Here is a 55,053-nt window from a genome sequence, read left to right on the forward strand (position 1 = left end):
CCTGACCGATCGCATCCATGACAGCAGACAGCGGCACGCGGGCAGCTGCCAGGCGCGCGGGATCGGGGATCACGCGGATGGCGTCCTGCTGGCCGCCGGTGATGAAGGTAATGCCGACATCATCCACTTTTGCGACTTCGCTGCGCAGCTTGGTCGCCAGTTCGAAAAGCGTGCGGTCATCCCATTGCCCGACCGCGCCCGGTTTGGGGGTCAGCGTCAAGACCACGATCGGCACATCGGATATGCCGCGCGTGGTGATCTGCGGCGGAGCAATCCCGACCGGAATCCTGTCGACGTTGGCCTTGATCTTTTCGTCGATGCGGGTTGCTGCGGCTTCCGGATTGGACCCGACGACAAACCGCGCGGTCACGAGCACGCCATTGTCCTGCGCCTGGGTATAGACATGCTCGACGCCATCGACCGATTTGACGATCGTTTCGAGCGGCTTGGCGGCCAGCTCGATCGCATCGGGCGCCGAAAGGCCGGGGGTGGCCACGCGGATATCGACCATCGGCACGCTGATCTGCGGTTCTTCCTCGCGCGGGATGGTGATCGTGGCGATCAGCCCGACCATGATCGCCGCCAGCAAAAACAGCGGCGTCAGCGGAGAAGCGATGGTGGCGCGCGTGATGCGGCCCGAAATGCCCAGATTCATTGCCCGCCACCTGCAAGGGTATCGCCGACATTCACGCCGGAAAGAATCTCGATATTGCCGCCCTGCGCCGGCGCTGTCTGCACCGGCACGCGCATCGCGGTGCCGTCATGCGCCACCACAGTCACGGTATCGAGCCCAAAGCGTGTGGTCACAAACTGCTTGGGCACCAACATCGCATGGTGCGTCCCTGCGGCCACACGAGCGGACATGCGCCGATCGATCAACCGGGCATCCAGTCCCGGGACAGCCACATCGGCAGAAACCTGCCCAGCCTGCACAGCGGGATAGACGCGGGTCACCGTGCCCTCATTGGCAAGGCCGTCGACCTGTACCTTTGCACCCGGCAGCACTTTGGCAGCCAGGCCTTCAGGCAAATCAAGCCGCAGCAGCACCGGGCCGGAAGTCACCACCGCAATCACCATGCCCGGCGTGACCGGCGCACCGGCGGGCACATCGGCGCGCAGCACGCGACCGTCGGACGGCGCCACCACCGCGCCCTGCCCGGCCATCGCATTGACCGAAGACTGTTGCGCCCGCGCCGCCTGTACTTGCGCCCCGGCCGCATTGGCCGCGGCTTCGACTTGTTCGAGCCGTGCCTTGGCATAGACGCCGTTCTGGTAAAGGAAACGCACACGGTCCAGCTCCGCCTTCGCCTGACTGGCCTGAGCCCCGGCCGCAGCCGCCTGAGCACCGTAAGCGCTCGCCTGAAAGCCCAGTTGCGTGTCGGTGATCCGTCCGATGGCCTGTCCCCGGCGGACGCTATCGCCAGCCCGTACCGACAGGCTGGAAAGTATGCCCGGAATCCGCGCAAGCACCTGGGCCTGATCGCGCGTCGTCACTTGGGCGGAAACGCTTTGCCAATCGGGCGCATCGCTCATTGCCACGGTCATGCGCGGGCCGGAAGGCGCCTTTGCCGGCACCTCCGGTTGCTTGTCGCTGCCGCATCCGGCCAGTGCCACCACCCCGGTCAGCAATGCTGCCAGAACCACGCCCTTGCGCATCACGCCTCTCCTGCCGTCTTGATGTTATGGTTCAGCGCTCGATCGGCAGGCCGGCCGACTTCCATGCGCCGAACCCGCCCGCCAGATGGGTGTCAACAGCGGCCTGCGCCGTGACACATTTGTCGAGCGCCGTAGCGGACCGTTTGCCGCCAAGGCAATTGAGCACCAGGGTCTTGCCCTTGGGATCGGGCAGTTTGCTGGCCTGAAAGGTCGACAACGGCATGTTGATCGCGCCCGGAATATGCCCGGCGGCAAATTCATCCACTTCGCGCACATCGACCACCAGCGCTTGTTGCGCCTTGATCATTGCGTTGAGCGCATCAGCACCAATCTCGCGGTGTTTCACCGATTTTCCAAAACCAAAGACCATCGCTGCAGATCCCTTTCAATGCGGACGGCGCCACCCTCTAAAATCATCACTTGCTTATATGCGGCGTAAGTCATATTAGTCAAGCGCGATTCAGGAACGCTGCGCGAATCTATCGTGACCGTGCCTAATGAAAACCTGAGGGAGAGTAGTCCATGTCATTGCCCCGGATCATTGTCCTTGGCGCCGGCCTTGGCGGAACGATTGCAGCCTATGAACTCCGCGAGGCGACCAAAGGGCGCGCGGATGTCATGGTGGTGTCCGATACCGACGATTACTGGTTTGTCCCGTCGAACCCGTGGGTCGCGGTGCGTTGGCGCGAGCCGGATGCCATTCGTGTTCACTTGCCCCCGGTCATGAAAAAGCGCGGTATCGGCTTTACCAATGTGGGCTGCACCCGCGTTCATCCGACGGAAAATCGCCTCGATCTGGGCGATGGCAGCAGCATGACCTATGATTATCTGGTCATCGCCACCGGGCCCGAACTGGCCTTTGACGAGATCAAGGGCCTGGGCCCCGACGGACACACCGTTTCGGTCTGTCGCACCGATCACGCCAGCCACGCCGCCGATGAATTCGATGCCTTTTGCGCCAATCCGCGCCCGATCGTGGTCGGCGCAGCGCAGGGCGCATCGTGCTTTGGCCCGGCCTACGAATTTGCGCTGATCCTCGACACCGAGCTGCGCCGCCGCAAAATCCGCGACCAGGTGCCGATGACGTTTGTCACCTCGGAACCCTATGTCGGCCACCTGGGGCTCGACGGCGTTGGTGACACCAAGGGTTTGCTCGAAAGCGAAATGCGCAACCGCCACATCAAATGGGTGACCAACGCGCGTATCACCAGCGTCGATGACGGCATGATGCATGTCGAGGAAGTGGCCGAGGATGGCGCGGTAAAAAAGACCCACGACCTGCCGTTCGGCTATTCGATGATCCTGCCGGCGTTCCGCGGAATCAAGGCGGTGTTCGGGGTCGAAGGCCTGACCAACCCGCGCGGGTTCATTCTGGCCGACAAGTACCAGCGCAATCCCAATTTCAAGAACATCTATTCGCTGGGCGTGTGCGTCGCCATTCCGCCGATCGGGCCGACCCCGGTGCCGGTGGGCGTGCCCAAGACCGGGTTCATGATCGAATCCATGGTGACGGCCGTCGCGCACAATCTCGCAGCGGAACTCGATGGCAAGCAACCGACCGACATCCCCAGCTGGAATGCCGTGTGCCTTGCGGATTTCGGCGACGGCGGCGTGGCATTTGTCGCCCAGCCGCAGATCCCGCCGCGCAATGTCAACTGGTCGAGCCACGGCAAATGGGTCCACCTCGCCAAAGTCGGCTTCGAAAAGTACTTCCTGCGCAAAGTCCGGATGGGCACCAGCGAGCCGGCCTATGAAAAGCTCGCGCTGCAAATCTTGGGCATCAGCAAGCTGAAGGCAACCACGAAAGGAGCTTCATGATGACGCTTGATTCCGCCGTTATGCGTTTTGCCGGTGTTGTTGTTCTGGGCAGCGCTCTTGCTGCACATTTCATCAATCCCGCCTGGATCTGGTTGACCCTGTTTGCCGGCGCCAACATGTTTCAGGCGAGCTTTACCCGCTTTTGCCCTGCCGCCATCGTGTTCAAGGCGCTGGGTGTCAGGCCCGGCAACACCTTCAAGTAAGGATACCGTGATGCGCTGCTGGTGCCTTGCCCGACTTCGCCCCCTTGCGCCCTTGCCCTTCCTGCTGCTGGCGCATTCGGCCAGCGCACAGGATCTGACCACCGCCATCAGCGATGCGCTGGGCCACGCGCCTGCGCTGGCCGAGGCGCAATCGGACGAAGCGCTCGCCAGCGCAAAACTCGACGCTGCCCGGGCTGAAGGGCATCCGCTGGTGTCGGTGCAAGGCCAGGTCGGCGCAGGCCGGATCGACAACGGCGGCTTTTTTGGCTTTACCGCGCAAAATGTCACGCCGCTGGCGGTGCAGGCAGGGGCCGAAATGCCGCTCTATGCCGGGGGCCGGGTAGCCGCCGCGATCGATCAGGCGCATGGCGGGGTAGACATGGCCAGACTGGGGCTGGCCGATGCGCGGGCGCGCACTATCGTTTCGGCCGTCGCGGCTTATGCTGAAGTGCTGACCGCGCGCCGGATCGAGGCGCGGTTTCGCCACTTGACGAGCGAACTGACCGAAGTCGAACGTCAGGCCGGCTTACGCTTCAAGACCGGCGAAATCCCGGCCTCAGAGCTTGCCGCCGCCACGGCTCGCCGTGCCGAAGGCGATGCCGGTCTGGCCGGCGCCGAAGGCCGAAGGATCAGCGCCGAAGCGCAGTTTCGCCGCCTGACCGGCCATGATGCCGGGGCGCTTGCTCCCCTGCCCGCCTTGCCGGCAACACCGCCGACACTCGATGAAGCGGTCGATTCTGCGCATCAGGCCAATCCGGCGCTGGCGCAGGCCGAAAAGGGCATCGACATCGCCCGCGCTGGCGTGCGCGCAGCCAAAGCCGAAAGCCTGCCGACGATCGGCGCCTTTGCCGAAGCGACCCGCACCCGCGACCAGTTCTTCCCCGGATACCAGGCCGATGCGTTCGCAGTGGGCATTCGCGGCCACTGGACGCTGTGGGCGGGCGGGCGGACCAATGCCAAAATTCACGAGGCCGATGCCACGCTGGACGGCAGCGAGGCGCGCGCCCGCGATGCCCGCGACAGCGTCGACAGCGCAGTGATCACGGCGTGGACGGGCCTTGCCACGGCCGGGCACATGGTGGCTGCCACCGCTGCACGTTCCGCAGCCGCAGCCGAAGCCTTGCGTTCGACCCAGTTGGAAGCGAAAGTCGGCGCCAAGCCCACGCTGGCGGTGCTCGATGCCGAACGCGAGGCCATGGCCGCCGAAGCTGCCATGATCGAGGCCGAGGGCCAGCGGCTGATCGCCGCCTGGCAGCTCAACGCGCTGACCGGCGCACTGTCGCCATGACCGACCACGCGCTCGCCCGCGCCCAAACCATCATCGGTTCAGGCGGCACCCCGATCGTGCGGAGCTTCTTCGACGAGGCCACGTTCACCGCCACGCATGTCGTGCACGACCCAGTCAGCCGTCAGGCTGCGGTGATCGACCCTGTGCTCGATTTCGACCCGGCCTCGGGCCGCACCGGCACTGTCGCTGCCGAAGCGGTTGCGGCCTATGTCGAGGCGCTCGATCTGACCGTGGCCATGCTGATGGAAACCCATGCCCATGCCGATCATCTGTCGGCGGCGACCTGGTTGCAGGCGAGGCTGGGTGGCCAGGTCGTGATCGGGCGCGATATCGTCACAGTGCAGAAGACCTTCGGCGATCTGTTCAACGAACCCGCCGGCTTTGCGCGCGACGGTTCGCAGTTCGACCTCCTGATCGGCGATGGTGACAGCCTTGCCCTGGGCATGATTGCGGGCGTTGCGCTCCATGTGCCGGGGCATACCCCGGCCTGTATGGCCTATGTCATCGGCGACGCGCTGTTTGTCGGCGATACGTTGTTCATGCCGGACTATGGCACCGCCCGTGCCGATTTTCCCGGCGGAGAAGCGGCGATGCTGTTCCGGTCGATCCGCCGGCTGATGCAGCTTCCCGCTGCAACGCGGGTGTTCCTGTGCCACGATTACGGCGCGCCCGGTCGCGATCACTTCGTCTGGGAAACCACCATCGGCGACGAACGGGCGCACAACATCCATGTTCACGAAGGCATCGGTGAAGTTGATTTTGTCACGATGCGCCAGGCCCGCGACGCGACGCTGTCCATGCCGCGCCTGATGCTGCCTGCGGTACAGGTGAACATGCGCGCAGGGCACCTGCCCGATGCCGAGGCCAACGGCGTCAGTTATCTCAAGCTTCCGGTCAACCTGCTCTGATCATGAACCTGCTGCATGCCGTGCTGTCGCTGCTGAGCGGAGGTCTGGTCGGCTTTACGCTGGGTCTGTTGGGCGGCGGCGGGTCGGTCCTGGCGGTGCCGTTGATGGTTTACGTCGTCGGCGTGCGAAATCCGCATCTGGCCATCGGCACCAGCGCCTTTGCGGTGGCCGTCAACGCCATGGCGGGGCTGGCGGGACATGCGCGCGGGCGTAACGTCAACTGGCCGATCGGCGCAGCGTTTGCCCTGGCCGGTGTGATCGGCGCGCTGGCCGGATCGAGTCTGGGCAAGGCGATCAATGGCCAGCGGCTGCTGTTTCTGTTTGCCCTGCTGATGATCGTGGTCGCAGCGGCAATGTTCCGATCGCGCAGCGCTAGCGGAATTGACGGCGTGACCTGCCATCGCGGCAACCTGCCACGCGTGCTCGGCTTTGGCTTTGCGACGGGATGTCTTTCCGGATTTTTCGGCATCGGCGGGGGATTTCTGATCGTGCCCGCGCTGATCGCGGCGACATCCCTGCCAATCTATCAGGCCATTGGCACATCGCTGGTCGCGGTCAGCGCGTTCGGCCTGACCACGGCTGCGAATTACGCCGCTTCGGGCCTGGTCGACTGGTCTCTGGCCGGCACGTTCATCGCAGGCGGGATGGGCGGCACCGTGCTGGGCACTGCTGCCTCGCGGCGTCTTTCTGCCCGCAAGGGGCAGCTCAACATGCTGTTCGCGGCCGGCATCGTGCTGGTGGCGATCTATATGCTTTACCGCAGTTGGGCGGCGCTGTCCGCTTAGCTTTACCAAAAACGAAACCCCCACAGATCCCAAGCGGACTTGCGGGGGTTTCGCTGTGCACCAAGGCCTTGGGGGCGGCACCTCTGGAAGGTCAGTCCCGCCCCTTGTCAGGCCACTCAAATCGCCGGATCGTCATCGATCGGCGAATTGAACTCGTGCCACAGCCCGTTGATAACGCCGAACGACACGGCCAGGCCCAGCCCCAGAACCCATGAAAAGTACCACATGACTGTTTGTCCTTATCAATAGAAATCGGGGCTGGTGCGGACGTCGGCCAGGGTGATCCTGCCCGCCAGCACTTTCATGACCCACGCTGTGTAGATCAGCACGATCGGCAGAAACACGACCGTCACCAGCAGCATGATGAACAGCGTCAGATGGCTGGAGGATGCATTCCACACAGTCAGGCTCGACCGGGGATCGATCGAACTGGGCAGGATGAAAGGAAACATCGACAAGCCGACCGTGGCGATCGTGCCCACGATTGCCAGTGCAGAGCCGACAAAGTTCACCACGCCCTTGCGTGACAAAATCCCGATCAGCGCCAGCATCGGCCCGATCAGCCCCAACGCCGGGGCGATCAGCATCCAGGGATGGGCGGCATAGTTATCGAGCCACGCGCCCGGCATTGCGACAGAGCCCGACATCAAGGGATTGGATGGCCCTGACGCGTCCACGACGCCGACCAGACGCATGCCCATGCCGCTCTTGGCCACCATCAGGCCGCCCGCAGCAAACAACACGATCGCAGCGATCCCGGCGGCAAAACCGATCCGCCGAGCCCGAACCAGAACCGGTCCGTCCTCGATCTTGAGCGCCAACCAGCCAGCGCCATGCAGCGCCAGCATGGCCACCGACAACACGCCGGTCAGCAGCGTAAAGGGCGTAAACAGGCCCAGCAGCGAACCTTCGTAAGTCATGCGCAAATCGCTGTCGAAGCGGAACGGCGCGCCGACCAGGACATTGCCGACCGCCACGCCGAAGACCAGCGCAGGGACCAGTCCGCTGACAAACAGTGCCCAGTCCCACCGCGCGCGCCACGCCGGATCGGCATGCTTGGAACGGTATTTGAACGCCACCGGCCGCAGGATCAGCGCCGCCAACACCAGGAACATGGCGAGGTAAAAGCCCGAAAAGCTGACCGCATAGACAAACGGCCAGGCGGCAAAGATCGCCCCGCCGCCCAGGATGAACCACACTTGGTGGCCCTCCCAATGCGGCGCGATAGCGTTGATGGTCAGCCGGCGCTCTTCATCATCGTGCGCCACAAACGGCAGCAGCGAGGCAACGCCCAGGTCATAGCCATCGGTCAGCGAAAAGCCGATCAGCAGCACGCCCAACAGCACCCACCAAATCAGGCGCAAGGTTTCATAATCGAGAGGGATATGCATCTGTCTGCTCCCTTATTCGGCGGGGATTGCGGCAAACGCCGACATGGCTGTGGGAGCCGGCTGGTGATGTTCGATCGGTCCCTTCCGGATCGAGGCGATCATCAATCGGACCTCGATCACCGCCAGCGTGCCATAGAGCGCGGTAAAGCCCACGATAGTCGTCCAGATCTGTGCGATCGTCAGCGACGAAACGCCCAGGAACGTCGGCAACACCCCGTCGACCGACCATGGCTGACGCCCGATTTCGGCAAGCACCCAGCCACTCTCGATCGCCAGCCACGGCAGCGGGATCATCAACACCGCCAGCTTGAGGAACCACCGCTTGGAAAAGTGGCAGGCCGACGCACAATAGAAGGCCATGGCGAAGTAGGCGATGAAACCAAAACCGAGTCCGGCCATGCCGCGGAACAGCCAGAACATCACCGGCACATTGGGCACGGTGTCGGATGCCGCCTTCAGGATCTTGGCATCGCTCGCCTGACGCGGATCGGCCACGTAGCGCTTGACCAGCAAGGCAAAGCCGATGTCGCGCTTGTGCGCTTCGAACGCTGCGCGCGCGGTCAGGTCGGTGCTGTTCAGTTTCAGCTTCTGGACAGCGTCATAGCCGATAATGCCGCTATGAATCCGTTGATCGGCCTGCAGCACAAGATCATTGATCCCGGTCACTTCGCCGGTCAGGCTGCGCGTACCGATCAACCCCAGTACGTAGGGCACCTTGATCTCGTAAAGCGTCTGCTTGGTCGCAAGATCGGGCAGGCCGAACAAGGTCAGGCCGGCGGGCGCCGGTTCCGTCTTCCACATCGCCTCGATCGCGGCCATTTTCATCTTCTGGTTGTCGGAAACGGTATAACCGCTCTCGTCACCGAGCACGACCACCGACAGCGAAGAGGCCAGACCGAACGCGGCAGCCACCATCATCGAACGGCGCGCGACATTGGTCCACTTGCCCTGCAGCAGGTAAATGGCCGAAACGCCCATCACGAACGTCGCCGCACAGACATAGCCGGCACTGACGGTATGGACGAATTTGGCCTGCGCCACCGGGTTGAACAGCACGGCTGAAAAGTCGGTCACTTCCATGCGCATCGTCAACGGATTGAAGCTGGCGCCGACCGGGTTTTGCATCCAGCCGTTGGCGATCAGGATCCATAGCGCCGACAGATTGGAACCAAGCGCAACCATGAAGGTGACGAACAGGTGCTGCACCCGGCCAAGCCGATCCCAGCCAAAGAACATCAAACCGACAAACGTGGCTTCGAGGAAAAATGCCATCAACCCTTCGATCGCCAATGGCGCACCAAAGATATCACCGACATAATGAGCGTAATAGGCCCAGTTGGTGCCAAATTCGAATTCCATGGTCAGGCCCGTGGCCACACCGAGGACAAAATTGATACCGAAGAGCTTGCCCCAGAACCTGGTGGTCACGCGCCAGATCGGGCGCTTGGTGATCACATAGATGCTCTCCATGATCACCAGCATGAAGGACAAGCCAAGCGTCAGAGGCACGAAAAGAAAATGGTACATCGCTGTCAGTGCAAACTGCAGCCTTGAAAGTTCGACAATCGCCATATCCATCGGACATGCTCCTATGGGTGCACACGCCAATCGGGCGTAGACCGGTCAATCAGCGGCGAAGCCAAAGGGGACTCACTTGCCAATTGCAGATTCATCAAATATGATATTTTCATAATATGGTCAACCCGACACTCCAGGCATTCGCCCGCATCCGCCCCAACCGTACGACAACGGTGTGGTGGTTGGCGGACAGTCTCGGCGCCCTGCCTGTGGCCGCAGGCATTGCGCTCGCGGTGAATGCACGGATAGGGGCAGGATCACCCCTGCCCGCCCTGGCGGTTCCCGCCTTGCTGCTCATCGCTGGCGGCTGGTTTCGCGGAGCGGCGGTCTGGCGCGCAACCATCACCGGCCATGCTGCCGCGACGATCGTCAAGGCCCGGCTCAGGGCGCTGGTGCATCCGGCCCTGCTGCCCAGCCGGGTGATCCGGAGCAGCCTGATTGGCCAGGACATGCACCTGGCGGTGGATTCGATCATCGCGACCGAAGGCCAAATCGCGCGATTCCTGCCTTTGCGTGCAGCCAGCAGCTTGTCCCCCTTGTTTATTGCCCTGGCCGTCGCACCGGCCAGTTGGGTCTCCAGCCTGATCATGCTTGTGACCCTGATGCCTTTTGTCCTGGCTCTGGTGCTGGCCGGCGGCGCAGCCGCGCGCCGGGCGGAAAGCCAGCATGTCGCGCTTAACCGCCTGACCGGGCTGTTTGTCGACCGCTTGCGCTGTCTGCCGACGATTCTGGGCTTTTCTGCCGAGGACCGCATTGCCCGCCATCTTGGTACGGCGGCCACCGATGTCGCACGGCGCACGATGGATGTGCTGGCAATCGCCTTTGCATCGAGTGCGATTCTGGAATTCTTTGCCGCACTGTCGGTGGCGCTGGTGGCGGTCTATTGCGGCTTTTCCCTGCTGGGCCTGCTCCCGTTTGCCGCGCCCGAGGCGATGACCGGGGTGCGCGCCTTTTACACGCTCGCACTGGCGCCCGAATTCTATCTGGCCATGCGCCGCCTTGCCGCCGCCTATCACGACAAGCAGCAGGGCGAAGCGGCTTTGGCCGCGATCACCACCGAACTGGCGAAAATACCGGCGGCGACCGAGCCGATCGCCACACCGTCAACCATCGCCGGTGATCGCGTCGCGCTTGCCCATCGCGGCGGCGCGACGATCGGCCCGCTCGATTGGCGCTGGTCGAGCCCGGGTCTTCACGTGATCGCTGGCCCGACCGGAGCAGGAAAAAGCACGTTGCTGCTCGCCCTGGTCGGCCAGGTGCCGATCGTGGCGGGCGAAATAACCACCGATGAATCCATATTTGTGCCGGGCGCACTCAATGCGGCGATTGGCTGGTCCGGGCAGCAGGTGGCGCTGCTGCCCGGCAGCTTGCGCGACAATCTGGCGATGGGCCAGGCCGACGACCCGGAGATGGCTGCCTGCCTGCACAGTCTGGGCCTTGGCCCGATGCTGGCGCAGCGCGGCGGGCTGAGCATGATGATCGATCATCGCGGCTCCGGCTTGTCAGGTGGCGAACGGCGGCGGATTGGCCTTGCACGCGCTATCCTGTCGGGCCGACCGATCCTCTTGCTGGACGAGCCGACCGCCGACCTCGATGAAGACACCGCCGCCAAGATCCGCGCTGTCCTGGACAATCTGGCGTCACATCGCATGGTGATCGCGGCCAGCCATGATTCCGAGCTGGTTGCCATGGCCCATACCGTGCTGGAGATCGCGCCTTGATCGGACTGGTGGCAGCCGCGCTCGCCGGACAACGGCGGATCATGTTGGCGGGGATTGCCTGTGCGGTGCTCGCGGCGCTGTCGGCGGTCGGATTGCTGGCCGTCTCGGGCCTGTTTCTGGCAGGAGCGACCATTGCGGGTGCCTCAGGCATCGCGGCAGTGCAGGCGTTCAACTACCTGTTGCCCAGCGCGGCCATCCGCGCCGCAGCGATCATCCGCACCGGGACGCGCTATGGCGAGCGCATGTTTGGCCACCGCGCCGCGTTGTTCGCGCTGGCGCAAGTGCGCACCGGCCTGTTCCGCCGCGTGGCTGCCGGCGCGCTGGCCGGCAACATTCCGGGCCGTCCCGGAGAGCTTGCGACGCGGCTGGGCAAAGATGTCGATGCCTTGGAAGATTCGGTCATCCGTCGCATTTCGCGCCCCGGCGCATGGGCGTCTGGAACCGCCGGACTGGTCGGCGCGCTGGCGATGGGCTGGCGCGCGTCCGCGGTCTATCTGGTCGCGCTGGCTGCCATGCGGGTGACGGCGCGAGGCATGGCCATCCACCGTCTGCCGCCGCTGCAAGCCCGGCTTGCCGCCGCTTACGCTGCCCTTCAGGCCGATTATGCCGACATGGCGGGCCCTTCGGCCGATATTATGGTCTATGGCCTGGCCCCGGCACTGACTCGCGCGCTGGATCGCCCGGCACAGGCCCACGACGAAGCCCGAATGGCGCTGGCCCGGGCAGAAGCGGCAATACAGGCAGTGCAAACGATCGTCGCCACGACAGCGATTGCCGCCATGACGCTGACGGGGCGCGGACCGGCGCCGGCCTTCGCGTTTGGCCTGCTGGCGGCGATGGCCGCGTTCGAAGGCTGGGGTGGATTGGCTGCGTCCGATCTGCGGGCGCAAGAGGTGGAACAAGCCGCCCGGCGCCTCGCCGCGCTCGACGGCGACACCACCCGTGGCAAAGTTCACCCGCTCATGCACGACGCGCCTGTTCTCGGTCTGTGCGGTGTGGAATGCACACCGGGCAGTCGGGTGCTGATTGCCGGCGCTTCGGGTGCGGGCAAGACCCGGCTCGTGGAAACCCTGCTCGGCCTGCGGCATGACGCGCCCCAGGATCTGCGTATCAATGGGCAACCACCCGAGACATGGGGGCTGGTCGGCTTGCGTGGAGCTTTTGCCCTCTGCGCGCAGGATGCCGCCATGATTGCGGGCAGTGTCGCCGACAATCTGGGCCTGGCACGGCCCGGCGTCACGCCTGCAGAAATGTGGGACGCACTGACCGTCGCATGTGCAGCCGACATGGTCCGCGCCCTTCCCGATGGCCTGAACCAGTGGCTCGGCGGCGACGGCGCACGCCTGTCGGGCGGTCAGCGGCGACGCCTTGCCCTCGCCCGCGCGGTGCTGGCCGAACGGCCATGGCTGGTCCTGGATGAACCCAGCGAAGGGTTGGACACAGCGACCGAAAGCGATCTGATCGGCCGCCTTGACGCATGGCTGCGCGAGACGGGAACCGGTTTGCTGCTGATCAGCCATCGTCCGGCAATGGCGATGCTGGCCGATCAGGTCGTGCCGATCTAAACGCGTGGTTCGACCCGGGCGAACATCGCGGCGCTGATCCCGCAGGCTTCCGGCTTCGATTCCGGCACTCGGATTTCCGGTTCCATACCCTCTGCCGGACCGATAATGTCGTGAAGGTTGGCCATCACCCGACCCAACCGATGGCTGGCGAGACTGTAAAAAACCTGCTTGGCCTCACGGCGGGTCAACACCAGACCAGCCTTGCGCAACAACGCCAGTTGTTGACTGACCAGCGCGGGGCCCTGACCGGTATCAGCCACAAGCTCACCGACGCCTCGCTCGCCCCGCGCAAGAATGCCGAGCAGTTCCAGCCGCATGGGATGCCCGATCAGCCGCAATTCCTCGACCAGTCGAGCCGTATCCACGGGAGGTTGGTCACCCGCGCTCATGCCTCACCCGACTTTCGGTAAAACCAACTCGTCGGCCCGCTGGCAGCAAAGACTGCATCAGCCGTAAATTCCGGGGGGGACAGCACTGCATCGCCGGGCTGCCAGCCTTCAGGCGTCATGACTGTACCGTCATGCGTCCGCACCAGTGCGGCCAGTGTCCGCAGCATTTCGTCGACCGAGCGACCAACACCGATGGGATAAAACGTGGTCGCCATCAGCACGCCGTCCGGATTGATGTAATAGACAGCGCGCACGGAAGCAGCATGGCGCACATCGGCGTGCACCATGCCAAACGCGCGCGCGATCTCGAGCGTCGGATCTTCAACGATCGGAAACGGCACGACCACCCCCAGATCATCGCGGATCGCGCGGATCCAGGCCAGATGCGAGAACAGACTATCGACCGAATGTCCGAGCAGGCTGCATCCCAGCGCCTCGAACCGGCCTGCAGCGGCCGCGATGGCCATGAACTCGCTGGTGCAAACCGGAGTGAAATCAGCCGGATGCGAAAAGAATATCAACCAGCGCCCGCGAAAGTCGGACAAGCGCATCATCCCCTGCGTGGTGCGCGCAGCAAAATTGGGCACGGTATCGCCAATGCGCAGCGACATGTCAGGTGCGGTCAAGCTGACGGAAGGCGCGCTGCCGGGTTGCATCAATCAATTGTCCTTTGCGGGCAATGTACCCCATTGCCATATTGACACATAGTGATAATGACAAATTGATAGTGATCAATCCCGATAAGCAGGTGGACACTTGGTCCATGCCCTGAAGCAAAGGCACGCTTGGCGGGTGGGGCACCACGATTGGCGCTCTGTCCCTGCCCGATCAGGTGGCAGGCGATGATCACCCGTGCGTGGAGATGTTGCGCGACCGCACTCAGATCTGCTGATCAATAAGCGCCTGCTGCGCCGATACCCGCGATGACCAATATCCGCTGTTGGCTGAAGGCTACGTCCCGTGACGTCGCGCAAGGGCGATCAGCGCCTCGCATATCGTCGCATCCAGCGAAGCGCGCCAGCAGATGAACGGGGAAAATTCAACGCTGGGAACGCCTTCGACGATGGCCAGCTTGCCCTCGTGCAAATGCCGCGTCGCCATGCGTTCCGGAACAAATCCCGCACCACCGGCGCTTGTCAGCCATTCGAGCGACAGGATGCCAAGTTCAAGCTCGATGCCTGTCGGGGGCAGATCGCCCATTCTTGCGCGAATTTCCGCATTGGCGCTTTCGCCCCAGTCGAAATGCACGAAAATATCGCGCCACTCACGCTCAGGCATGCTCGACACCAGGACCAGACGGTCGGCAACCAACTGCTCGATGCGGATACCATTGCGCAACACAGGGTCATACAGAAAGGCCATGTCCAGTTCGCCATCGGCGAGCGCCCGGTTGATCTGCGCGGGCGCTGCGGCCGAAGCACGAACCGCGATATCGGGCCGGGCATGTGTCAGCTCATTCAGCATGGGGATCAAAAGCGTCGGCCACAGCGCGTGCTGCCCTCCGATGCGCAGGCTGTGATGGTAACGGGCGGGCAGGTTCACGCGGGAATGCCCAATTTCCCAAGCCCGGACCATCGCCTGCGCCGGCTCCATGAACCGGTGCCCCGCCTGGGTCAGGCGGCACCCCCGCTTGTCGCGTTCGAAAAGGCGTGCGCCGAGCAAGAGCTCAAGTTGCTTGATCCGCTCGGTAACCGCCGAAGCGCTGGCATGCACGCGCGTCGATGCGGCGATGAAGCTGCCCGTTTCGGCTGCGGCGATGAAAGTTCGCACGAGATGCACATCCATTTCAATTTCGATATACAAAATTATAACTGCAAACAATCGCGATTTTCAGCGCTCAATCCGGATGGTATCGCCCAAACCCAGTGGCAAACGTCAGCCCTTGGGGGTGGGGGCCGATCGTCACCAGCCGATCTGTTTGGAGATTTATGAGTCCTGGTCGCACGTTGTTCGAAGCCGGGCGCTCCCGGATCGGAGTGTTTCGCACGCGCTTCGCCGCAATTGCAGGAGCGGTTCTGCTCAGCCTCGTGGCGATTGCTTTTGCGCGGTGCGGGGAATGGGCGCAGCAGCAGTTCCTGCGCCTCTATTACGCCTATCACTGGGCTCCTGCGGTCGTCACGCCGTCGATATTTGCCGCGACGGCACTGATCACCCGCCGCTGGTTTCCCGAAGCGCGCGGGTCGGGCATTCCACAAGTGATGGCTGCCGGGCATAATCCGGCGCGCGGCGGAACCGGCCCGCTGGTGTCTCTGCCGACGGCAGCCGCCAAGTTTCTTGGCACGCTTGCGATGTTGCTGGCGGGGGGATCCGCCGGACGCGAAGGGCCGACCGTGCAAATCAGCGCCGCCGTCGTCGCGGCGGTTCACCGTTGGCTGCGCGTCCCGATTACAACAGGAGTGATCATCGCCGGTGGCGCGGCCGGGGTCGCTGCCGCATTCAACACGCCATTGGCCGGGGTTGCCTTTGCCATCGAGGAACTGGCGTCAGCGTTTGAGCAGCGTGTCGCAGCCTATGTCATGGCCGCGGTGATGATTTCAGGCCTCGTCAGTCTGGGGCTCTATGGCGACTATGTCTATTTCGGCGTGGTCACGCAGAGCATGCCCCTGAAATCCATGCTGATGGTTGCACCTGTCGCCGGCGTTCTGGGCGGTATCGCTGGAGGCCTGTTTTCGCGTGCGTTGATCGCGCAGGCCTGGTCGTACTGGCCGGTATTCGGCAAGCTCAGGGCTCATCCCCTGCTGCTGGCGCTCGGTTGTGGCGCCATCGTCGCAGCGACGGGACTGGCAACGGACGGTCTTAGCTGGGGCACCGGCTATGAAACCACGCGCGCCTTGCTATCGGGCCAGACGGCTCCTGCGACTTTTGGCATCGCCAAATTTGTCGCAACGCTGGCAACCGCGATGAGCGGCGCGCCGGGGGGCATCTTTGCGCCGTCGCTTTCGGTTGGCGCGGGCATGGGGCAACTGGTTGCAATGCTCTTTCCGGGCAATGCGCCCGGGGCGATCGTGCTGCTCGGTATGATCGGCTATTTTACCGGCGTGGTTCGCGCACCGCTGACTGCGGTCATCATCATGATGGAAATGACCGACGACCGCATGATGATCCTGCCGCTGTTTGCCACGGCGCTGATCGCCGATTGGGTAAGCGCCCTGATCTGCCGGCACAAACTCTACCACGCCCTTTCGCGACAGTTTCGGCAACCGGGCGTGGTTTGAAGCTAAAGGAGATCGCTTCCTCCCAATGCATCAAATCCCGAGATCACGTCGAAAAGCTCTTCGTCGATGCTGCTCTGGCGCAACTGGTTGAATTCGCCATGAAGCGAATTCAACAGGTCATTGATGTTCTTGTCCGCCCGCTGCATCGCCGCAAGACGGCTTGCATTCTCGCTGGCCAGAGATTCGGCGCAAGCCCGGAACAGCGAGATGAAAAGATATTCCCGGATCAGCGCACGCAGTGTCCTGGTGCGGGGCCCCATGACTTCGGGCAAATTGCCGGATGGCCAGCCGATGTTGGCCAAATTCCGTTGCCATTGCGTATCGAGCGGCAACAGCCGCTGACTGACCGGATCGTAAAGAGCCCCCGCTTTTGGACGATTGTGAAACACCCATAGCGATGTGTTTCCACTGGCGTGCCGTTGCGTTTCGCTCTCGATCTGGAGCTGCGCGACCAGCGGCGCGATTGCCTGAACGGAATTGGGAACCGCAAAAAGTCCGATCGGGGCCACGCCTGCTTCGGCCAGACGCGCATGAACCCGCTCACCGACAGCCCAGACTTGTGCCTTGCCCGGCAGCGCGGCCAGCGCCTGGATGGCATAGTCGGCGATGACGTCGTTGAATTGCCCGACCAATCCCTGGTCTGACCCAAACACGATCGCGCGGATGGCGTGGGTCTTGGCTGATCCCGCGTGTTCGTCTGCGGTTGATACCGGCCTGTGTTCTCGAAAACAGGCGCTAAGCCCCAGCTCAACGGCCCGATAATAGTCGGCCAGCGAACGCACGGATTTTTCGTATTGGCCGATGCTTGAGGCCGCCAGCGCTTTCATCGTGCGGACAACGGACTGGAGGTCGCCCGCACTGGCAATCTTGCGGCGCAGAGTCTCCGACGTGTCGCTCATGGTCTGGCTTCGGGTTCCGGTTTGGCCTGGAAAGAGACGAGCGCCTGGCGGGCGATTTCAAGGATGGCAGCGCGATCCGCATCGCTCAGTTTGTCGGCGCTTTCGAAGCGCGCGCGCACGTCCGCCGGGATCATGGCTGCGGCCGTTTTGACCGCCTGCTCCGCCTCCGCCATGCGTTCCAGCGCCACGGGGGCAAAGAGGTCCGCCGTCAGGGCCAGCAGAACCGCGATTTGCGCCGGAACCGACACCGGTGCGCCTTCCGCCTGTTTGAGACAGGCGCGAATGCGGCGCCCGTGATCGATGATCTTGCGCGTGTCCTCATCCAGCCGGGCACCGAAACGGGCGAACGTTTCCAGTTCCTCAAACTGCGCATAGGCAAGCTTCAGGTCGCCGGCCACGGCGCGATAGGCGGCGCGCTGCGCCTTGCCGCCAACGCGCGAAACCGATTTCCCCACATCGACAGCCGGCAGTACGCCCAGTTCGAACAGCGATGGCGAGAGATAGATTTGCCCATCCGTAATGGAAATCAGGTTGGTGGGAATATAGGCGGACATATTCTGCGCTTCGGTTTCGATGATCGGCAGCGCCGTAAGCGAACCCCCGCCGAGTTCCTCGCGCAAATGCGTCGCCCGTTCGAGCAGGCGCGCATGAATGTAAAAGATGTCACCGGGAAATGCCTCCCGCCCGGGGGGCCGCCGCAACAGCAATGACAATTCGCGGTAGGCGCGGGCATGATGCGTGAGATCGTCATAAACGATCAGCACATCGCGGCCATGTTCCATGAAATATTCTGCGATGCTGGTCGCGGCATAAGGCGCGATGTAAGTAAGGCCCGGCGGGTCGTTGCCCTCGGTCACGACGAGCACGGTGTAATCCATCGCACCCTTTTCCCGCAGCGTTGCCACAGCCTTTGCGACTGCCGACGTGCGCTGACCGATGGCGCAATAGATGCAAACCACATTCTTGTCGCGTTGATTGAGAATGGTATCGATCGCGATCGAAGTCTTGCCGGTCTGCCGGTCGCCGAGAATCAGCTCTCGCTGGCCGCGCCCGACCGGAATGAGCGCATCGATGACTTTGAGCCCGGTCTGGAGCGGGACCGTAACCGGCGCACGATCCATGATAGGCGGTGCCGTGCGCTCGATCGGTCGATGCTCACTGGCAGGCACCGGGCCTTGGCCATCGAGCGGCCGGCCAAGCGGATCGATGACACGTCCGAGCAAAGCGTCACCCACAATGACATCCATGACCCGCCCGGTGCGTGTGACCTGATCGCCGGTTTGCAGATGCCAATAGTCGCCGAGCAGCACGACGCCGATTTCGGCCTCGTCCACATTGAAAGCCACGCCGAGCAAGCCGCCCGGAAATTGCACCAGTTCCTCAAACCCCACGCCGGGCAGGCCCGAAACCTTGGCGATACCGGTGGCAATGCTGGTGATCGTGCCCACCTCGCGCGGCGTCAGTTGCGGCGTAAAGGCCTCGCGCGCCTCGCCCATGCCGGCAAACGTGCGGTCGAAGAGATTTGCCAGGCTTTCGGGTTTGGCGGTCATGAATGTGCCGCTTTGGGCTTGGGCGCTTTCGGGCTGGAGGCGCTTTTGGCCTTCCGCTTCGGCGCGGGTTCGGGTTCCGCCTTTGGCCCGGCTTCAGACTGCCCCTTTGCTTGCACAAGCTCGCCAACGCCCTGTTCCAGTGAGGCGAGGTAGTCCGCGATGCTCCAGCCGATCTTTTGCCCGCTCGCGGTGAGTTCGATCCCGCTGACCAGATCGGGCGAGGTTGCGAACCGCACCGGAATATCGGCTGCAAAGGTCTCTTTGAGCGCTTTCGTGACGACCGAGCGCTGCGCCTCCGGCAGGTCAAAGGCACTGCGCACGACCACCGGCTCCGTGGCGGCCTTGAGCGCTTCGCCGAAGTCGAGTTTGGCTTTGCCGTCCATCAATCGCAGGCGACGGGCGAACAGGTCGACCATGCATTCTTCAAGGCTGGTCGAGGCAAGGTCTGCCAAAGCCTGGCGCGCGATGGCGAACACTTCCTGCTCGGCCCGGCGACGGATGGCCTGGTTCAGGTTGGCGGCATCGCTTTGCAGCGCTTCCCGGCGCTTGGCGGCCAGGGCATCGGCAGCCTTGCGTGCTTCATCGAGAAGTCTCTGCCGCTCGGCGTCTGCCTCCTGCGTCGCTTTGGCCAGAAGAGCGGCGCGCTGCCGGTCGAACTCTGCGTTCTTGTGCTCATAGGCGTCGCGCTCTTTTTGCGCCTCCGCCTTCCTGGAGGCAGCGTCGGCAAGTTCTGCGGCGATCCGCTTTTCGCGCGCATCCACTGCGCCCAGGATCGGTTTGTAAAGAAAGCGCTTCAGCAACCACACCAGGATGATGAAGTTGAGCGCCTGAGCACCGACAGTGAACCAATCGATCAGCATGAATTACTTCCCTGCGGAATGGGCGATGACGTAATTCCAGAACGGATTGGCAAAAATGAGAATCATCGAGACCACGAAGCAATAAATCGCGATGGATTCGATCATCGCCAGGCCCACAAACAGAGTCCGCGTGATCGTCGTGGCCGCATCGGGTTGCTGCGCCAGAGAACTCAAGGCCGTTGCGACTGCGCGGCCCTCGCCAAGCGCAGGCCCGATGCTCCCCAGGGCGATCGTCAGACCAGCGGTGACGATTGAAGCGATGGCAATCAGCGTCATGCTATCCATGGTATCTCCTGTTGTTTCCGTGGCTCATGGCTGGACAGCCGGTATCGGCTTCGCCTTTGGGCCGCGCGTGTTGTGGCCGCGCGTGGCGGCGGCGATATAAACGCCCGCCAGAATGCTGAAGATATAGGCCTGCACCATGCCGGTGAGCAGACCAAGCGCACTCATCGCGATCGGAAAGATGAACGGCGTGATAGTCAGCAGAATGGCGAGAATCATGGTCCCGCTCATCATGTTGCCAAACAGGCGCACCGCCAGCGCCAGCGTGCGCGACAGTTCGCTGATAATGTTGAACGGCAGCATGATGATTGTCGGCTCGGCATAGGACCTGAGATAGCCCCCCAGCCCCTGCGCCTTGATTCCGAAAAACGGCACGACCACAAATACGCACAGCGCAAGCGCCGCAGTGGTCGATAGCGAACCGGTCGGCGGCTCATAGCCGGGAATAATGGTGCAAATGCTGGCCGATGCGACGAACAGGAACAGGGTGCCCAGAAAGCCGAGATAGATTTCCGGGGAACGCAGACCGACATCCTCGATTTGCTGCATGATGCCGGTGACAATGATCTCCAGCAGGTTCTGCCAGCGCGACCGTTGCAGGTCTGTGGAAAGATGGCGGGTGATGCGCTTTGAGCCGACCGCGAGCACGGCCATCAAGCCCCATGTAAAGGCAATCGTCCCGTTGATTTTGATGAACCCATACTGCCACAGGATCATCTGATCGGCACTAAGGCGCATAAGGGGCCTCCATCTCTGGCACACCCGAGGGTGCAAGCGGCGGTCGGGGCGGATTTCGGGTCAGGCGCTTCACCATGGCGCGCGCGAGCACCGTGCCGAGCAGGCACATCGCCCACCGCCGCCAATCATCGCGCCCGACGAAATAGAATCCGGCCAGCAAAATGCTCATCCGCAGCACCATGCTGCCAAGGAACCAAAGCGCCGGCTGCGGCGACGCCAGCCCCTTGATCACGGTCCACCACAGGCCGCCGAAGAAGAATGCCCCCAGCAACAGGCCTGCCGCCAACGGTATGGCAAGGCTCAAGAGTGCATTCATTCGCTGTCCTCCTGTTCCTCGGCGATCGCCTTGTCCTCCTTGGCGACCCAGTGCCAGGCGTTGAAACAACCGATGGCGAGCCCGGCCATCAACAAGGCCAGCGTCCAGGGATGCCTGCCCGGATAATGACTATCCAGCCACATCCCGAGCGTTGCACCGAGCAGCGTCGGCACGACGACCGACCAGCCAATGAGCCCCATCATGCCAAAGCCAAACCAGACGCCGCGCCCGGCATTGGCCCTTGCCCTGATCTTGCGCGCCGCGTTCCGGCCAAGCCTCGCGCTAAACGATGCATTTGATTTATCTAATTTTTCTTTGGATTCATCGGTCATAATGAAGGCCCGCCATCCGCCGAATGAGGTCGGCCTCCATTTTCGCCAGCATCGAACGCATGGTCTGTTCGCGTTCATCCAGGGCAAGGAAATCGCGTTCCACAGCCTCGCGCAACTGGCCCAGATCTGCGCCGCCAAGCGCGCGGCGCACGGATACGAGCACGTCCTGGCCGGCCTTGACGAGCACCCCTTCATCGATCGCCACAAAGACCTCGCCGTCAGATTCCGAACTGTAGGTCAAAATTCCGGGCGACAGGGCCGCCACACAATCAAGCCGGTGCGGCAGGAGCCCGACCGAACCCTGGCGCGTTTCGACGACAATGCGGGACACGCCCGTCTTCTCGGCGAATATCTGGAACGGCAGGAGCACCTTGAGATTCATGCGCCGCCTGCGTCCATGTGCGCCGGACTGCGTTTGTCGGATGCGTCCTTGCCTGCCGCCTGTGCTTCCGGTTTCGACTTTGCCTTCGCTTCGTCAATCGCCCCGATCATGTAGAGCGCGCTTTCGGGATAATCCTTGAATTCGTCGTTCAGAATGCGTTCGCACCCATCCAGAGCATCAGCGAGGCTGACGATTTTTCCCTTGATGCCGGTGAACTGCTCGGTCGTGAAAAACGGCTGTGTCAGAAATCGCTCGAGACGGCGCGCACGTTCGACAACGTCGCGGTCCCCCGGCGAAAGCTGCTCCAGCCCGAGCATCGCGATAATGTCCTTGAGTTCGGCATATTGGGCAAGAGTGCGCCGGATTTCCTGCGCGAGAGCGTAATGCCGTTCGCCGACAATGCCGGGCGTTGCCATCTTCGAGCTGGATTGCAGCGGATCGATGGCCGGAAAAAGCCCTTCGCTCGCGCGTTTGCGCGAAAGTACGATCGATGCCGAAAGATGCGAAAAGGTATGGACCGCCGCCGGATCAGTGAAATCATCCGCCGGGACATAGACAGCCTGGATCGAGGTAATCGCGCCGGTATCGGTGTTGGCGATCCGTTCTTCGAGGCCGGACAGCTCTGTGCCCATGGTCGGTTGATAGCCGAGCCGGGATGGCATCTGTCCCATCAGGCCGGAAACCTCCATGCCCGCCTGGATGAACCGGAATATGTTATCCACCAGCAGCAACACGTCCCGGTGCGCGTCGTCCCGGAAATACTCGGCCATCGTCAGCGCCGCATGCCCGACGCGAAACCGGGCGCCGGGGGGCTCGTTCATCTGTCCAAACAACATCACCATGTTCGGCAGGACGCCGGCTTCGTTCATGGCCTCGTAAAGCTCTTCGCCTTCGCGACAACGCTCGCCGATACCGCAAAAAATGCTGACGCCGTCGTGATGGCCGATCATGTTGTGAATCATTTCGGTCAGCAGCACGGTCTTGCCGACACCCGCTCCGCCGAAAAGCCCCGCCTTGCCGCCGCGCTCCAGCGGCACGAGCACGTCGATAACCTTGATTCCGGTTTCAAAGACTTCCGACTTGGTGGACCGTCGCGCCAGCGACGGCGGGGCCTGATGGACCGAACGCCATTCGACGTCGGACAAAGCTGCCCCGCGATCTATGGTATTGCCAAATACGTCAAACATGCGCGAAAGCACGGCTTTGCCGACCGGCGCTTTCAACGGGCCGCCCGTGTCCTTCACCGGCATGCCACGCGCCAGCCCTTGCGTAGGGGTCAGTGCGATCCCGCGTACATGATACGCATCCCGCTGCGCCAGAACCTCGATAATGATCCGGTCATCCGGGCCTGTGACCAACATCGTATAAACCGGCGGCAGATGCCCGTCGAAGCGAACGTCCACGACACTGCCCCGCACCGAAGCAACGATCCCAAAATTCGCAAGGCCGGTTTTGCTGTCCATATTTTCTCGCGCCGAGGGAACGTCCGTTCGATCATAGGCCCGTCCCTGGAAATTTGTAGACCTGAATGGCCGGGCCGGCGCGATCGATCAAATCAGGATTTTTTTCCGATCAGAACCGTCGCCGGTGACAGGGAGACTGAGTCGGGCACCAGTGGGCCATCGGCTAAACGCCGACCGACGCGCGCGATTGCGGGGCGGCAGAATGGCCATCGCGACTGTCGCCAGCCGCCGTCTCCAGCAGCGACAGAAACGGCTTCACGATGTCGATCGGCATCGGGAACACGACGGTTGAATTCTGCTCGGCACCGATCTCGGTCAGGGTCTGCAGATAGCGCAACTGCATCGCCGCCGGGATGCTGGACAGGATGGTCGCCGCGTCGACGAGCGTCTGGGATGCCTGGAATTCGGCTTGTGCATGGATCACTTTGGCGCGCCGATCGCGCTCGGCCTCTGCCTGTTTGGCGATGGCGCGGACCATGTTGTCGGTCAGTTCGACAGTGCGGATCTCGACATTGGCGACCTTGATGCCCCATGTCTCGGTCTGGGCGTCGAGAATGCTCTGGACATCAGCGCTGAGCTTCTTGCGCTCCGACAGCATTTCGTCGAGGTCATGCTGCCCCAACACCGCACGCAAGGTTGTCTGGGCCAGCATGTTGGTCGCCGGACGATAGGATTCCACCTGAATGATCGCGTGCTCGGGGTTGACCACATTGTAGTAGAGCACTGCATCGACTTTCATCGACACGTTATCGCGTGAAATGACATCCTGGCTCGGTATCTCGACCACCTGGATGCGCAAATCGACCCGCACCATCTGCTGGATCATCGGGATCAACAGCACGAGACCGGGGCCCTTGACCCTTTCAAAGCGGCCCAGCGTAAAGACGACCGCCCGCTCGTATTCCCGCAAGATCCTGACGCTCGCCACCAGCAGGATCAGCAATACCAGAACGATGATGGGGGCGGTGGTAAGCCAAGCGATCGCCATGTGCCGTTCCTGTTGGTGAACTCGCATCGATCCGGCCCACCCGGATCGCCCCAAGGGCACCATCTGTGCCGCTGTTAGGCGATTGCGACAGACGATCGCAGCGTCGGAAAGTACGCACAAGCGGCTCCGATCCCGCGCAGATCACCGGCAGCAAGAGTTCAGACACACAGCAATCGCCGCACTTGCGCATTTGGCTTCAGCCAGATCGTGCCCCACCAAGTGGTGACTGCCGCCCCAGCCGATTGTTTTGCAGGCATGAAGCATCCTTTCCCGGGAAAGGGCTTTCCGCAAGGCTGGCGGCTCATTCTGACGCCATCGCCCGCGACTCGATTTTGCCGCAGCCCGCATCGCCTCCGTACCGCAGGCAACGCCAGGCGGCACGGAGCACGTAATGGCGGTCAATAGCCGCTTTTGTGCAAAGCGGCGCCGGGGGATCTGAATTCGTGCACCAGTGCGCGCGCGGCATTGGACAGCAGCAGCGCATCGACGCCGATCGCGGCGAAATGCGCGCCCGAGGCGATGAAATGGTGGCTGGTCACAGGATCGGCGGACAGGAAACCCGCAATTTTGCCGAGCCCGCGCACCGTGGCGATGGCGCGGTCGATCGCGGCGATCACGTCGGGATGATTGGGCTGCCCCAGCAACCCCATCGACGCCGAAAGATCGACAGCGCCAAAGAAGATCCCGTCTACCCCGTCGATCCCCGCGATCGTCTCCAGATTGTCGAGCCCGGCAACGCTTTCGACTTGCAGAATCAGGCAGATGTTGTGGTTGGCGGTGGTCATGTAATCGGGATCGTTGCCCCAACGCGCGGCGCGGGCGATGCCCGATCCGACACCGCGAAAGCCCTGCGGCGGATACCGGGTCGATGCGACGATGCGCCGCGCCTGATCGGCGGTTTCGACCATCGGGATCAACAGATTGCAGGCGCCGATGTCGAGCAATTGCTTGATCAGCACCGGGTCATCGGTCGGCGGGCGAACGATCGCAGCGACATCATAGGCGGCAATCGCCTGCAACTGGCCGAGAATGGTGCGCAGATCGATCGGCGAATGTTCGCCGTCAAGCAACAGAAAATCGAATCCCGCCGCTGCTGAAATTTCCGCGCTGTACTGGTCCGCCAGCGCCAGCCAGAGGCCGTAAAGCGTTTTGTCGACAATGTTTTGCTTGAATGCATTGTGCATCGGGTCAGATACCTTGATCACGGGAGTCCGGCGAAAGCGCATCATCCGCTGGATGCTGGCGCTGGACGCCGGGACATGCCGCGTTATAGCAGAAACGGTCGGGAAACGGCCACAGATACCGGCAGTCCGCACATCCGGACGCCGACCGGCGAGGGAGATAGGGGATGTCCGACAGGCTGTCGGTGAACCTGATGAAAACGACCAAGGCTGACAGCGGCGAAACCGAATGGTTTGGCGTCGATGTGGAGGATTTGTCGGCCCGCCTGCGGTTCAATCCGCACGATGCGCATATCTGGCTCGAAAACGAACGGATGCTCCTGCTTCATGTCGAAGCCTTTGCGGTCATGCGGCAGGAATTGATCGAACGCCTGGGCATCGACGCGGCGCGCCAGGTCTTTGGCCACATCGGCGCCACAGCCGGCGCGCGCGATGCCGCGATCGCGCGCAAGGCCAGCCCGCGCGCCGGTGCGCTCGAAGCGTTCAAGACCGGTCCGCGCCTGCACGCCATCGAAGGCATGTGTGCACCCGAAGAGATCAGCCTGGACGTCGATGCGACCGCAGGCATGCTGTCGGGCGAATGGATCTGGCGCAATTCGGCCGAAGCCGAGGCGCATCTGCGCGCCATCGGCCCGAGCAGCGAACCGGTGTGCTGGACCATGCTGGGCTATGCCTCGGCCTATTCGAGCGCATTCATGGGTCATCCGATCGTCTTTCGCGAAGTCGAATGTCGGGCCATGGGCGCACCGCATTGTCGCACGATCGCCAAACCTGCGGCGCTGTGGGAAGCCGACGCGGAGCATGGCCGCTCGCTGGGGTTCAAACTGACGCCGGACACTCCGGCGGGGGCAAAACCGGCCCACGACCATGGCACCAACAAAGACCGGGATGAGGACTGGAGCGACCGCGAGGCAGACCTTCTGGCGGGCAAGCTGGGCATTGTCCGGCGGCTGGCCGGACTTGACGAACCGGTCTTGCTGCTTGGCGAACACGGCGTCGGCAAAAGGCGGCTGGCCCGCGCCATACACCGGCTGGGGCAGCGCAGCGCGGGCCCGTTTCTGGCGATCAGTTGCGCGCGCAGCGAGGCGGCCGATCTCGAAATCGACTTGTTCGGACGCGAAAAAAGCGGCGATCAGCCCGCCCGTCCCGGCCGCATCGAGCGGCTGAAAGGCGGGACGCTGGTGCTCGAGGACATCGAGACGCTGTCGCATCGGCTGCAGGCGCGACTGCTGCACCTGCTTGCCGAAGGCGTGGTCGAACGATCGGGCGGCGGTCAGCCGCGCAGCGCCGATGTACGGATCATCGCCTGCGCGACCCATGACCTGCAGCGCGCGGTCCGTGAAGGCAGTTTTCGCACCGATCTCTATTACCGGCTGGGCATGCTGCCCATCCCGCTGCCTCCGCTGCGCGAACGGCGCGAAGAATTGCCCCGGTTGATCCGCCATTTCACGGACCATTTTGCCACGCGTCATGCGCGCCGCATTCAGGGCATGTCGATCGAGGCGATGGATTATCTGCTGAGCCACGATTATCCCGGCAACATCGTCGAGCTCGAAGCGATGCTTGGCCGCGCGGTGATCATGGCGCCCGATGACGGCGTGATTCAGATCAGCCACCTGCTGTCTGCGGCCGATCCCAGCCCCCCCTCGTTCTTTCGCCTGTCGGAAGGTGGCGCGCTGGTCCATCCCGAGGCACCCGACCCGCTGCTCGATCTCGATGCGCAGGCCCGGCACATGATCCGCGGCAATTTCAGCATCGAGGCATTCGAGGCCGAACTGGTTCGCCGCGCGGTCAGCCAGGCGCGCGGCAACCTGTCGCAAGCGGCGCGCCTGCTCGGCATAACCCGCGCCCAACTCGCCTATCGCTATGCGCGGATCAAAGGGCCCGCCGCGGACGAATGACGCGGCGGGGCCCCTCGCCTCAAAAGCCGAAGCGGTAATCCAGCACAAAGTTGTTCTGCGCATGCGACACCGCGATCGATGCCGACGTATTGGGCAGGCTCGAATTGCCGAGCGTCGGGGCAAAGCCGTGCGAATAGGCGAAATTGATTTCGCCGCCCGATCCGACGTGCCGCGCCACCCCGAATGTCAGGTGTTTGTCGGGCGTGGCCGGGATGACCGCAAACAGCGTCGAGGCGGGCAGCGCCTCGTTGGCGATGCGAACCCCCGCGCGCAGCGTCCAGCGCGGATCGATCCGATAGGCCGCGCCCAGCGCGACGATCGTCTGGTTGTGATAGCCCTGCGGCAACTGGATATTCAGCGTGCCGCCATTGTCGGCGACAAAACCGACATTGATGTTGGCCATCACCTGTTTCCAGAACAGTTCACTGACATCGAGCGCAACGGTGAGCGCCGGAGTCACCTGATGGCTGACCCCGAAATCGATGCGATGCGGCATCTGGAAATCGCGGATCGCGATCGTGCCGGTCAGCGGAATCTGCCCCGCCACGGCATCGATGGCGGTCAGCGTGGCGCCCCCCTTCATATCCGCCATCTGGGTCCGCGGCGCCCAGGACAGGCCGAGCGTGGTGCCCTTTGCCGCATGCCAGATCAGGCCGATGCGCTCGCCCACGCCCAGCGAACGCACCCCGCCGCCGACGATCTGGTTGCGCGTCAGCGAAAACTGCGCGCCGCGCAAGGCGGGCAATCCGCCCAGCACCGGCAAGAGCGTGCCATCGACCCGCCCCGCCGCAATCAGGCTGCCGACCTGATCCGCGCCGAGCAGCAAGTCGAGATTGAGCGACTGCCAGCGTCCCTCGATACTGGCGCCGAGCACAAGCCGGGGCGTGATGGCATAGCTGACAGCCACGGGCGCGGCGATTTCGAGCAGGCGGCTCGAGTTTTGCAGCCCCGTCGCCAGTCCGCCGGTGGCGCGCGAGAGGAACCCGGCATTGCCGTATTCGGTGCCCAGCCCCCCTTGCGCAAACACCCCGAGGCCGATCGCCAGCGGCCCCTTGTGCCAGGTATAGCCGATTTCCGGGGCGTAATAGGGGCCCCGGTTGGCGCCGTGGGTCGACGATTTGGCGACTTCGCCGGTGGCAAGGTCGGTGACCGCGATGTCGGTGGTAATGACATCAACCCCCACCATCATCCGGTTGCCGTCAGGCGCCAGCGACAAGGCTGCCGGGTTGATCAGCATTCCGGCGGGACCGGTGTCCTGCGCGGTGGCAGCCCCCCCCATGGCCCGCGCGGTGGCACCGAACCCTTCGAGCTCGAACACGTCGGTCGCGTGCGCGGCGCCATGTATCAACAAGGCAGCCGCCATCGTCGCGCCCCAGTGCAGGGCGCTGATCCGCTTGTTTCTGGGCAAAGTCCCCTCCCTTAAAAAAACCTGTCAAAATGGATCTGCGCGAAAGGCACTTTGTGCTCGATCATCAGCAGTTCCTGGATCGCCTGGCTCATTGGCGGAGGCCCGGCGAAATAGAATTCATACTCGGCCAGCGGGCGCGGCAAGCTGGTGCCGAGGTGGGCATGGACATAGCCTTCCGCCCCGGCCCAGACTTCGCCTTGCGCCGGCGCTGTAACCACCGGCACAAACTGCCCCGCTTCGACAAAGCCCGGCAATTCGGCCAGCTCCGCCGCGCCGCAGATGTCACGCACATGGCGTGCGCCGAACAGGAAATGCGCGCGCCGTTCGCCCAGCATCCCTTCTGCCGCCGCGCCGCGCAGGATCGACAGCACCGGGGCAAAGCCCGATCCCCCCGCGACGCACACGATATCGCGCGGCGATCGGCTGCGCAGATAGGCCGTGCCATAAGGCCCGTCGGCGCCGATTTCGTGGCCGATCCGCAATTCGTCGAACAGCACCTGCGTCGCCGCGCCGCCGTCAACCCGGCGGATGATGAAATGCCATTCGCCCTGTGCATTGGCGATGTTCGAAAACGAATAGGCCCGCGATCCGGCAACGCCCGGAAGATCGAGCAGCATGTATTGCCCCGGCAGAAAGTCCGCCGGCCCGTCGCCCGAAAAGCGGAATTCGCGCATGTCGTGCGTCACTTGCCGCGTACCGATCAACCGCAGGCGGCGTCGGCGCGGTGCAATCGGCGGAACATAGTCGACGCTGGTCGAACACCGGATCACCGCATCACCGCACGCGCGCGTCTGGCAACCGAGCATCCGCCCCTTGCGCCGGTCGCGCGGCGAAAGACCGGGCGCATCGGCCCACAACGTTTCGAAATCGCCGGAAACCGGATCGAACACACAGGCGCCGCACCCGCCCGCGCTGCATTCATAGGCCATGCCATGGCCCGAACGCAGCGCGGCGCGAAGGATGGTATCCCCGTCTGCCTGGACAAAGCTGCTGCCGTCCTTTTCGTTGACAATCACGGGCATCGCCGGATCCCGATCAGAGGCCGAGCGACTGGCGGAAGGTGCGCGTCGCCGCCTTGCCGCGCGCGGCGGCGTCGACGACATCGGGCAGCTCCGCGCAGAAGGCATCGATCGCGCGATCGGCCAGCGGTTCCCACTTCGCGATCCAGCCCCGGATCGTTTCGGCATTTCCCTCGGTTTCCAGCGCCTGGGCAATGAACGCCGCCGTCCAGCGCCGATGCCGCGCGGCATCGACCAGCCAGGCATCGGTCAACATGCCCAGCAGCGTGTCGCCATTGTGGCGGCCGGATTCGCCAAGACCGCGCAACACCGCTTCCTCGACCGCGGGCTTGACCAGCAGGCTGAGCACGACGATCGCCTCACCCCAGTCCCAGGTGGTCAACGCGCGTTCCGTCAATTCGCGAAAGCCTTGCCAGGCCGCGTCGTTTTCCCAGTGCGCGCGTTCATCACGGCCAAACCCGGCATCGGGAAAGGCCCGGCCCAGTTCGACCGTGCGATAGGCCACATGGCTGAGCCAGCGAAAGCTGTCGGCCATCTGGAAATAGTTGCAATTGGTGATCGTGCTGGCCGGCGACATCTGCCCGACATAGGCCGATGCCATCTGCAGCGTGTGAAACAGATAGCGCGCCGGCGCGAACAGCGCGGCCAGCCGATTTGCCCAGGCAGCATCGAGCGCGACGTCGTGTTCGCGCGCATTGAACTGGTCAAACAGGCCGAACACATAGGTTTCCTGCCCGTCCTGCATCAGGTTGTAGGTGCGGTAGATCACCTCGTCGGGATCGCGAAACGCGTTCCAGTCGGCATGGCGCAGCGCGCTGCCAAACGTGTTCTGCTTGTACCAGCGGTTCATGAACACATCGGGCGAGGTTTCGTAGGGCGCCTCGGGATCGCGATTGTTGTAGTGCAGATTGGCGCTGACGATCTCGTATTCGCTCGGCTTGCGGCGGCGCTTGGCGAGATGGCTCCAGGTTTTCAGCGGCTGCAGGACTTGTGCCTCGGTCATGGTATCGCTCCCCCTCGGGCTCAGACGGTTTTCTGGAAGTAAAAGCGCACCGCGCCGGGCTGGCTCTCGATCTGGCCGGCGAACGACGACAGGTCGACTTCGAGATCGTTGATGTGGAACGGACGCCCCAGTTCCTCGGCAATGGTTTCCTCGCGCAGGATCATTTCCTGCTCGGTATGGATGCGGATATAGGCGCGCTTGTCATCGACGGTGACCTGCTTGCCCGGATTGTCGATCCGCGCCGCTTCGATAACCGCCATGGCGAGATCGCCCGCGCGCATGACCGGGCCGACCAGATTGTTGTGATAGGCGGATCCCGCCTTGTGCGTGCTCATTGCAGAAATTCCTTCGAATTGCGGGATGTCAGCTATGGGCGAAGAGGGCCGCGACGCCTTCGGTGCAGACCAGCACATCCTCGCCGTCGATCTGCACCGGATATTTGGCGAGCGCGCAGTCGTCAGGGTTGATGCCCTTGCCGTCGGTCACGTCGAACTGCCACAAATGCGCCCGGCAAATCAGCGTCTTGCCGTCGAACTTGCCTTCGACCAGCGGGATGTCCTGATGCGGACAGATACCCTGAAACGCGCTGATCTCGCCGCCCGGCGCACAGACCAGCAGGATCTCGTGCCCGTTGACGGTAAAGGTTTCCATTTCGCCTTCCCACACGTCGTCAAGCGTGCAGACTTTGGTGAATGTACCGCTCATCGCACGGCCTCGAACATGATCTCCACGGTTTCGGTGGGGGCCAGCCCGCTGTCGGCGACTTTCAGATCGCGCGGAAAATAGTCCTTCGCCCCCTGGCGCCGCACCCGCAGGATCGTGCCGGGGCGCGGGGCAACGCGGCGGTTGAGCGAATGGTGGGCGCAGGCCGCAGCCACTTCGTCCATGGTGTTTTCGGAATCGACGGCAACGAGTTGCAGGACGAAATCGCCTTCGAAATTCGAGCTGAGAGGAAACAGGGCCATGATCGGAATTCTCGCGAAAAGGGGATGAACCGGGGGCGCGACGGCAATCCATCGGCAATGCCGCCGCGCCGCTTCGTTGGGGGGTGGATCAGCTCGCCAGCTTGAGCTCGCGCATCGCGCGATAGGTCTCGGCCCAGGCATAGTTGTGCGCGTCATCGCCGCATTCGCCGGGTGCAATGTTCATGTATTGCAGAGCGCCCGACAGATCCATCGGCTGGATCATTCCGGCGAGGAAGCGGTCGACCACATTGAGATGGCCAGCATAACGCGCCGGATCCTGCTGAAACACCCAGCGATCGACATCCGAACCGAAGTGATAGAGCCGACCGTTGTATTCAAGCGGATAGTCCTGAACGTTCCACCCGTTGCCCGGCGTGCCGATGATCGGCAGCTGGCACATGTTGCACACCATGGGCAGCGTTTCGGGAAAAGTCAGGGCCATGTTGCCGTCGACGACATTGTCGATGATCACGTCCCAGCACTTGCCCCAGGTGTCGTTCCAGCCGGGGTATTTCTGTTCCAGCCAATTGCGCTCTTCGGGGGTGACGCCTGCCGCAGGGTTCCACCACACCGTCGGCCGCCAGTAATAAACGCCCATATGCATGCCGTGGTGCGTGTCGTTGAGATCGGCGATGAACTTGTCCCAGTACCACGGCAGATCGAGCCCAAGGTCGGTCAGCGCGCGTTCGAACTGCGCGACGATCCATTCCTCCATGAATTCCTTGAACGACTGCTTGCGGTGTTCGAGCGGGGTATAATAGTCCATGATCGGGCCGGTCAGCACCGAGAACAGCTTCCACGCCGTCCATACCGCGATGTCGACCCGCTTTTGCGCCTCGTCCTTCAGGCCGTTTTCGATCAGCACCTTGAGCGCCGGGCCGCCGATCTGCGCATGACGGGATTCATCGGTCTGGATGCTCGAGATCAGGTTGGCAAACGTATGGTCGCCCGCCTCGGCCGCGTCGGCGGCAAGGCCCAGGAACTGCATGTTGGTAAAGCCGGTCTCGAAACTGAACGTCAGCATGATCGACACCGAGATCGCGTCGCGCGTCATCATGATGTCGTCGAAGAAATGCCGCGCGGCGATCATCGCCCATTCGTTGGTGTCATAGGCCTTGTAGGCCCAGTCCATCTGGCGATCCTTCGACACGTGTTCGTGCGGAAAGAACAACTGGATCTGGCCATGGCGGATTTCGTCCATGCAGCCCAGCGTCGCCATGTTGCGCATGCCCGGCGCCTTGGAAAAGCGCATCATGCGCGCTTCGGCACTGGCGGCGGCATATTCGCCGCGCGCGATCGCGCCATAGTGCGCCTTCATCACCGATTTCCAGCCCGGATCGGCGTTTTCGAAAATCTGGCTGCGTTCCAGCGCGGCCTTGACCGAATAGGCGCCGGCGTCCTTTTCGCGCTGCACTTTCACATATTCGGGATAAGTCTGCTTGTAGGGTTCGTCATAGCCTTCCCACGCCGTCGCAGGCAGGCCAAAGCCGCCGCTCAGTTCGGGGGGAAACAGTTCGTCTTCGGTCACATAGGCGGGCGTCCAGTTCGTCGTCCGCGCCAGGTTATACCAATCCATCCGGTTGAGCAGCGCCATCCGATCCTCCTTCCATGTCCCAGGTCAGCGAGTGCGTCAGGGAGCGGGAAAAGGAGCGCAGAGCGGCGCGCGCCGGCTATGCGCCGGACGCCGGTTTTGCGAACCATCCTCTCCCGATGCCATTGTTCCGGCACTCGATCGAGGTCGATAGTGCCCCCCGTCCGGGACTGTCGCAATTAAAAACGAGATATTTTAAAAATATCGAGATTTATTATCATATTATTGATTCATATGCATTTTATTTATCGAAAGATAGCACCCCTGGATCGCTACCTGCGAAAATGATCACAATTTCGCGCACCGTTTTATCATTTTCACACCCCCCTCGCCTGGCGCCGAATCCTGCGGTTGCGGCGCTGTCCCAAACGACAAAGGGCCGCGCATTGTGCGCGGCCCCCGGTTGTTTCAGGTGGTGAAAACAGACGTCAGTCCGAGGCCAGAAAAGCCTCCACCAGCGCGCAGAATTCCCCCGCCCGCTCGACCTGGGTCCAATGTCCGCAGCGGGCAAACAGGTGCAGATCGGACTGCGCCAACAGGCGATGCAGCCGCATGCTCGCCTCGACCGGGATCACCCGGTCATCGCGCCCATGGATCACCAAGGCGCGGTTCGGCAGCGCGGCAATCGCCGCCTCGTCGCTGGCCAATGCATCGACCCAGCGCTGGCGCGGTGCCGGAAACATCGCCGAAAAACTCTCCTGAAAACCGGGCTGGATACTGGCGCGATAGCGTAATTCGGCCAGTTCGTCGGTCACCAGCGCGCGATCGTGGGCAAAGATGTCGAGCAGCCCCTTCATCGCCTCGATCGAGGGGCGATAGCCCCAAACCGCATCAAGCCCCGGCGTGATCGGAAACGACACGCCGACACTGCCCATCAGCACCAGCCGCCGTACCCGCTCGGGATGGGCAATCGCAAAGGCCAGCGCGATCGCTCCGCCGAAACTGTTGCCGACAAGATCGACCCGTTCGATCCCCAACCGGTCAAGCACATCCGCAATCTGGCGCAGCCACAGGGCCCGGTCATAGCGGGCACCGGGCACGCGCTCGGTGAATCCGAACCCGGCCATGTCGGGCGCGATGACCCGCCGCCCGGCCGACAGCACCGGCAGGACACCGCGCCAGTTGGCCCAGGCCGATACCCCCGGCCCCGATCCATGGATCAGCAGCAACGGGCAGCCTTCGCCACCACCCAGATCATGGAGATTGGTCGCGTAGGCCCCGGTGACGACGCTGCGCCCGATTTCGGGCCCGGTTTCGGGGCTTTGGGGAGGATCGGCACTGGTCATCGATGAACGCTCCTCTGGCGGCACCAAAAAGCCCCCGGCCGCCGCTGCGACCGGGGGACAGGCCGGGTCAGAACTTGAACCCGAACCGCGCGTACCATTCGGATGGCCGACTATACGTCCCGGCAATCACGCCCGAGGCCGGAATGGCCGAGCCGGAGGTGACATAGCGATCGTTGGTGATGTTGGTCCCGCCGACGGTCACGGTATAGCGTTCGCCCGGCGCTGTGTAGATCAGGCTGGCATTGACGACATTGGTGGCCGCACGGTCGAGGGCAAATGTGCCTTCGACATTGTTCCGCATCGACGAGGTATACGTATAGTCGGCAAGGGCTGAAATCTTGCCGCCATTGCCCAACGGAAAATCGAAACGCGGCCCGAGATTGGTCTTCCAGTGCGGTGTCTTGGGCAGCGTACCGCCGACTGTCGCACCGGCTTCATAGCTGGTCGGTGCGCTGGTCACCTGCACCGCCGGATCGAGGAACGTATAGTGCGCGTCGGTATAGCCGAGCGACGCATTGAGCGTCAGAATGCGCGTCGGTCGTGCGTTGACTTCGACTTCGACACCCTTGATCCGCGCATTGCCCACGTTGGCGATCGTCGGCGACGTACCGACCTGATAATTGAGCTGGATACCGCGATAATTGGTATCGAACGCGGCCACGTTGAATTGCAGCTTGCGCCCAAGGAAAGTCGATTTCAGGCCGATTTCGAACGTGTCGGCCTTTTCCGGATTGAACCCGGAAACCGACGTTTGCGGCGTCGTATAGCGTGTGGTCCAGCCCCCGGTCTTGTACCCGGCCGAAAACGAGCCGTAGAGCATGACCTGTTCGGCGGGGTGCAACTGCACGCCGAGCTTGGGCGAGAAGTTGTTGAAGACCTTGGTGTTGATCCCCGTCGGATAGATGCGCAACGGATTGCTGTTGTTGGCGGTGGGATAGCCCAGTGCCTGCTGGCAGGTCTGGCCGCCGATCAGGACCGCGCCCGGATAGATATTGCCGCTTGTATCGGCGCAGACATTGCTCAGCGCGGTATTGCCGAGCGGCGTACCGGCAAAGGCAACCGAGCCGACGAGTTTGTAGAACAGCCCGTTGACTTCCTGCTGCCCACCCTCGAAATCCTTGTTTTCATGGGTATAGCGCCCACCGAGGGTAAATCCGATGAAATCGGACAGGCGATAGTCGACTTGGGCAAAAGTGGCGTAGTTGGTGGTCTTGAACCAGTTGGGTCCGTCAATCTGGTCCATCCCCCCGGCAAAGCTGACCTGATCGAGCAGATAGCCGCGCTCGGTGAAGAAATAGAGCCCGGCGACGTAGTTCAGCTTCTTGTCGAGCGCATTGCCGACAAACTGGAATTCCTGGCTGAACTGCGCCTGATGCTGATAAAAGCTGAGCTGGAAGATATCGAGCGGCGATCCGTCACCGTCGAGACCGCTGCGCCAGTGGCTGGAGCGATAGCCCGTGATCGATTTCAGCATCAGGTTCGACGCGATGTCGTATTCGCCGTTGAGCGTGATCCCGAGATTCCACAAGTTGGAGAAATTGTTGCCATTGGCATAGGTCGTATCGGGATTGCCGGTAATGAACTGGTTGGTGAACAGCAACTGGTACTTGCTCGGATCCGCACCGGTGTTCGCACCCGGCGTGTTGACGACAATGTTGACCGGGGTGGTCTGGCCGCGCCGGACAGACGGATACTGCGTACCAAACGTGCTGCACAGATTCATCAGGCCGAGCGATTGCAGCGCACCAGTCGGCGCGGAAAGGCACGTGTTGTAGAGAAAGGCAAAGTTCGGGCTGCCGGTCACCGCCGGATCATTGAGCACCTGAAGCAGCGAATAGGCCGCCGTTTCGGTGTTATACTGATAATCGGCGCTCAGCGTCAGGCGCAAGTTTCCGCCGTCGTACCTGATCTTGCCGCGCAGCGAGGAATTGCTGCCGCCGCCTTCGCGCGATGGAGAGTCATAGCCGGTCTGCGGATAGGCGGTATAGGACGGCGAATTGTTGACCAGCGCGCTGGGGAACGGGATACGCTGCGAATACCCGTCGCTGTTGCGCACATCGAACGTGACCAGCGACGTCACCTTGTCGGTCAGCGGCATGTCGATGGCGCCGCGCGCTTCGGTCTTGTCGAAACGGCCCTTGGTGATGTCACCGGCCACGCGGAACGTCGAACTGGGATCGCGCGTGACGATCGAGACGGCGCCGCCAATGGTATTGCGCCCGAACAGCGTGCCCTGCGGCCCCTTGAGCACTTCGATACGGCCGGTGTCGAGCAGATCCTGATTGGCACCAAGCGAGCGCGCGAGATAGATCCCGTCGACATAGACGCCAACGCCCGGATCGATGTTGAAGGCAAAATCGCTCGCCCCGATGCCGCGGATCGACGCGGCGAGCACGGCCGTGGTGCCGGTAAAGGCGACGCCGTTGTCAAAATTGACATTGGGTGCGACCGAGGCAAGCTGGCTGACATTGCCGACCGCGCGTTCGGACAGGGTCTTGCCCGAAAACACCGAGATCGCGATCGGTACGGTCTGGGCGCTTTCCACGCGCTTTTGCGCGGTGACGATGATTTCCTGCAGGCCGCCTGTGTCTTTGGCCCCTTCCTGCGCAGCCCCCTCAGGTCTGGCGCTGCCTGCCTCGGCTGCATACGAAGTCTGGCTCACGACAGCCGTGCACAGGACGCACGCCATCGCAAGCACCGAAGTGCCTGTAAAACGCATCTTTATCACTCCCCCTTATAGATTTTTTACAGATTACAATCTGATCACGGGTCTCCCGCCTCGCGACGCCGCTTGGCGGCATAACTTTCCCCGGCAATGCCAAAATGGGTGCCGGGCATTTCGGTAATGATCACACGCACGCTCTCGCGCGGCGCCTTGAGCGACGTGACCGCCGCTTCGGTCACCGCGGCGATGAACTTTTCCTTGGTTTCGGCATCGCGCCCTTCAAGCAGCCAGGCCTGAATGATCGGCATCGCTGTTCTCCCCGATCAGCTGAAGTGAACCGACAGGGCACCCATGCCCTGAATGGCAAGATCGACCCGGTCGCCCGCCTTGACCGCGCACGCCGCCGAGGCGCCCCCGGTCAGGATCAGCGCGCCGGCGGGAATTTCGCGATCCTGCGCCGCCAAAAGGTTGGCCAGCATCGCCACCGGCACCGCCGGATGGCCCAGCACCGCAGAGCCGGCGACAGTCGATACAATCGCGTCGTTGATCCGCATGACGATGCCGCAATGGGCCAGGTCCATGCCCGGACGAAACCGCACGGGTTCGCCCAGCACCCAGCCTGCCGCCGAGGTGTTGTCGGCAATCACGCTCTTGAGGTCGAAATTGAAATTCTCGTAACGGCTGTCGATGATCTCGAGCGCGACCATGACTTCGTCGATCGCCGCCAGCACATCGCCGACATGGCAGCCCGGCCCCTTGAGCGGACGCTTGAGCCGCACCGCGATCTCGGCTTCGACGCGCGGGTGAATATAGGCCGTGGCGGGCGTTGTGTCGCCATTGCTCACCTGCCCGTCGGGCTTGAGAAAGCCGAACACCGGCTCGCTGACCCCCATCTGCACCATCTTTGCACGCGATGTCAGCCCCGCCTTGAACAGCAGGTGGCAATCGGCCCCGCGCGCCTCGATCCGCGCCCTGAGCGCGTCCTGAATGCGATAGGCATCGTCCCAGCCCATATCGGGGAATTCATTGGTGATCTTGGCAATGGCGCGGCGTTCGAGCGCCGCCCGGTCAAGCCGTTCGGCCAGCATCGCCACATCGGATGTGGAAAGGGTCATGCGCGCGCTCCCGAACAGACAAGATTGACACTTCCGATGCCGCCGATGGTCATCGACAGGACATCGCCCGGAGCCAGCGGCACCAGCGCCGACAGCGCGCCCGACAGGATGATTTCGCCCGCCTTGAGCGGAATGCCGAGCGCGCCAAGCGTATTGGCAAGCCAGGCCACTGCCGCCGCCGGATGCCCGAGCGCCGCCGCGCCCGCACCGGTGCCCACGATTTCGCCGTTGCGCATGATGGTCATGCCGACAAGGCCGAGATCGAGCGAGCGCGGGTCGGCAATCGCGGCCCCGACCACCAGCATCCCGCACGAGGCGTTGTCCGCCACGGTATCCTGGATGCGGATTTTCCAGTCGCGAATGCGTGAATCGACGATCTCGAAGCACGGCAGGACATATTCGGTGGCGGCGATCACCTGATCCGGCGTCACCCCCGGCCCGGTCAGATCGTCCTTCAGCAAAAAGGCGATTTCACCTTCGGCGCGCGGCGCGATCAGGCGGTCCATCGGCAAGGGCTCGCCTTCGGGCAGGGCCATCGAGGCGAGCAGATGACCGAAATCGGGTTGACGGACATCGAGCATGTCCATCACCGCCTGCGAGGTCACGCCGATCTTCTTGCCGATCACGCGTTCGGCACGGGCGGCTCCCGGATGCGACAGCCGCCGTTCGATCATCCGCATCTGGATGCGATAGGCATCCTCGATCGCCATGTCGGGGTATGCATCCGTCAGCGGCGCGACGGGCGTGCGCGATTCAAGGGCATCGAACAGCGCATCGCCGAGCGCCGCAATCGTATCGGGGGAAAGCGCAGTCATCGTCACAGCCTCACACACACGTTGCGCAGTTCGGTATAGAATTCGAGGCTGTGCACCCCGCCTTCGCGCCCGATGCCCGATTGCTTCGCACCACCGAACGCGGTGCGCAGATCACGCAGAAACCAGCTGTTTACCCAGCAGATGCCGACCTCGAGCGCGGCCCCCATGCGATGCGCCGTGGACAAGTTCGACGTCCATACTGACGCGGCCAGACCGTAGCGCGTGGCATTGACCCGCCCGATCACTTCATCGATGCTGTCGAATGGGGCGATGTGGCAGCAGGGGCCAAAGATTTCCTCGTTGACCACGCGGGCATCGTCGCCCAGCCCGGTCCATACGGTCGGTTCGATCCACCAGCCGCCTTTGAGATGGTCGGGCATGGCGGGAACACCGCCGCCGGTCACCACCGTTGCGCCTTCGTCGCGGGCAATCCGGTAATAGCCGAGCACCTTTTCCTGATGGGTGCGCGAATTGAGCGGACCGAAATCGGCGCCATCCTCGCCCGGACGGCCGGGCTTGAGCGCACGCGCCACCGCCGCCAGTCGCGCGACGACTTCGCCAAACACCGCTCTTTCGACATACACCCGTTCGGTGCCGAGACAGACCTGACCGGTATTTTGAAAACACGACCGGGCAAGGCCTGCCACAGCCGCGTCGATGTCGGCATCGGCAAAGACCACTGCGCTGTTCTTGCCGCCCATTTCGAACGAAACCGGACGCACGCCTTTGGCCGCAGCGCGCATGATCGCCTCTCCGGTCGAAGTCTCGCCGGTAAAGGTGATGCCGTCGACTTCGGGATGTTCGGTCAGCCATTGCCCGGCAGCATCGGCGCCGTGGCCGTGAATGACGTTGAACACGCCGTCCGGCACACCGACTTCGGCCATGACTTCGGCGAGCAGATTGGCGCTCGAAGGCGTTTCCTCCGACGGCTTGAGCACCACGGTGTTGCCACAGGCAAGCGCCGGGCCCAGCTTCCACGTCGTCAGCAGCAGAGGAAGGTTCCACGGCGAAATGACCGCGATCACCCCGCGCGGCACGCGCAGGCCATAGTTGAGCGCAGTGCCGCCGTCCGGCGTATCCATCGGGAATGTCTCGGTCGGGACATTGGCGAACAGATCGGCAAAGACCTTGAAATTGGCCGCACCGCGCGGAACGTTGACATGGTCGGCAAAGTGCAGCGGCATGCCCGTGTCGCGCACTTCGGCGGCCACGAAATCGGCAAACCGCGCGGTGATGCGATCGGCAATCGCATGGAGCATGGCAACCCGGTCGGCCGCCTTCATCTGCCCCCATGGGCCCGACAGCGCCTTTCGCGCGGCCATCACCGCAGCATCGACTTCGGCGCGACCGGCTTCGCAGACGCTGCCGATCACTTCCCCGGTGGTGGGGTCGATATTGTCGAACCGCTGCGCCGTGGTGACCCATTGGCCCGCGACATAGTTGGGCAAGAGGCTTGCCGTGCGAACGTCGTCGAGTTTCACAATCTGACCCATGTCATGGAATCCTTCGCACATGATCGAGCAATCTCGCGGAACCTGGGCGATCCCGCTCGAATCAGCCGCGGGCGAACGGCGCGACGTGTTTTCGGATTCTTGATTATCTCCATAAATCCCGTTTGCAAGACAAAATCTCGAGATTTTATACAAAGCCCGCAAATTCCCGTTGACGGGCGCCCCTGTTGCTGCGCATGGAAACGTTATGCCGACCACCCGCGAGCGACGGCTTGATGTCGCCCCTTCGCCCGAAACTGCCCCGCGCACATTGGTACAGGACGTTTATCAGCGCCTGCGCTCGGACATCATTTACGGCGAACTGAAACCGGGCAAACGGCTCCGTGCCGAACATCTCAAAGGGCTGTACAATGTCAGCGGCGCCACCATGCGCGAGGCGCTTGCCCTGCTGGTGGCCGATGCGCTGGTCATATCGCGCGAACAGCGCGGCTTTATCGTCGCGCCGGTGTCGATCGCCGATTTTACCGACATCACCGAGACGCGCGCCACGCTCGAAGCCCATGCGGTGCGCATGGCGGTGCGCCAGGGCGATGACGAATGGGAAGTCAATCTGTCCGGCGCATTCCATCGCCTGTCTCTCGCCGAAGAACGGCGCGCCTATCGCCAGAACGACGATTACTGGGAAGAGTGCAACAAGAAGTTCCATGAAGCGCTGGTCGCGGGGTTTGATTCCCCCTGGACGCGCTATTTCCTGACCATTCTCTATCGCCAGTCCGAACGCTATCGCCGCATCGCGCTCAACAACGCCCCGCCCGAGCGCGATGTCCATGCCGAGCACGTGGCCATTTTCGAAGCCGCGATGGCGCGCGACGAGGTAACCGTCGGCGCCCTGATCGAACAGCACATCCGCGCCACGCTCGACGTGATCTTGTCGGTCGAAACCGCAGTGGTCAGTTCGAACGACAGTTGAGCCGCCGCGCGCGGTTCAATCCGCGTGTTCCCCCCTCAGCCGCGCATAGCGGTAGGCCAGTTGCGGCCGGGTGATCCCGAGCATCCGCGCCGCCTGCGCCAGATTGCCTTGCGCCTGGGCGACCGCGCGCTGAATGAGATCCGCCTCGAACGCCTCAAGATTGAATTGCCCGCGCAACATCCGCTCGGTCTGCACCGCCATGTCCCCGGCGGTGTCCGGCTGATCCGAATGGACCAGCCCGCCCGCGTCCGAAACGCGGAAAAACGAGGGCTGGTGCAAATCGGCGACCGACAACAAGTGATGGGTGCGGATCATTCCGTCATCGCTGGCCATGATCACCGCGCGCTCCATCATCGCTTCCAATTCGGCAATATTGCCGGGAAAATCGTGGCTGAGCAGGTATCCCGCCGCATCCATTGTCAGCCCGCCCAGGGTCTTGCCGTAGTGCGCCGCGTGGAGGCCCGCAAAATGGCGGATCAGCGCGGGCAAATCGCCGCGCCGGTCACGCAGCGGCGGGACAGCCACCGAACAGACGCCCAGCTTGTAATAGAGATCCTGACGAAACCGGCCATCACGGACCGCGCGTGCCAGCTCGTCGTTCGCGCAGGCGATCACCCGGATATCGATCGCGCGCGGCTGCCCCCCACCCAGCCGCTCGACCTGACGGTCGACCAGCAGTTGCATCAGCTTGGCCTGAAAACGCGGCGTGATCGTCTGCACGTCCTCGAGCAGCAAGGTGCCGCCGTTCAACCGTTCGAGCTTGCCCGGCCGCGCCGGTTCGTCGCCGCTGCGTTCGCGGCCAAACAGATCGAGCGCCAGATCATCGCCGTCATGGCGCGCGCAATTGACAACCAGCAAGGGCCGCGATGCGCGACGCGACAAGCGATGGATCGCGCGCCCGACGGTCTTCTTGCCCGCGCCCGGCTCGCCCAGCAACAGCACGTTCGCGGACGTGTCGGCAATTCGGCGTACCGTACTCATCATCGCGGCAAAGGCCGGGGATTCGCCGATCAGCGCATCGCCCGCCGCGCTGCCCGACCATTCGCCCGCGCCACCGATCCGTTCGCCCAGAAACGAGCCCGGAAACGGACTTTGCGCCGCGCCGTGCAAGTCGAGCCCGACATCGCCGGCGCCGCCCTCCTCGGCCCATAGCGCCGCCGGTTTGCCGACGATGCGGCAATGCGGCGCGCCCATCGCGCGGCATTCCACTTCGCGATAAAGCGTGGGATTCCCGATGAACGCGCTGGAATAGGCGCTGGCATAGCCCAGCAGAGTCCAGCAAGCGGGCTCCGCGCCAATGCCAAAGGCCTGGATATGCGCATCGGCTTCGGCGGAATGGCGCCAGATCCATTCCCCGATGTGAAAGCCGGTTTCGGCATCGAGTTCCAGCCGGACCTGTTCGGGCACCACCATGCCTTCGATCGCGTGAAGCCGGGGCCCCGCCTTGAACGCCTCGACCGGCCCGGCATGGGGCATGGCCCGGCGCGCGATCGCGGCATCGAGCGTGCCGGAAACCTGCCCGACGCGATAGAGCACCTTGCACGCCGTCTCGATCCCGGTCGCCTCGATCAATTCGCGGCGCAGGCTGGAAAAGGCTGTCAGGTGCAACAGCACCATGCGTTCGCTTTCGAGCCAGATATGCGCATCGTCGGGATGAAAGCGCAGCCGCGCGGACAATTGTTCGACATCGACCCCGAACCAGTCGCCGCTGTCGCGGTGGCGATCGGGCTCGACGCGATCCTGACACGCCCCGGCGGTCTTCGCCTCGCGTTGCGGTGTCGGCACCTTGGCCATCCTGTCCCTCCTGCGGCACCCTTATGATTTGATGAGGTGCCTGCTTCAAAAAATGATCAAACCATAAATCACGTGCGGATCAAGCCTCGCTCCAAGCGCCCGCATCGCCCGCTTAAATGCCTATTTCTCGAGATTTTTGCACTTTCTCGCCAGTCGCGCAATTTACTTTTGAACGCAGCCGCGAATCGGTCGATCATCCAGGTCAACAAGAACAATATCTGGAGGATGCGATGGCGCAGCAGGACTGCCCGGCGCCGGATGCGGGCACGGGCACAGGCACGGGCACGGGCATCGATGCCAATGCCAAATTCGTCCGTGTCACCGAAGTGCGACCCGACGGCTTTGTCGCGTTCGACTTCGCGATCGGCGAACCCGAAATCTATGTCGAAATGCTGCTGCCGCGCGATGCCTTTGCAGCCTTTTGCAAGGAACAGGCCGTCACCCTCCTCGAGGCCGACCCGTCCGCCGATCACAGCGATTTTCTCTGGCGGCTCAGCGATGCGACCCGCGCCGCAGCCGGTCAGAAATCCACCGTTACCCCTTCATCCGACCTTCCCCGCAGGAGCATCTGATGCAACTCGATCTTCGCACCGTCACCGTAAAGCCGCTGCGCCAGACCTTTACCCACGTCGCGCGACGGATCGGCGGCGACAAGCCTGCGTCACGCTATCAGGAGGGCATTTACGACCTCCAGGCGACGATCAATTTCCACTATCGCCCGCTCTGGGCCCCGGAATACGAGATCTTTGACGCCAGCCGCACCGCCATCGTCATGGCCGACTGGTACAAGCTGCTCGATCCGCGCCAGTTCTATTACGGCTCGTACACCCTGGCCCGCGCCCGCATGCAGGAAGCCGCCGAGGCCGACTTTGCCCTCGTCGAGGATCGCGATCTGGCCGCCGCCATTCCGCCGGCCGTGCGCGAACTTGCGCTCAGGCTCTATGTCCCGCTGCGCCATCTCGAATGGGGCGGCAATACCAATTGCATGTTCATGGCCGCCTATGGCTTTGGCACGGCGTTCACATCGCCCGCGCTCTATCATGCCATGGATCACCTCGGCATGGCGCAGTACCTGACCCGCGTCGGGCTGACGCTGGGCAACGAGGCCGCGCTCGACGAGGCCAAGGCGGCCTGGATCGAGGGCGCCGAGTGGCAGGGCCTGCGCAAATACGTCGAAGACTGCTTCGTGCTCAGCGACTGGTTCGAACTGTTCATCGCCCATGCCGTGGTGCTCGATGGCCTGCTGTTCCCGCTGTTCTATGGCGAAATCGACACCCGTCTTGCCGGTATGGGCGCGGGCGCGGTGGTCACCATGCTGACCCGGTTCGAGGCCGAATGGTTTGGCGAAAGCAGTCGCTGGACCAATGCCGTGGTCAAGCTCGCTGCAGCCGAATCCGAGGCGAACAAAGCCCGGATCGAAGGCTGGATCGCCCAATACCTGCCGCTCGCCCGTGCTGCGGTCGAAGGCCCCGCCGGGATCATCTTCGGCGCCGAAACCGCCGGCGTGGTCGACCAGTTGGTCGAACAGTTTTCCGCCCGCCTTGCCAAGCTTGGCATCACCGTCAGCGCGAAGGGCTGAATCCCATGGCCGACAATGTTTTCATCGCCTTTCAGACCAGTGACGAAAGCCGGGCGATCGTCGAGGCCATCCTGGCCGACAATCCCGGCACAACGGTAGACGAACAGCCCGCCATGGTCCGCGTGATCCGCCCCGGCAGCCTGACCATTCGGCGCGAAACCGTCGAGGAACACATGGGGCGCGATTTCGACCTGCAGGAACTGCAGCTCTACCTGATCACCCTGACCGGCAACATCGACGAGACCGACGACGCCTTCACGCTCGCCTGGCACAACTGATCGTCCGACGCATTGCGAGGAACCACCACCATGGACATGCCCACCACCACCAAGAAAAAGCTCGGCATCAAGGAAAAATACGCGTTGATGACGCGCGGCCTTGACTGGGAAACCACCTATCAGCCGATGGACAAAGTGTTTCCCTATGCCAAATTCGAAGGCATCAAGATCCACGACTGGGACAAGTGGGAAGACCCGTTCCGCCTGACCATGGACGCCTACTGGAAATACCAGGCGGAAAAAGAGCGCAAGCTTTACGCGATCCTTGACGCGTTCAATCAGAACAACGGCCACCTCGGCATCACCGACGCGCGCTACGTCAACACGCTGAAGCTGTTTCTCAACGGCATTTCTCCGCTCGAATATATGGCGCACCGCGGCTTTGCCCATGTCGGACGCCAGTTCCCCGGCGTGGGGCCGCGTGTGGCCTGCCAGATGCAGTCGCTCGACGAAATGCGGCACGCACAGACCCAGATCCACTCGATGTCGAACTACAACCGCTACTACAACGGTTTTCACTCCTTCCCGGAAATGCTCCAGAAGGTGTGGTACATGTCGGTGCCGCGATCGTTTTTTGACGATGCCTATACGTCCGGCCCGTTCGAATTCATGGTCGCCATCGGATTCAGCTTTGAATACGTTTTGACGAACCTGCTGTTCGTGCCGTTTGTTTCCGGCGCAGCCTATAACGGCGACATGGGCGCGATGACGTTCGGCTTTTCGGCCCAGTCCGACGAAGCGCGCCACATGACGCTCGGCCTCGAATGCATCCGCTTCATGCTGGAGCAGGATCCCGACAATATCCCGATCGTTCAAAAGTGGATCGACAAGTGGACGTGGCGCGGAATCCGCGTCCTGACACTCGTCGCCATGATGATGGACTATATGCTTCCCAAGAAAGTGATGAGCTGGAAAGAAGCCTGGGAAATCTATTTCGAAGAAAATGCCACAGCCCTGTTCAACGATCTGGCACGGTACGGCATCAAGATGCCCGATTGCGCCAAGCAGGCGCTGATCGACAAGGAACATATCTCGCACCAGGCGTGGGCGACGTTCTATCAATATTCCGCCGTCTCCAATTTCCACGGCTGGCTGCCGTCGAGCGAGGAAATGGACTGGCTGTCGGCGAAATATCCGGACACGTTCGACCAGTATTATCGCCCCCGCTTTGAACATTGGGCCAAGGAAGCCGCAGAAGGTCGCCGGTTCTACAACACCACCCTGCCGCAGCTGTGCCAGGTGTGCCAGATTCCGATGATCTTTACCGAGCCGACCGATCCGACCCAGATCTGCTATCGCGAATCCGAATTTGAGGGCGACAAGTACCACTTCTGTTCGGATCACTGTAAGAACATCTTTGACGATGAACCGGAAAAGTATGTGCAGGCCTGGCTGCCGGTACAACAGATCTATCAGGGCAATTGTTTCATGCCCGATGCCGATCCGACCAAGCCGGACTTCAATCCGATCGAGGAAGTTCTGCGGTATTACAACCTGCAAAACGGTCGCGACAACATGGATTATGTCGGCAGCGAGGACGAAGCCAATTTCCGCGCCTGGCGCCAGACCAGCACGCAGAACTGAGCGAGGGGGACAAAATCATGCCCGTCAAGGCAATCAAGGACTATCCGCTGCGCGTTGCCGACAGCGTTGACAAGTTCCACGGCAATATCATGCTCTTCGTGGGTTGGGACCAGCATCTCATGTTCTGCGCCCCGTTTGCCTGGGCGCTGCCTCCGGCAATGCGCTTTGGCGACCTGATCGAAGGGATCTTCCCCGCCTCGTTCGGCGCCCATCCCGACTTTGCCCTGATCGACTGGAGCAAAGTCGAATGGCTCAAGTCGGGCAAGCCGTGGGCGCCCGATGTCAACAAGAGCCTGGCCGAAAACGGCCTTGGTCACAAGGACTGCCTGCGCTTCCGCACGCCGGGGCTCTGCGGCATCAAGGGTTCGGGCAGCTGAACCATGAGCTATGAACTGACCATCGAACCGTTGGGGCAGACGATCACCGTCGAGGATGGCCAGACCATCCTCGATGCCAGCCTGCGCCACGGGATCTATCTGCCCCATGCCTGCGGCCACGGCCTGTGCGCCACGTGCAAGGTGCAAGTCCTCGACGGTGAAGTCGAACACGGCGAAGCCTCGACTTTTGCCCTGATGGATTTCGAGCGGGAAGAGGGCAAGACGCTCGCCTGTTGCGCGATACCGCAAAGCGATGTGACGATCGAGGCGGACATCGACGAAGAGCCCGATGCGCGCAATATCCCGGTCGAGGATTTCCCCGGCACGGTCAGCCGGATCGAAACCCTGACCCCGACGATCAAGGCGGTCTTCGTCAAGCTCGACGGCGGGGCAACCCTGCCATTCCAGTCGGGACAATACGTCAACCTGCACATCCCCGGACACGAACGGCTGACCCGCCCGTTCTCGCTGGCCAATCCGCCCGGGGCAGGCGACGAGATCGAGCTCAATATCCGCCTCGTTCCGGGGGGAGCCGCGACCGGCTATATCCACCAGCAAATGGCAGTGGGCGATCGTGTCACGGTGGCCGGGCCCTATGGCCGGTTTTTCCTGCGCACCTCGCGCAAGACGCCGTTCCTGTTTCTGGCGGGCGGATCAGGCCTGTCGAGCCCGCGCTCGATGATACTCGACCTTCTTGCCCATGGCGAAACGCAGCCGATCACACTGGTCTATGGCGCGCGCAACCGGGCCGAGCTCTATTACCACGACGAATTTGTCGCACTGGCCAAGGCCCATGCGAATTTCACCTACGTCCCCGCGCTGTCCGACGAACCCGAAGGCAGCGACTGGACCAGTGCGCGCGGGTATGTCCATGACGCGGCACGGGCCCATTTCGACAACGATTTCCGGGGCCATACCGCCTATCTCTGCGGCCCGCCGATGATGATCGACGCCTGCATCTCGACCCTGATGCAGGGCCGTCTGTTCGAACGCGACATCTTCGTCGAAAAATTCATTTCCGCCGCCGACGCGCAACAAGTGCGCTCGCCCTTTTTCAAGAAATTCTGAAGGGGGCAGCGCATGGCAACGCACACCGTCCGCTTTGTCGAAACCGGCGAAACGCTCGCCTGCAACGACCGCCTCACGCTGCTTCAGGCGATGGAGCGGCTCGGGCGCAAGGGCATTCCGGTCGGTTGTCGCAATGGTGGCTGCGGCGTGTGCAAAGTGCGCGTTCTGGAAGGCAGTTGCGAACGTCGGGTCATGAGCCGCGCGCATGTCGCGATCGAGGAAGAAAGCGCAGGCTATGCGCTCGCCTGCCGGATCATCCCGACCAGCGACCTGTGCGTAACCGTGATCGGCAAGATGGGCCGCGCCTTTGCGCGACCGGAACAAGACAGAAAACTGACAGGAGAGTGATATGGGCATGACTGGCGTATTGCGCCCTGGCCACGCGGCCGTCCGGGTGCTGGACATGAAGGAAGCGATGCATTTCTATGGCGAAGTGCTCGGCCTGATCGAAACCGGGCGCGATTCCTATGGCCGGGTCTATTACCGCGCATGGGACGAACGCGACCACAACAGCATCATCCTGCGCGAAGCGGACCAGGCCGGGATCGACTTCTTTGGCTTCAAGGTGGATTCGCCCGCCACGCTCGACAAGCTCGAAGCCGATGTGCGCGCCTATGGCTATCCTACCGAGCGCATTCCGGCTGGCGACCTGCTCCAGACCGGCGAACGCGTCCGCTTTGAAATCGCCTCTGGCCACGCGATCGAGCTCTATGCGGAAAAGGGCAAGGCCAATTCGCCGCAGATGGTCGACAACCCGCCGCCGTGGAACCCGGAAAGCGAGCGCGGCATTGCGCCGATCCGGTTCGACCACGGGCTGCTCTATGGCCCCGACATCGAAAAGGTTCAGGATTTCTTCGTCAACGTGCTCGGCTTTTACCTGACCGAACAGATCCTGCTCGAAGACGGCAAGACCCAGCTCGCGATCTGGCTGGCGTGTTCCAACAAGGCGCATGACATCGCCTTTGTCCGCCATCCCGAGCCCAACAAGCTCCACCACGTCTCGTTCCTGCTGGAAAGCTGGGAAAAGGTGCTCCGCGCCGCCGACATCATGTCGATGAACCGGATTTCGATCGACATGGGGCCGACCCGTCACGGCGTGACGCGCGGCACCACGATCTATGCCTTCGACCCGTCGGGCAACCGCTTCGAGACTTTCGCCGGCGGCTATCAGACCTATCCCGACTGGGATCCGCTGACCTGGACATGGGAAGAAGTCGGCGCGGCGGTCTATTATCATGACCGCCAGCTCAATCCGGCTTTCCTCGAAGTCGTGACCTGATAGAGACCCTCCGGGCAGGGGCGGCCCTCGCGGCCCCTGCCCGGGACACTCTCTTTTGACCGAGCCATCGCCATGTCGCTAGCCCTGACCAAACTGTCGATCCGATCCGCAGCTGCCACACGTATCCTCACCCATGCCGAACAGGCAGCGACCGCCCTTGGCATTGCCGTGGTCATCGCGGTCACCGACGAAGCCGGTGTGATCAAGGGACTGTGCCGCATGGACCGTGCGCCGCTGATCAGCATCGATATTGCGCAGGACAAGGCCTATACGGCGGCCTCGTTCGGCGTTCCGACGCATGAATGGCATGACCGGATAAAGGATGAACCCGCGCTGCTGCATGGTCTGCTCAAGGCACCGCGTTTCACCATTCTGGGCGGCGGGGTTCCCATCGTTCAGGACGGCGCACTGATCGGAGGCCTCGGCGTGAGCGGGGGCAGCGCCGAACAGGATCTGCGCATTGCACAGGCAGCGCTGGACCTCGCCAGGACAGGTGCCTGACGACACGCACCTTGGTATGACTGGTCGGTCAGGCCGCAAGCCCCGCTTCGACTGCGCGCAGGACAAGCGGCAGAAGAGTGCGCGCATCTGCCGCCGCTCCGGCTTCTGCCACGCGGAAAATGGCTGCGGCGGGATCGCTGTTGAGCGCGATCAGGCGCGTGGCGCTGCCGATTCCGGCGAGATGTTGCGGCGTGCCTGACATGCCGACTGCAAAATAGAGCGCAGGCGTCACGAATTTGCCCGACTGCCCCACTTGCTGCGACACCGGGGCAAGGCCGAGGTCAACCGCAGGCAGGCTGGCGCCGACTGCCCCGCCGAGCGCCTCGGCGATGCGTTCCAGCAGGGCAAAGCCTGCCTCGTCCAGCCCGCGCCCGCCGCCCAGCACGATCCGTGCGCTTTCCAGCGCCACGCGCTGATCGGCGCGGGCGATGCGTTCCGGCGCCGGTTCGGCGGGCGCGCCCAGCGCGATTGCGCCGTCGAGGTCGGGCATGTCGTTCACCACCGCCACGGCCAGGCCCTCCGCAACCCGCAACCGCACGGCAATGCGCCCGCCATGCGTGGTCCGCGATGCGACAAGCGCATGCCCCTCGCGCGCCAGCGACGCGATCCGCCCGAGCATGGCCGCGCCGCTGGCCGCCGCAATGGCCCCGCACAGCGCTTCGCCCTCGGCCGTGGCGGGGAAGACCAGCAAGGTCGGTTCCTCAAAGGCGGGCAGCAGGGTCGGACAAGCCCCGCCCGGGCGTACACCGAAAACATGCCAGCGGCTCATCGTGCAGCCTCCACAAGCAGGGCGGCGATCGCGCTTGCCTGATCTTCGGGCGAACCGCCGATCATCGCACAATCGACCATGGCACGTGCGCCCGCGTGCGCGCTCACGCCCGCAAGATCAGCGCCGCCCTTGGGGGCCGCGCAATGCGTCAACGTTCCGATTTGGGCCTGTCGCGCCATCATCACGTTCTTCATCAACGGCTTGCGCAAGCGTGTGCGCCGGTCGTTGGTCACGCTGGCCACAACCGGCTGCGCAACCGTCAGCCATTCCTCGCAGATCGCCGCCTCGCGCATCAGCCGGATCGCGCCTGTCGTCTCGACCACTTGCACACGCCCGAAAAACGGCTTGCCCAACAATCCGGCAAGCATCGGCGGAACCAGTCCATCATCGCAATCGCCGAATTCGCGGCCCATCAGGACAAGGTCCGCATCATCGCACACCGCCGCCAGCTCGCGCGCGGTCGCGGCCTGATCCCACGGCGCGGCCAGGGCCACGGTCGCGACATCGGCGATATTGAGCGCCGCGACCGCACGCGCGAGCCGGATGGCCTCCTCCCCGCCGGCGACAATCGCCCGGATCGCGGTGGCGCTGTGTGCGTCCCTGATGCGCAAGGCGATTTCGAGCGCGGCTTCGTCAAACGGGCTGAGGATCAGGCGATCGGCGGCGCGTTCCGGCAAACCGTCGCCGAAGGGCGCGACCGGCCATTTCGGATCGAGCACGCCTGCGATCAGGACGAGGATGTTCATTGCGCCGCCGCAGCCATCCCGGCAAGCCGCCCGAACACCACCGCCTTGCCGAGCGCAGAGCCGGTCATGTAGGCCGCGCCATGGAAGCCGCCGGTCACCTCGCCCGCCGCGTAAAGGCCCGCAATCGCGCTACCGTCGCTGCGCAGCACGCGCGCAGCATTGTCGATGCGCAGCCCGCAATAGGTGCCGAAGACGACCGCTGTCGACGGATAGGCATAGAACGGCGCCGTCTCGATCCGGCGCAGCGCGCCATGATGATGGACGAGATGGGTCCGGTTGAATTCCGGATCACGGCCTGCATCGACATAGCCGTTGTAGCGCGTCACCGTATCGACCAGCACGTCGGGATCGATCTCGATCCGGGCGGCGAGCGCTTCAAGGCTGTCGGCGACATAGAACAGCCCTTCTTCCAGCCTGCGCCCGAAGTCGAGAATCCGCACCCGGTCGTCCCCGGTGTCGAAAATGCCCTGATCCATGATCTGATAGCCGGTGTGCCAGGGCTGCGCCATCACGGCATCGCCCAGCAGCTTGTACGAAATGCTTTCATTGACGAACCGTTTGCCGCCCTGGTTGACGGCGATGGCGCCCTTGTAGACGGCCTGAAGGCTGTGATCGTTGGTTTCGTCGGTGGGATGCTTGCCGAATGTGCCCTTCACATAGGCCATGTCGCGCAAGTCCGCGCCGAGCGCTTCGGCCATCAACAGGCCGTCGCCCTGCGAACCCGCGCCTGCGACAAACACCGCCTCGGCATACTGTGGCGCATACCGCTCGAGCAGATCGGGATTCCTGGCAAAGCCGCCGCTGGCGATGATCACTGCGCGCGCGCCAAACAAGTCTTCGCCCGAGCCCGGCCGCACGCCGACCACGCGCCCGTCCGCATCCTGGATCAGCGCCCGGGCGGCGACACCGGGGCGGTATTCCACCAGCCCGCTCGCCTCTGCCGCAGCCCTGAGCGTGCGCACCATGTCGGCGGGATCGACCGTGTGCACACGCGGCACCGATTGCCCCGATGCCGTCTCGATCACCGGGCTGAAGCCGACGCCTGCGGCCTTGAGCCAGTCATACGTGGCGAGTTGCGCCTCGCAATAGGCGCGCACCAGCGCCTCGTCGTTCACATGTTGCCCGACTTCGCACAAGTCGCGCAGCAACAGCCCGGGGCTGTCCTCCACGCCCTGCGCCGCCTGAAGGTCTGTCCCGGCAAAGGCCAGACACCCCCCGCTCAGCGCCGAAGATCCGCCCGATTCAGCCAGCTTTTCCAACAGCAGGACCGACAGCCCGGCCTGGGTGGCGGCCAGCGCCGCCGACCAGCCGGCAGCCCCGCCGCCCATCACGATCACGTCTGTCATGCCGGATTCAATCCATAGAAATCGAGAATTTCGTCGCGGCGGACGGGGTCGGGGATCGCCCCGAAATACCCTGTCCCCGCAGGCTCGTCGCCGGCCCGCCGCCGGTCGACCATCGCTTCGGCCGCATGGACCCAGGCGCCCAGCGAATCGATCACCGGCACATCGTCGACCTGCGTGACACCATTCATCGCCAGCAGCACGTTGAGCGGCGCCTCACCCGGCACGATCGCCTCTGCGCCCCGCGCGATCAACGCCCGCGCCGCAGTGCGAAACCGGTCGATCAGGGGCCCCGGGCTGTCAAAGCCGGCGAGCACGTCGGTAAACCGGAACCCGACATCGCAGGCCCCGACCAACCGACAGCCCAACCCATGGCGACGGACATTGTCGCAATAGAGCTCCGCCAGTTCGGGAATGAACACCAGCGCGCCGAACTTGCGGCCATCGCCGACCGCTGCGCGCGCCGCGGATTCACCATACCCGACCACCGGAATGCCGACCAACGCGCGGATTTCGCGCAGCCCCGGCTCGGGCAACGTGCTCAGCGCATAGGCATCATACCCTTGCCGTTCGGCCAGCAGCGCGCCTTGCAGAAACTGGATCGCGTGCAGAAACTGAAAACCGACATGCTTGATGTCGTCGCCCGGATAATTGGTGCGATAGGTTCCTGCCCGCATCCCGTGCATGTCGATGACCGTGTCAGGCCGCGCCACGCGCCGGAAATGATCCCTCAACGCCTCGTCATAGGCGGCAAGGTCGCTCAGAACGGTAAAGCTCTGGTGCCAGATGCGCATCGTCATGGCTCAGCCTCGCTTCGGCTTTTCGTAAAGCAGCGGCGGCAATTCCCCGCTCAGCAGATAGCCGCCCAGCGCACCGGCGTTGTTGTCGGCATCCTGGGTGATGTGATTGGCCGCCACCAGCACGTCGCGCAAATAGCGCTGGATCGGATTGGAGCGATATACGCCGCGTGCGCCGGTACACTTGTACAGCGTCAGCACGGCTTCTTCGCACTCGCGGCCGATGCGCGCCATGTCGAGCATGTAATGGATGCGATCGTCGATGGAGACCAGCTCGCGCCGTTCGACGATCTGCGTGCAATGCGCGATCATCTGTTCCATCCGCGCCCGCGAGGAACGGACTTTGGCAACCGCATTGGCCAGCCGGTCCTTGACATAAGGGCTCAGCCGCGTCGCCGCACCCGAACCATTGTCGACGCGCACCTGCATCTGCTCGATGAACACATCGATCGCGCCCTGGGCAAAACCGAGCGTCACCGCAGAAACCGACGAATAGAAGATCATCGCGAAAGGAAACAGATAGTTCGTCGGGCGATCGTCAAGCTTGTAGTCGATCATCGAATGCGTGCGGTGATCGGGAACGAAGGCATCCTTGATCAACAAGCTCTTGGAACCGGTGCCCGCCAGGCCAAAGGTGAACCAGTCATCGATGATCTCGTAGTCATCGCGATGGACCAGCAGCGCATGCCGGTCGATCGGCACCCCGTTTTCGTCCTTTTCCAGCGCGCCGATAAAGGCCCATTCGCCATGATCGCTGCCGCTCGATGTCGGCCAGCGGCCCTTGAGGCGCCAGCCGCCCTCGACTTTGGTCATCTCGCCCATCGGCGGATAGGACGACGCGATGATCGCCTCGTTGTTCTTGCCCCACACATCGCGCGCGGCGCGATCATCCATCAGGCCGAATTCCCAGTTGTGCACGCCCAGAATCATCATGTTCCACGCGCTGGCGCAACAGCCGCGGCCAAGCTCGCTCAAGACCCGCATGAACACGCCGGGGTTCATTTCCCAGCCGCCATACTGCCTGGGCTGCAGGATGCGGAAAAAACCGGCCTGCCGGAACATCTCGATGACGTCCTTGGGCACCTTGCGCGCCTGCTCGATCTCGTCGGCGCGGGCACGCAGGCCGGGCACCATCGCCGCGGCACGGGCAACCAGTTCCTCGCAAGTCGGAATCTCGATCGTCGATTGCGTAAGGACAGCAGTGCTCATTGCTGATTCTCCTGTGAATTTCTGGAAACAGG

General features: G+C 63.1%; 59 protein-coding genes and 1 pseudogene (2 of these 60 only partly in view). 19 read left to right on the top strand and 41 right to left on the bottom strand.

Features of this window, described 5'->3' with window-relative positions; all coding sequences use genetic code 11:
• The 3 genes in view from AQZ50_RS12750 to AQZ50_RS12760 are tightly spaced (at most 31 nt apart) and all read right to left on the bottom strand, a layout consistent with a single transcriptional unit that may run on beyond the window.
• Positions 1 to 655: the 5' end (the start) of an efflux RND transporter permease subunit gene (locus AQZ50_RS12750; RefSeq protein ID WP_067746844.1), read on the bottom strand. It extends 2,561 nt beyond the left edge of the window; only the first 655 of its 3,216 coding nucleotides appear in the window; its start codon is at positions 653 to 655; its stop codon lies beyond the left edge, outside the window.
• Complete coding sequence (locus AQZ50_RS12755; RefSeq protein WP_067746920.1) at positions 652 to 1,656, bottom strand: efflux RND transporter periplasmic adaptor subunit; 1,005 nt, start codon at positions 1,654 to 1,656, stop codon at positions 652 to 654. Before AQZ50_RS12755 ends, AQZ50_RS12750 begins: the two co-directional genes overlap by 4 nt.
• 31 nt (positions 1,657 to 1,687) lie before the next feature.
• Positions 1,688 to 2,026: a rhodanese-like domain-containing protein gene (locus AQZ50_RS12760; RefSeq protein WP_067746845.1), complete on the bottom strand. Its 339-nt coding sequence runs from the start codon at positions 2,024 to 2,026 to the stop codon at positions 1,688 to 1,690.
• A gap of 152 nt (positions 2,027 to 2,178) precedes the next feature.
• On the opposite strand from AQZ50_RS12760, the gene AQZ50_RS12765 reads away from it, so the two are divergent.
• Genes AQZ50_RS12765 through AQZ50_RS12785 form a run of 5 tightly spaced genes read left to right on the top strand, consistent with a single transcriptional unit; the run spans position 2,179 to position 6,658 of the window.
• On the top strand, positions 2,179 to 3,474 hold the full coding sequence (locus AQZ50_RS12765; RefSeq protein WP_067746846.1) for an NAD(P)/FAD-dependent oxidoreductase: 1,296 nt from the start codon (positions 2,179 to 2,181) through the stop codon (positions 3,472 to 3,474).
• Entirely contained in the window at positions 3,474 to 3,677 is a 204-nt protein-coding gene (locus AQZ50_RS12770; protein ID WP_067746921.1) for a YgaP family membrane protein, read from the top strand. The genes AQZ50_RS12765 and AQZ50_RS12770 overlap by 1 nt, the downstream gene beginning before the upstream one ends.
• 10 nt (positions 3,678 to 3,687) lie before the next feature.
• Positions 3,688 to 4,965, top strand: coding sequence for a TolC family protein (locus tag AQZ50_RS12775; RefSeq protein WP_067746847.1), 1,278 nt, complete (start codon positions 3,688 to 3,690; stop codon positions 4,963 to 4,965).
• Positions 4,962 to 5,873 carry an MBL fold metallo-hydrolase gene (locus tag AQZ50_RS12780; RefSeq protein WP_067746848.1) on the top strand — a complete coding sequence of 304 codons (912 nt, stop codon included), beginning with the start codon at positions 4,962 to 4,964 and terminating at the stop codon, positions 5,871 to 5,873. Before AQZ50_RS12775 ends, AQZ50_RS12780 begins: the two co-directional genes overlap by 4 nt.
• 2 nt (positions 5,874 to 5,875) lie before the next feature.
• Positions 5,876 to 6,658, top strand: a complete 783-nt coding sequence (locus tag AQZ50_RS12785; protein WP_067746849.1) for a sulfite exporter TauE/SafE family protein — start codon at positions 5,876 to 5,878, stop codon at positions 6,656 to 6,658.
• Between the two features lie 116 nt (positions 6,659 to 6,774).
• Here AQZ50_RS12785 and cydX read toward each other — a convergent pair whose 3' ends face one another.
• The 3 genes from cydX to AQZ50_RS12795 are packed head-to-tail and all read right to left on the bottom strand — an operon-like array spanning position 6,775 to position 9,627.
• On the bottom strand, positions 6,775 to 6,885 hold the full coding sequence (gene cydX, locus AQZ50_RS20110; protein ID WP_082703634.1) for a cytochrome bd-I oxidase subunit CydX: 111 nt from the start codon (positions 6,883 to 6,885) through the stop codon (positions 6,775 to 6,777).
• Positions 6,886 to 6,900: 15 nt separating this feature from the next.
• On the bottom strand, positions 6,901 to 8,049 hold the full coding sequence (gene cydB, locus AQZ50_RS12790; protein ID WP_067746850.1) for a cytochrome d ubiquinol oxidase subunit II: 1,149 nt from the start codon (positions 8,047 to 8,049) through the stop codon (positions 6,901 to 6,903).
• A 12-nt stretch (positions 8,050 to 8,061) separates the two neighbouring features.
• A complete protein-coding gene (locus AQZ50_RS12795; protein ID WP_067746851.1) occupies positions 8,062 to 9,627 on the bottom strand; it encodes a cytochrome ubiquinol oxidase subunit I in 1,566 nt (521 codons plus the stop codon).
• Positions 9,628 to 9,914: 287 nt separating this feature from the next.
• Here AQZ50_RS12795 and AQZ50_RS12800 point away from each other — a divergent pair, with 287 nt between their 5' ends.
• Both AQZ50_RS12800 and AQZ50_RS12805 read left to right on the top strand, forming a co-directional pair.
• Positions 9,915 to 11,348 carry an ATP-binding cassette domain-containing protein gene (locus AQZ50_RS12800; RefSeq protein ID WP_231730272.1) on the top strand — a complete coding sequence of 478 codons (1,434 nt, stop codon included), beginning with the start codon at positions 9,915 to 9,917 and terminating at the stop codon, positions 11,346 to 11,348.
• On the top strand, positions 11,345 to 12,913 hold the full coding sequence (locus AQZ50_RS12805; RefSeq protein ID WP_067746852.1) for an amino acid ABC transporter ATP-binding/permease protein: 1,569 nt from the start codon (positions 11,345 to 11,347) through the stop codon (positions 12,911 to 12,913). Before AQZ50_RS12800 ends, AQZ50_RS12805 begins: the two co-directional genes overlap by 4 nt.
• Here the strand turns inward: AQZ50_RS12805 and AQZ50_RS12810 are convergent.
• The 4 genes and pseudogenes from AQZ50_RS12810 to AQZ50_RS21250 form a co-directional block, all read right to left on the bottom strand.
• Positions 12,910 to 13,302, bottom strand: a complete 393-nt coding sequence (locus AQZ50_RS12810; RefSeq protein ID WP_082703636.1) for an ArsR/SmtB family transcription factor — start codon at positions 13,300 to 13,302, stop codon at positions 12,910 to 12,912. The genes AQZ50_RS12805 and AQZ50_RS12810 overlap by 4 nt on opposite strands.
• Complete coding sequence (locus tag AQZ50_RS12815) at positions 13,299 to 13,913, bottom strand: peroxiredoxin (RefSeq protein WP_082703640.1); 615 nt, start codon at positions 13,911 to 13,913, stop codon at positions 13,299 to 13,301. The genes AQZ50_RS12810 and AQZ50_RS12815 overlap by 4 nt, the downstream gene beginning before the upstream one ends.
• A 340-nt stretch (positions 13,914 to 14,253) precedes the next feature.
• Entirely contained in the window at positions 14,254 to 14,895 is a 642-nt protein-coding gene (locus tag AQZ50_RS12820; RefSeq protein ID WP_231730273.1) for a LysR substrate-binding domain-containing protein, read from the bottom strand.
• An 18-nt stretch (positions 14,896 to 14,913) separates the two neighbouring features.
• Positions 14,914 to 15,087, bottom strand: a pseudogene (locus AQZ50_RS21250) (LysR family transcriptional regulator); the annotation flags it as partial.
• A 143-nt stretch (positions 15,088 to 15,230) separates the two neighbouring features.
• On the opposite strand from AQZ50_RS21250, the gene AQZ50_RS12825 reads away from it, so the two are divergent.
• Positions 15,231 to 16,517 carry a chloride channel protein gene (locus AQZ50_RS12825; RefSeq protein WP_067746855.1) on the top strand — a complete coding sequence of 429 codons (1,287 nt, stop codon included), beginning with the start codon at positions 15,231 to 15,233 and terminating at the stop codon, positions 16,515 to 16,517.
• 2 nt (positions 16,518 to 16,519) lie between these two features.
• Here AQZ50_RS12825 and AQZ50_RS12830 read toward each other — a convergent pair whose 3' ends face one another.
• The 11 genes from AQZ50_RS12830 to AQZ50_RS12880 all read right to left on the bottom strand — a co-directional run bounded on the left by AQZ50_RS12830 (position 16,520) and on the right by AQZ50_RS12880 (position 25,511).
• Entirely contained in the window at positions 16,520 to 17,416 is an 897-nt protein-coding gene (locus AQZ50_RS12830) for a F0F1 ATP synthase subunit gamma (protein ID WP_067746856.1), read from the bottom strand.
• A complete protein-coding gene (locus tag AQZ50_RS12835) occupies positions 17,413 to 18,966 on the bottom strand; it encodes an alternate F1F0 ATPase, F1 subunit alpha (RefSeq protein WP_067746857.1) in 1,554 nt (517 codons plus the stop codon). Before AQZ50_RS12835 ends, AQZ50_RS12830 begins: the two co-directional genes overlap by 4 nt.
• A complete protein-coding gene (locus AQZ50_RS12840; protein ID WP_067746858.1) occupies positions 18,963 to 19,826 on the bottom strand; it encodes a F0F1 ATP synthase subunit B family protein in 864 nt (287 codons plus the stop codon). The genes AQZ50_RS12835 and AQZ50_RS12840 overlap by 4 nt, the downstream gene beginning before the upstream one ends.
• A gap of 3 nt (positions 19,827 to 19,829) precedes the next feature.
• Entirely contained in the window at positions 19,830 to 20,111 is a 282-nt protein-coding gene (locus AQZ50_RS12845) for a F0F1 ATP synthase subunit C (RefSeq protein WP_067746859.1), read from the bottom strand.
• Between the two features lie 24 nt (positions 20,112 to 20,135).
• A complete protein-coding gene (locus AQZ50_RS12850) occupies positions 20,136 to 20,846 on the bottom strand; it encodes a F0F1 ATP synthase subunit A (protein WP_067746860.1) in 711 nt (236 codons plus the stop codon).
• Entirely contained in the window at positions 20,836 to 21,162 is a 327-nt protein-coding gene (locus tag AQZ50_RS12855) for an N-ATPase subunit AtpR (RefSeq protein WP_067746861.1), read from the bottom strand. Before AQZ50_RS12855 ends, AQZ50_RS12850 begins: the two co-directional genes overlap by 11 nt.
• Positions 21,159 to 21,494 (bottom strand): AtpZ/AtpI family protein, encoded by a 336-nt coding sequence (locus AQZ50_RS12860; RefSeq protein WP_067746862.1) that lies wholly within the window; start codon positions 21,492 to 21,494, stop codon positions 21,159 to 21,161. Before AQZ50_RS12860 ends, AQZ50_RS12855 begins: the two co-directional genes overlap by 4 nt.
• A complete protein-coding gene (locus AQZ50_RS12865; RefSeq protein ID WP_067746863.1) occupies positions 21,484 to 21,876 on the bottom strand; it encodes a F0F1 ATP synthase subunit epsilon in 393 nt (130 codons plus the stop codon). The genes AQZ50_RS12860 and AQZ50_RS12865 overlap by 11 nt, the downstream gene beginning before the upstream one ends.
• Positions 21,873 to 23,339 (bottom strand): F0F1 ATP synthase subunit beta, encoded by a 1,467-nt coding sequence (gene atpD / locus AQZ50_RS12870; protein WP_067746864.1) that lies wholly within the window; start codon positions 23,337 to 23,339, stop codon positions 21,873 to 21,875. Before atpD ends, AQZ50_RS12865 begins: the two co-directional genes overlap by 4 nt.
• Positions 23,340 to 23,502: 163 nt before the next feature.
• Positions 23,503 to 24,327 carry a slipin family protein gene (locus AQZ50_RS12875; RefSeq protein ID WP_067746865.1) on the bottom strand — a complete coding sequence of 275 codons (825 nt, stop codon included), beginning with the start codon at positions 24,325 to 24,327 and terminating at the stop codon, positions 23,503 to 23,505.
• 398 nt (positions 24,328 to 24,725) lie between these two features.
• Positions 24,726 to 25,511, bottom strand: coding sequence for an aldolase/citrate lyase family protein (locus tag AQZ50_RS12880; protein ID WP_156427356.1), 786 nt, complete (start codon positions 25,509 to 25,511; stop codon positions 24,726 to 24,728).
• Positions 25,512 to 25,675: 164 nt separating this feature from the next.
• Between AQZ50_RS12880 and AQZ50_RS12885 the strand changes: the two genes are divergently transcribed.
• Positions 25,676 to 27,409: a sigma-54-dependent Fis family transcriptional regulator gene (locus AQZ50_RS12885; RefSeq protein WP_067746866.1), complete on the top strand. Its 1,734-nt coding sequence runs from the start codon at positions 25,676 to 25,678 to the stop codon at positions 27,407 to 27,409.
• A 19-nt stretch (positions 27,410 to 27,428) separates the two neighbouring features.
• Here the strand turns inward: AQZ50_RS12885 and AQZ50_RS12890 are convergent, their stop codons facing one another.
• The 13 genes from AQZ50_RS12890 to AQZ50_RS12950 form a co-directional block, all read right to left on the bottom strand.
• On the bottom strand, positions 27,429 to 28,817 hold the full coding sequence (locus tag AQZ50_RS12890) for an OmpP1/FadL family transporter (RefSeq protein ID WP_197412479.1): 1,389 nt from the start codon (positions 28,815 to 28,817) through the stop codon (positions 27,429 to 27,431).
• Between the two features lie 11 nt (positions 28,818 to 28,828).
• Positions 28,829 to 29,839, bottom strand: coding sequence for an FAD-binding oxidoreductase (locus AQZ50_RS12895; RefSeq protein WP_067746867.1), 1,011 nt, complete (start codon positions 29,837 to 29,839; stop codon positions 28,829 to 28,831).
• Positions 29,840 to 29,852: 13 nt separating this feature from the next.
• A complete protein-coding gene (locus tag AQZ50_RS12900) occupies positions 29,853 to 30,839 on the bottom strand; it encodes an aromatic/alkene monooxygenase hydroxylase subunit beta (RefSeq protein ID WP_067746868.1) in 987 nt (328 codons plus the stop codon).
• A 20-nt stretch (positions 30,840 to 30,859) separates the two neighbouring features.
• Positions 30,860 to 31,174 (bottom strand): MmoB/DmpM family protein, encoded by a 315-nt coding sequence (locus AQZ50_RS12905; protein WP_067746869.1) that lies wholly within the window; start codon positions 31,172 to 31,174, stop codon positions 30,860 to 30,862.
• Positions 31,175 to 31,202: 28 nt separating this feature from the next.
• On the bottom strand, positions 31,203 to 31,544 hold the full coding sequence (locus AQZ50_RS12910; protein ID WP_067746870.1) for a monooxygenase system ferredoxin subunit: 342 nt from the start codon (positions 31,542 to 31,544) through the stop codon (positions 31,203 to 31,205).
• A complete protein-coding gene (locus AQZ50_RS12915; protein ID WP_067746871.1) occupies positions 31,541 to 31,804 on the bottom strand; it encodes a toluene-4-monooxygenase system B family protein in 264 nt (87 codons plus the stop codon). Before AQZ50_RS12915 ends, AQZ50_RS12910 begins: the two co-directional genes overlap by 4 nt.
• Before the next feature lie 88 nt (positions 31,805 to 31,892).
• A complete protein-coding gene (locus AQZ50_RS12920; protein WP_067746872.1) occupies positions 31,893 to 33,398 on the bottom strand; it encodes an aromatic/alkene/methane monooxygenase hydroxylase/oxygenase subunit alpha in 1,506 nt (501 codons plus the stop codon).
• Between the two features lie 425 nt (positions 33,399 to 33,823).
• The gene (locus AQZ50_RS12925; protein ID WP_067746873.1) at positions 33,824 to 34,681 is read right to left on the bottom strand and encodes an alpha/beta fold hydrolase; all 858 of its coding nucleotides are present in this window, start codon (positions 34,679 to 34,681) and stop codon (positions 33,824 to 33,826) included.
• 67 nt (positions 34,682 to 34,748) lie between these two features.
• Positions 34,749 to 37,400, bottom strand: coding sequence for a TonB-dependent receptor (locus AQZ50_RS21155; RefSeq protein WP_304437931.1), 2,652 nt, complete (start codon positions 37,398 to 37,400; stop codon positions 34,749 to 34,751).
• A gap of 44 nt (positions 37,401 to 37,444) precedes the next feature.
• Positions 37,445 to 37,654, bottom strand: a complete 210-nt coding sequence (locus AQZ50_RS12935; RefSeq protein WP_067746874.1) for a 2-hydroxymuconate tautomerase family protein — start codon at positions 37,652 to 37,654, stop codon at positions 37,445 to 37,447.
• A 15-nt stretch (positions 37,655 to 37,669) separates the two neighbouring features.
• The gene (locus tag AQZ50_RS12940) at positions 37,670 to 38,461 is read right to left on the bottom strand and encodes a fumarylacetoacetate hydrolase family protein (protein ID WP_067746875.1); all 792 of its coding nucleotides are present in this window, start codon (positions 38,459 to 38,461) and stop codon (positions 37,670 to 37,672) included.
• A complete protein-coding gene (locus AQZ50_RS12945) occupies positions 38,458 to 39,276 on the bottom strand; it encodes a fumarylacetoacetate hydrolase family protein (protein ID WP_067746926.1) in 819 nt (272 codons plus the stop codon). The genes AQZ50_RS12940 and AQZ50_RS12945 overlap by 4 nt, the downstream gene beginning before the upstream one ends.
• A 2-nt stretch (positions 39,277 to 39,278) precedes the next feature.
• Positions 39,279 to 40,769, bottom strand: coding sequence for a 2-hydroxymuconic semialdehyde dehydrogenase (locus tag AQZ50_RS12950; protein WP_067746876.1), 1,491 nt, complete (start codon positions 40,767 to 40,769; stop codon positions 39,279 to 39,281).
• A gap of 205 nt (positions 40,770 to 40,974) precedes the next feature.
• On the opposite strand from AQZ50_RS12950, the gene AQZ50_RS12955 reads away from it, so the two are divergent.
• On the top strand, positions 40,975 to 41,697 hold the full coding sequence (locus tag AQZ50_RS12955; protein ID WP_067746877.1) for an FCD domain-containing protein: 723 nt from the start codon (positions 40,975 to 40,977) through the stop codon (positions 41,695 to 41,697).
• 15 nt (positions 41,698 to 41,712) lie between these two features.
• Here the strand turns inward: AQZ50_RS12955 and AQZ50_RS12960 are convergent, their stop codons facing one another.
• Positions 41,713 to 43,491, bottom strand: coding sequence for a sigma-54-dependent Fis family transcriptional regulator (locus AQZ50_RS12960; RefSeq protein ID WP_067746878.1), 1,779 nt, complete (start codon positions 43,489 to 43,491; stop codon positions 41,713 to 41,715).
• A 116-nt stretch (positions 43,492 to 43,607) separates the two neighbouring features.
• Between AQZ50_RS12960 and AQZ50_RS12965 the strand changes: the two genes are divergently transcribed.
• The 9 genes from AQZ50_RS12965 to AQZ50_RS13005 all read left to right on the top strand — a co-directional run bounded on the left by AQZ50_RS12965 (position 43,608) and on the right by AQZ50_RS13005 (position 50,157).
• A complete protein-coding gene (locus AQZ50_RS12965; RefSeq protein WP_231730274.1) occupies positions 43,608 to 44,063 on the top strand; it encodes a phenol hydroxylase subunit in 456 nt (151 codons plus the stop codon).
• Complete coding sequence (locus tag AQZ50_RS12970) at positions 44,063 to 45,070, top strand: aromatic/alkene monooxygenase hydroxylase subunit beta (protein ID WP_067746879.1); 1,008 nt, start codon at positions 44,063 to 44,065, stop codon at positions 45,068 to 45,070. Before AQZ50_RS12965 ends, AQZ50_RS12970 begins: the two co-directional genes overlap by 1 nt.
• 5 nt (positions 45,071 to 45,075) lie before the next feature.
• Positions 45,076 to 45,348: an MmoB/DmpM family protein gene (locus AQZ50_RS12975; RefSeq protein ID WP_067746880.1), complete on the top strand. Its 273-nt coding sequence runs from the start codon at positions 45,076 to 45,078 to the stop codon at positions 45,346 to 45,348.
• A 30-nt stretch (positions 45,349 to 45,378) separates the two neighbouring features.
• The gene (locus tag AQZ50_RS12980) at positions 45,379 to 46,932 is read left to right on the top strand and encodes an aromatic/alkene/methane monooxygenase hydroxylase/oxygenase subunit alpha (protein ID WP_067746881.1); all 1,554 of its coding nucleotides are present in this window, start codon (positions 45,379 to 45,381) and stop codon (positions 46,930 to 46,932) included.
• A 17-nt stretch (positions 46,933 to 46,949) separates the two neighbouring features.
• Positions 46,950 to 47,309 (top strand): phenol hydroxylase subunit P4, encoded by a 360-nt coding sequence (locus AQZ50_RS12985; protein ID WP_067746882.1) that lies wholly within the window; start codon positions 46,950 to 46,952, stop codon positions 47,307 to 47,309.
• A 3-nt stretch (positions 47,310 to 47,312) separates the two neighbouring features.
• Positions 47,313 to 48,377, top strand: a complete 1,065-nt coding sequence (locus AQZ50_RS12990; protein WP_067746883.1) for an NADH:ubiquinone reductase (Na(+)-transporting) subunit F — start codon at positions 47,313 to 47,315, stop codon at positions 48,375 to 48,377.
• A gap of 12 nt (positions 48,378 to 48,389) precedes the next feature.
• On the top strand, positions 48,390 to 48,725 hold the full coding sequence (locus AQZ50_RS12995) for a 2Fe-2S iron-sulfur cluster binding domain-containing protein (protein ID WP_067746884.1): 336 nt from the start codon (positions 48,390 to 48,392) through the stop codon (positions 48,723 to 48,725).
• Between the two features lie 7 nt (positions 48,726 to 48,732).
• Entirely contained in the window at positions 48,733 to 49,656 is a 924-nt protein-coding gene (locus AQZ50_RS13000) for a catechol 2,3-dioxygenase (RefSeq protein ID WP_231730275.1), read from the top strand.
• Positions 49,657 to 49,728: 72 nt separating this feature from the next.
• Positions 49,729 to 50,157: a GlcG/HbpS family heme-binding protein gene (locus AQZ50_RS13005; protein ID WP_067746886.1), complete on the top strand. Its 429-nt coding sequence runs from the start codon at positions 49,729 to 49,731 to the stop codon at positions 50,155 to 50,157.
• A 28-nt stretch (positions 50,158 to 50,185) separates the two neighbouring features.
• Here AQZ50_RS13005 and AQZ50_RS13010 read toward each other — a convergent pair whose 3' ends face one another.
• The 6 genes in view from AQZ50_RS13010 to AQZ50_RS13035 are tightly spaced (at most 3 nt apart) and all read right to left on the bottom strand, a layout consistent with a single transcriptional unit that may run on beyond the window.
• Positions 50,186 to 50,926: an electron transfer flavoprotein subunit alpha/FixB family protein gene (locus tag AQZ50_RS13010; protein WP_067746887.1), complete on the bottom strand. Its 741-nt coding sequence runs from the start codon at positions 50,924 to 50,926 to the stop codon at positions 50,186 to 50,188.
• Positions 50,923 to 51,672 (bottom strand): electron transfer flavoprotein subunit beta/FixA family protein, encoded by a 750-nt coding sequence (locus AQZ50_RS13015; RefSeq protein ID WP_067746888.1) that lies wholly within the window; start codon positions 51,670 to 51,672, stop codon positions 50,923 to 50,925. The genes AQZ50_RS13010 and AQZ50_RS13015 overlap by 4 nt, the downstream gene beginning before the upstream one ends.
• A complete protein-coding gene (locus AQZ50_RS13020; protein ID WP_067746889.1) occupies positions 51,669 to 53,018 on the bottom strand; it encodes an FAD-dependent oxidoreductase in 1,350 nt (449 codons plus the stop codon). Before AQZ50_RS13020 ends, AQZ50_RS13015 begins: the two co-directional genes overlap by 4 nt.
• The gene (locus AQZ50_RS13025) at positions 53,015 to 53,815 is read right to left on the bottom strand and encodes an aspartate/glutamate racemase family protein (protein ID WP_067746890.1); all 801 of its coding nucleotides are present in this window, start codon (positions 53,813 to 53,815) and stop codon (positions 53,015 to 53,017) included. The genes AQZ50_RS13020 and AQZ50_RS13025 overlap by 4 nt, the downstream gene beginning before the upstream one ends.
• 3 nt (positions 53,816 to 53,818) lie before the next feature.
• Complete coding sequence (locus AQZ50_RS13030) at positions 53,819 to 55,021, bottom strand: acyl-CoA dehydrogenase family protein (protein ID WP_067746891.1); 1,203 nt, start codon at positions 55,019 to 55,021, stop codon at positions 53,819 to 53,821.
• Positions 55,018 to 55,053, bottom strand: the 3' portion of a protein-coding gene (locus AQZ50_RS13035) for a flavin reductase family protein (protein ID WP_156427357.1). The gene runs 540 nt beyond the window's last position; only the last 36 of its 576 coding nucleotides appear in the window; its start codon lies beyond the right edge, outside the window; the stop codon is at positions 55,018 to 55,020. Before AQZ50_RS13035 ends, AQZ50_RS13030 begins: the two co-directional genes overlap by 4 nt.

The sequence above is a fragment of the Novosphingobium sp. Fuku2-ISO-50 genome, from assembly GCF_001519055.1.
In the GTDB taxonomy this organism is placed as follows: domain Bacteria; phylum Pseudomonadota; class Alphaproteobacteria; order Sphingomonadales; family Sphingomonadaceae; genus Novosphingobium.

Coding starts and splice junctions, on each gene's coding strand:
- AQZ50_RS13020 (WP_067746889.1), bottom strand. CDS start 53,018: ATGACAGACGTGATCGTGATGGGCGGCGGGGCTGCCGGCTGGTCGGCG.
- cydB (WP_067746850.1), bottom strand. CDS start 8,049: ATGCATATCCCTCTCGATTATGAAACCTTGCGCCTGATTTGGTGGGTG.
- AQZ50_RS12920 (WP_067746872.1), bottom strand. CDS start 33,398: ATGGCGCTGCTCAACCGGATGGATTGGTATAACCTGGCGCGGACGACG.
- AQZ50_RS12855 (WP_067746861.1), bottom strand. CDS start 21,162: ATGAATGCACTCTTGAGCCTTGCCATACCGTTGGCGGCAGGCCTGTTG.
- AQZ50_RS12985 (WP_067746882.1), top strand. CDS start 46,950: ATGCCCGTCAAGGCAATCAAGGACTATCCGCTGCGCGTTGCCGACAGC.
- AQZ50_RS12820 (WP_231730273.1), bottom strand. CDS start 14,895: ATGGAGCCGGCGCAGGCGATGGTCCGGGCTTGGGAAATTGGGCATTCC.
- AQZ50_RS13030 (WP_067746891.1), bottom strand. CDS start 55,021: ATGAGCACTGCTGTCCTTACGCAATCGACGATCGAGATTCCGACTTGC.
- AQZ50_RS12760 (WP_067746845.1), bottom strand. CDS start 2,026: ATGGTCTTTGGTTTTGGAAAATCGGTGAAACACCGCGAGATTGGTGCT.
- AQZ50_RS12785 (WP_067746849.1), top strand. CDS start 5,876: ATGAACCTGCTGCATGCCGTGCTGTCGCTGCTGAGCGGAGGTCTGGTC.
- AQZ50_RS13010 (WP_067746887.1), bottom strand. CDS start 50,926: ATGAGCCGCTGGCATGTTTTCGGTGTACGCCCGGGCGGGGCTTGTCCG.
- AQZ50_RS12915 (WP_067746871.1), bottom strand. CDS start 31,804: ATGGCCCTGTTTCCTCTCAGCTCGAATTTCGAAGGCGATTTCGTCCTG.
- AQZ50_RS12765 (WP_067746846.1), top strand. CDS start 2,179: ATGTCATTGCCCCGGATCATTGTCCTTGGCGCCGGCCTTGGCGGAACG.
- AQZ50_RS12895 (WP_067746867.1), bottom strand. CDS start 29,839: ATGCCCGTGATTGTCAACGAAAAGGACGGCAGCAGCTTTGTCCAGGCA.
- AQZ50_RS12875 (WP_067746865.1), bottom strand. CDS start 24,327: ATGGCGATCGCTTGGCTTACCACCGCCCCCATCATCGTTCTGGTATTG.
- AQZ50_RS12960 (WP_067746878.1), bottom strand. CDS start 43,491: ATGGCCAAGGTGCCGACACCGCAACGCGAGGCGAAGACCGCCGGGGCG.
- AQZ50_RS12835 (WP_067746857.1), bottom strand. CDS start 18,966: ATGACCGCCAAACCCGAAAGCCTGGCAAATCTCTTCGACCGCACGTTT.
- AQZ50_RS12925 (WP_067746873.1), bottom strand. CDS start 34,681: ATGACCAGTGCCGATCCTCCCCAAAGCCCCGAAACCGGGCCCGAAATC.
- AQZ50_RS12845 (WP_067746859.1), bottom strand. CDS start 20,111: ATGGATAGCATGACGCTGATTGCCATCGCTTCAATCGTCACCGCTGGT.
- cydX (WP_082703634.1), bottom strand. CDS start 6,885: ATGTGGTACTTTTCATGGGTTCTGGGGCTGGGCCTGGCCGTGTCGTTC.
- AQZ50_RS12990 (WP_067746883.1), top strand. CDS start 47,313: ATGAGCTATGAACTGACCATCGAACCGTTGGGGCAGACGATCACCGTC.
- AQZ50_RS12840 (WP_067746858.1), bottom strand. CDS start 19,826: ATGCTGATCGATTGGTTCACTGTCGGTGCTCAGGCGCTCAACTTCATC.
- AQZ50_RS12965 (WP_231730274.1), top strand. CDS start 43,608: ATGCCTATTTCTCGAGATTTTTGCACTTTCTCGCCAGTCGCGCAATTT.
- AQZ50_RS12905 (WP_067746869.1), bottom strand. CDS start 31,174: ATGAGCACGCACAAGGCGGGATCCGCCTATCACAACAATCTGGTCGGC.
- atpD (WP_067746864.1), bottom strand. CDS start 23,339: ATGGACAGCAAAACCGGCCTTGCGAATTTTGGGATCGTTGCTTCGGTG.
- AQZ50_RS12995 (WP_067746884.1), top strand. CDS start 48,390: ATGGCAACGCACACCGTCCGCTTTGTCGAAACCGGCGAAACGCTCGCC.
- AQZ50_RS12900 (WP_067746868.1), bottom strand. CDS start 30,839: ATGACCGAGGCACAAGTCCTGCAGCCGCTGAAAACCTGGAGCCATCTC.
- AQZ50_RS12795 (WP_067746851.1), bottom strand. CDS start 9,627: ATGGATATGGCGATTGTCGAACTTTCAAGGCTGCAGTTTGCACTGACA.
- AQZ50_RS12945 (WP_067746926.1), bottom strand. CDS start 39,276: ATGACTGCGCTTTCCCCCGATACGATTGCGGCGCTCGGCGATGCGCTG.
- AQZ50_RS12880 (WP_156427356.1), bottom strand. CDS start 25,511: ATGCACAATGCATTCAAGCAAAACATTGTCGACAAAACGCTTTACGGC.
- AQZ50_RS12815 (WP_082703640.1), bottom strand. CDS start 13,913: ATGTCGCTGCGCATTGGCGATACCGTGCCCAATTTTGCTGCGCGCACC.
- AQZ50_RS12940 (WP_067746875.1), bottom strand. CDS start 38,461: ATGACCCTTTCCACATCCGATGTGGCGATGCTGGCCGAACGGCTTGAC.
- AQZ50_RS12780 (WP_067746848.1), top strand. CDS start 4,962: ATGACCGACCACGCGCTCGCCCGCGCCCAAACCATCATCGGTTCAGGC.
- AQZ50_RS12950 (WP_067746876.1), bottom strand. CDS start 40,769: ATGGGTCAGATTGTGAAACTCGACGACGTTCGCACGGCAAGCCTCTTG.
- AQZ50_RS12955 (WP_067746877.1), top strand. CDS start 40,975: ATGCCGACCACCCGCGAGCGACGGCTTGATGTCGCCCCTTCGCCCGAA.
- AQZ50_RS12810 (WP_082703636.1), bottom strand. CDS start 13,302: ATGAGCGCGGGTGACCAACCTCCCGTGGATACGGCTCGACTGGTCGAG.
- AQZ50_RS12770 (WP_067746921.1), top strand. CDS start 3,474: ATGACGCTTGATTCCGCCGTTATGCGTTTTGCCGGTGTTGTTGTTCTG.
- AQZ50_RS12865 (WP_067746863.1), bottom strand. CDS start 21,876: ATGAATCTCAAGGTGCTCCTGCCGTTCCAGATATTCGCCGAGAAGACG.
- AQZ50_RS13025 (WP_067746890.1), bottom strand. CDS start 53,815: ATGACGATGCGCATCTGGCACCAGAGCTTTACCGTTCTGAGCGACCTT.
- AQZ50_RS12830 (WP_067746856.1), bottom strand. CDS start 17,416: ATGAGCGACACGTCGGAGACTCTGCGCCGCAAGATTGCCAGTGCGGGC.
- AQZ50_RS12885 (WP_067746866.1), top strand. CDS start 25,676: ATGTCCGACAGGCTGTCGGTGAACCTGATGAAAACGACCAAGGCTGAC.
- AQZ50_RS12975 (WP_067746880.1), top strand. CDS start 45,076: ATGGCCGACAATGTTTTCATCGCCTTTCAGACCAGTGACGAAAGCCGG.
- AQZ50_RS12935 (WP_067746874.1), bottom strand. CDS start 37,654: ATGCCGATCATTCAGGCCTGGCTGCTTGAAGGGCGCGATGCCGAAACC.
- AQZ50_RS12755 (WP_067746920.1), bottom strand. CDS start 1,656: ATGCGCAAGGGCGTGGTTCTGGCAGCATTGCTGACCGGGGTGGTGGCA.
- AQZ50_RS13015 (WP_067746888.1), bottom strand. CDS start 51,672: ATGAACATCCTCGTCCTGATCGCAGGCGTGCTCGATCCGAAATGGCCG.
- AQZ50_RS21155 (WP_304437931.1), bottom strand. CDS start 37,400: ATGCGTTTTACAGGCACTTCGGTGCTTGCGATGGCGTGCGTCCTGTGC.
- AQZ50_RS12970 (WP_067746879.1), top strand. CDS start 44,063: ATGCAACTCGATCTTCGCACCGTCACCGTAAAGCCGCTGCGCCAGACC.
- AQZ50_RS12825 (WP_067746855.1), top strand. CDS start 15,231: ATGAGTCCTGGTCGCACGTTGTTCGAAGCCGGGCGCTCCCGGATCGGA.
- AQZ50_RS12980 (WP_067746881.1), top strand. CDS start 45,379: ATGGACATGCCCACCACCACCAAGAAAAAGCTCGGCATCAAGGAAAAA.
- AQZ50_RS12850 (WP_067746860.1), bottom strand. CDS start 20,846: ATGCGCCTTAGTGCCGATCAGATGATCCTGTGGCAGTATGGGTTCATC.
- AQZ50_RS12910 (WP_067746870.1), bottom strand. CDS start 31,544: ATGAGCGGTACATTCACCAAAGTCTGCACGCTTGACGACGTGTGGGAA.
- AQZ50_RS13005 (WP_067746886.1), top strand. CDS start 49,729: ATGTCGCTAGCCCTGACCAAACTGTCGATCCGATCCGCAGCTGCCACA.
- AQZ50_RS12775 (WP_067746847.1), top strand. CDS start 3,688: ATGCGCTGCTGGTGCCTTGCCCGACTTCGCCCCCTTGCGCCCTTGCCC.
- AQZ50_RS13000 (WP_231730275.1), top strand. CDS start 48,733: ATGACTGGCGTATTGCGCCCTGGCCACGCGGCCGTCCGGGTGCTGGAC.
- AQZ50_RS12860 (WP_067746862.1), bottom strand. CDS start 21,494: ATGACCGATGAATCCAAAGAAAAATTAGATAAATCAAATGCATCGTTT.